This is a genomic window from uncultured Methanobrevibacter sp., assembly GCF_947166415.1.
GTDB lineage: Archaea > Methanobacteriota > Methanobacteria > Methanobacteriales > Methanobacteriaceae > Methanocatella.
The window spans coordinates 57,672-105,123 of sequence record NZ_CAMVEE010000001.1 but is presented as its reverse complement, the minus strand read 5'-3'; the positions used below and the strand labels follow the sequence as shown (position 1 = coordinate 105,123).

Genomic DNA, 47,452 nt, shown 5'->3' with positions numbered 1-47,452 from the left:
TAATTATTATTTCTTTTACAATATGCAAATATTATAAAAGATATTAATTGAATATATAATAATGATTTGATTAAATTGTGTGATTAAATGAAAAGTGATAATATTAAAAAAGGAATTCAAAGGGCTCCACACAGGTCTCTTTTAAGAGCTTGTGGACTAGATGATGAAGACTTTAAAAAACCGTTCATTGGAATCGCCAACAGTTTTACAGATATTGTACCTGGCCATATCCATTTAAGGGACCTGGTAGAATTTGTAAAGGAAGGTATTATTGCCGCCGGAGGCATTCCATTTGAATTTGATACAATGGCTGTATGTGACGGAATCAGTATGAATCATGAAGGAATGAAATATTCCCTTCCTTCTCGTGAAATCATCACCGCTACTGTTGAGAGCATGACAAAAGGGCATGCGTTCGACGGATTGGTTTTAATTCCAAGCTGTGATAAGGTTGTTCCGGGAATGATTATGGGGGCAGCCAGAGTCAATGTTCCTTCAATAGTTGTTACAGGAGGACCTATGGCAGCTGGTTCTTATAAAGGTGAGCCTGCAGATTTGATTACAGTTTTTGAAGCTGTTGGTGCATATTCCGCTGGAAAAATGTCTGAAGAGGAGGTTTATGAACTTGAAAAATGTGCCTGTCCTGGTGCCGGAAGCTGCTCAGGTTTATTTACAGCAAATACTATGGCATGCATAACAGAAACAATAGGTTTATCCCTTCCCACATGTGCAACAACACATGCAAACACCGAAGAAAACAATCAAATTGCTTTTGATTCTGGTAAAAAGATTATAGAATTGGTGGAAAAGGACATAAAACCTTCAGATATCATGACTCAAGAGGCATTCAATAATGCGATTGCTGTTGATATGGCTTTAGGAGGATCATCAAACACTGCACTGCACATTCCTGCACTTGCCAGTGAAGTTGAGGGGGTTGATGTTGATTTGGAATTGTTCGATAAGATTTCTAGAACCGTTCCTCACATTGCTCTTATTTCTCCTGCAGGTGAAGATTCAATGATGGATTTGCACTTGGCTGGAGGTATTCAAGCGGTACTTAAAACATTAGGCGATAAAATCGACACCAATCAGTTAACTGTTACATGCAAGACCATTGCAGAAAACCTTGAAAGTGTTGAGAATAAAAACACAAATGTGATTCATCCATTGGACAATCCTGTTCATGAAGATGGTGGAATAGCTATTCTTAAAGGTAACCTGGCCCCTAACGGCAGTGTTGTTAAGAAAGGTGCCGTAGCTGATAATTTAATGTATCTTAAAGGCCCTGCTAAAGTTTATGACTCTGAAGAGGATGTTACAAAAGCAATATTTGACCATGAAATCAATGAGGGCGACATAGTAGTAATCAGATATGAAGGACCTAAAGGAGGTCCTGGAATGAGAGAAATGCTAAATCCAACTTCAGCTCTCGCCGGTATGAACATTAAAGATGTTGGATTGATAACCGATGGAAGATTCTCAGGAGGAACAAGAGGACCTTGTATTGGACATGTATCTCCTGAAGCAATGGAAAATGGACCAATTTCCATCATTGAAAATGGAGACATAATAGAAATAGACATCAACAACAGGTCCATCAATGTAGAACTCTCAGATGAAGAGATCGCTTCCAGACTAGAAACTGTTAAACATCCTGAAAGTGAAGTTGACGGATGGTTGGCGTTATATCAAAAATTGGTTCATTCTGCTGATACTGGTGCTATCTTAAGGTAGTGTTAACATGGAAATATTAAAATACTCAGAAATTGATTTGGCTGAAACCATTAAAAGATCAGAACAAGATGTAAATAATGTTTTGGATACCGTATCCGATATTTTAAATAATGTTCGCGAAAATGGTGATGAGGCAGTAAAATCATATACTGAAAAATTCGATGGGGTCTTGATTGACGATTTGAAGGTATCTGATGAGGAAATTAAGGAGGCTTACGATACCCTTGACGATTCTTTGCTTACAGCATTGAAAAATGCCGCTCTAAACATTGAGAAATTTCATAAAAAACAGATTCCCAGCGAATGGAATATTGAAGTTAATCCTGGAATAACTGCAGGCCAAATTGTAAGGCCAATCAACAGTGCAGGATGTTATATTCCTGGAGGGAGAGCTGCTTATCCTTCATCTATTTTGATGACAGTAATTCCGGCAAAAATTGCAGGGGTTGAAAAAGTAGTATGTGTTACTCCACCTCAGAATGATGGAAAAATTTTAGATGCAATTTTGGTTGCTGCAGACATTGCAGGTGCAGATGAAATTTATAAGGTTGGTGGTGCACAAGCTATTGGTGCTCTTGCCTTCGGTACCGAGTCAATACCAAGTGTTGAAAAGATTGTAGGGCCGGGTAATATTTTTGTAACTGCAGCTAAAAAACTAGTGTATGGTCAAGTGGATATTGAATTTCCTGCAGGACCTTCCGAAGTTTTAATATTAGCTGATGATACAGCTATACCAAAATACATCGCAACCGATATTTTAGCTCAAGCTGAGCATGATCCAAATGCATCCTGTTTTTTAGTGACTGATTCTGAAAAGCTTGCAAATGAAACAGATAAGATTGTAAAACAATTAACAGAAGTTGCTCCAAGGCGTGAAATTATAGTAGAATCATTGTCTAAAAGTGGAAAAATCATTATCACTGACACATTCGAAGAAGCTATTCATGTTACAAATGAATATGCTCCTGAACATTTAATCATATCCACTCAAGACGACGATGAAACATTATCCCACATAAAAAATGCCGGTTCAATCTTTTTGGGAGCTTATTCTCCTGTTGCTGCAGGTGATTATGGATCCGGAACAAACCACGTATTACCTACAGGCGGTGGAGCTAAGATGTATTCCGGATTATCTACAGAAGCTTTTATTAAAAAGCCAACAGTTCAAAGGATTACAAAAGATGGTCTTAAAGAATTGGCCAAGACTTCCATTCCTATTGCTGAATATGAAGGATTCTTTGCCCATGCAAATTCCTTCAAGACAAGATTAGAGGATGATTGAATGGATTTTGAAAGGGTCGACATGAGAGAAATGACTGCTGAAGAATTGATTAAGGCAGGTGAAATGGCTGAAATTGTCTTTAAACTTAATCATACATTGCCTAACAGTGATGAATATAATCAGCTTATCAAAGAGTTGTTTGGAGACAATATTGGTGAAAACAGTACAGTCATGGCTCCAATTTCAGGAGCTGCTTTTGACCATATCAAGATTGGAAGCAATGTTTTCATTAATTCCAATTGCCTTTTCATGGCACGTGGCGGAATAACAATTGAGGATGATGTCATGTTTGCGGCCAATGTTCAATTATTGTCAAATAATCATGATGAATATGACAGGCAAGTTCTGACATGTAAACCTATAATCATTAAAAAAGGAGCTTGGATTGGCGCAGGGGTGACTATTTTGCCGGGAGTTACAATTGGTAAGTACGCCATAGTTGGTGCGGGAGCGGTTGTAACAAAAGATGTTGGTGACTATGAGGTTGCTGTCGGCATTCCAGCTAAAGTCGTTAAGACTTTAGACAAAGAGAAATTTGAAGAATAATTTATTCAAATTTTTTTATTTTTTTTTAAAACCCCTATTTTTGCATATCTTTATTAAATATTAAATTTAATATTAAAAATATAATGAAAATTTATCATTATTTTTATTTTTATAACCGAGGTGAATAATTTGCAAGGTTTATTAAATGATTGGAGAAGAACAAATTACGCTAACCAGACTACTCCTGAAATAGCAGGTAGTGATGTTACCATTATGGGTTGGGTACATGAAATCCGTGATTTCGGTGGAATCATGTTCGTTATCATCCGTGATGTAACCGGTAGAGTTCAAGTAACTGCTCCAAGTAAAAAAGTAGGCGAAGATATATTAGAAGAATTAAGAGAACTTAGAAAAGAATCTGTTGTAGCTATTAAAGGTACAGTTCAAGAAGCAGGAAAAGCACCAAACGGTGTTGAAATCCTACCAAAAGAAATTAAAATATTAAACTTAGCTAATCAACCTTTACCAATGGATCCTACCGAAAAAGTTAAAGCAGGAATTGATACAAGATTAGATTCAAGATTTTTAGACATCAGAAAAGAAAACGTTTCTGCAATATTCAAAATTAAAGGTCAAATGTTCCATACTATCAGAGATTTCTTCTATGATAATGGATTTTATGAAATCAACACTCCTAAGCTAGTGGCATCCGCTACTGAAGGAGGAACAGAACTGTTCCCAATTACTTACTTTGAAAAAGAAGCATTCTTAGGTCAATCCCCACAATTATACAAACAAATGATGATGGGAGCTGGAATGGACAAAGTATTTGAAATTGGTCAAATTTTCAGAGCAGAAGAGCACGATACCTTAAGACACTTAAACGAAGCGGTTTCCATCGATGCAGAAGCTTCATTCGCAGACGATGAAGATGTAATGAAAATATTAAATGACATGCTCATTCAGGTTTTAAAGGATATTAACGAAAATTGCGCTTCCGAATTAGAGGTTTTAGGACACGAATTGGAAGTGCCTACTAAAGATTTCCCTCATGTGACTTATGATGAAGCTGTTGACATCGTTAACTCAAAAGGCGTACTTATGGAATGGGGAGAAGATTTATCCCGTGAAGCTGAAAAAGCATTAGGTGACACAATGGGAGGATTCTACTTCTTAACCAGATGGCCGTCAGCTATTAAACCATTCTACGTAATGCCTGTTGAAGGTGAAGAACAATACTCACATGCTTTCGATTTAATGTACAACAACTTAGAGTTATCTTCAGGTGCTACTCGTGTTCACCAACATGATTTACTCGTAAAACAAATCGAAGAAAGAGGATTAAATCCTGCTGGATTTGGAAGCTACTTAAAAGCATTCGAATATGGTATGCCTCCTCATGCAGGTTGGGGTTTAGGTGCTGATAGGTTAACTATGGTACTTACAGGATCTGAAAACATCCGTGAATGTGTACTCTTCCCAAGAGACAGACACAGATTAACCCCTTAATTTCTTTTCTTTTTTTAAAAGATAATATGAAAGAATATGACATAGCTATTATTGGTGGAGGTCCTGCTGGAATCATGGCAGCTATTGCAGCCAGCAAGACTTCAAAAGTAATATTGCTTGAAAAAAACCCGTCATTAGGACGTAAATTATTGCTTACTGGCGGTGGAAGATGCAATATTACTAACAATAAACCAATAAAAAAGCTATTGGATTCTTTTGATAATAAAAATTTCTTAAAACACTCTTTTTATACGCTTAATAATGAAAAATTACTCTCATTTTTTGAAAATAAAGGCCTGAACTTTATTGAAGAGGATGACAACAGAATTTTTCCAGAAACTGAAAAGTCCAGTGATGTGCTGAAAGTACTAACTGATTACCTTGAAGATGTTGTTATAAGTTATAACTTCGAAGTTAAAAAAATCACTGAAGGCTTCATTATCAATGATGAAATAAAAGCCGAGAAGGTAATAATTGCTACTGGAGGCATAACCTATCCTCAGACCGGGTGCAGCAAGGACAACTATAATTTGACATCCCAACCGACAACTGACATAAAATATGGTTTGGTTCCTCTAGTTACTAAAAAGGATTTATCCGATATTGCTGGAACTACATTATTCGATGTCGATGTCATCTATAATAAGGTCAAGGTCAGAGGTAACGTTTTATTTTCTCATGTTGGCTTGACAGGACCCGGAATCATAAATTTAAGCAATGATATTTCAAAAAGCTTAAATTATAACTTATTGGAAAACGATCCTAATTTTGATTTGGAAATAGCTATTGATTTATGCCCTGCTTTCACTCGTGAAGAGTTAAAAGAAAGATTTGCCGACGATTTTCAACTTAAAGGAAAAACAATGATTAAAAATTACCTGAAGCTGTTTTTAACTAAAAATTTCATTGATTACTTTTTATCAGAAATAGATTTGGATGGCGAGACCCAGCTTTCAAGGGTAAATAAAAAAAGCAGAAATCTCATGATTGAAAAATTAAAGAGATTTACTTTTGAAATCACAGGATTTAATGAAGACCTATCTAAAGTGACTATTGGCGGTGTTAATGTTATAAATGTCAATCCAAAAACAATGGAATCCACATTAATTCCTAATTTATATTTTGCCGGCGAAGTATTGGATTTGCACGGCCCTACTGGTGGATACAACTTGAAGATAGCTTTTTCAACAGGTTATCTGGCAGGGTTGTCTGCAAGTGAAAAATAATTTCAGGATACTATATTTTTTTTAAATTTCTTATATAAAACAAAAATATTTAACTATATTTTAACTAATAGTTATATTATGACAGACAAAATGTTCATGGGTGCATCAACTAAACAAGGTTTGGATATAGCTACTAAAAGTAGAGAAATTATTCGTGGCCTTATTGGAGATGATGTCAAAGATTTAAATCCTGCCGAAAGGGACATTGTGGAAAGGATTGTTCATTCCACTGCCGATCCTGAGTATGCAAAACTTGTACATATAAGTCCTGATTTTGTAGATGCAGCTATGGCTTCCTTAAGAAATAATGAAACTATTTTAACCGACATTAACATGGTTAAATATGGTATTACAAGATATGAAGGGGAAGTTGAGTGTTATATCAGAAATGAGGAAGTAATCAAAATAGCCAAAGAAAATCAGATTACAAGGGCTGCAGCGGCTATGCGTTATGCTGCAGAAAATGATTTCGAAGGCATTGTCGTTTCTGGTAATGCTCCAACAGCTGTTTTTGAAGCTATGGATTTATATGAAAAAGGTGAAATGAATCTTAAAGCTATTGTTGGAGTTCCTGTAGGTTTTGTAGGGGCTGCTGATTCAAAAGAAGCTTTAAAAAATTCCAATATTCCAAATATTGTTGTTGAGGGTCCTAAAGGCGGGACACCTATTGCTGTAGCATGTGTAAATTCATTAATCCAACATTTATAAAGGTGAAATATATGTCTTCTGAAGAATTGTACAATGAATCTATTAATTATTTCCCGGGAGGAGTAAACTCCCCAGTACGTGCATTTAAACCTTATCCGTTTTTCGTTAAAAGTGCGGGGGGTTCTAAAATCAACGATGTGGATGGAAATTCCTACATTGATTATTGTTTAGCTTACGGTCCTTTGATATTGGGTCATGCTAATCCTAAAGTTGTAAGGGAAGTATCCAATCAATTGACTATAGGAAGCGCTTATGGAGCTCCTACAGAAAACGAAATTAAACTTGCAAAAGAAATCGTTTCAAGAATACCTTCTGCTGAAATGGTAAGGTTTGCAAACAGTGGAACTGAAGCAACAATGAGTGCAATAAGACTTGCTCGTGGTTTCACTGGTAGGGATAAAATTGTTAAATTTGAAGGGGCATATCACGGAGCCCATGATTATGTTTTAGTTAAAGGCGGTTCTGGTGCAGCATGTTTGCCTGATTCTGCAGGTATTCCAGTTGATACCACCAAAAATACTTTGTCCGTTCCATTCAATGATGAAGAAGCATTAACAGAATTAATTGAAAAGGAAGGAGAAAATATTGCCTGTATCATAATGGAAGTTGTAATGGGAAATATTGGATGTATTGAACCAAAACCAGGATTTTTGGAATTCATTAGAAAAATTACAGAAGAAAATGGAATCGTTTTGATTTTTGATGAAGTTATTACAGGATTTAGAGCTTCAAAAGGTGGTGCCCAAGAATATTATGGTGTCACTCCAGATTTAACCACACTTGGTAAAATTGTAGGTGGAGGTCTTCCAATGGGTGCATTCTGTGGTAAAAGGGAGATAATGGAATTGATTGCTCCTAACGGTCCTGTCTACCAGGCAGGTACATTTTCTGGTAATCCTATTTCTGTTCAAGCTGGAATTTCCACTTTATCTCAATTGGATGATGCTTTTTATAAGGATTTGGAAAGAAAAGGAAATTTCCTTAGAAGCGAAATTAGTGCCAGCGTTGATCAGATGGAGTTAAATATTCAACCTGTTGGCTTAGCTTCCATGTTACAAATTTATTTCAATGAAAATGAAGTTTATAACTATGAAGACGCTAAAAAATCAGACAGTGAAAGATTTTTAGTGTATTTCAGAGAATTATTAAAAGAAGGGGTTTTCATACCTCCTAGCCAATTTGAGTGCAATTTCATTTCAAGCGCTCATAGTATGGAGGACTTGGAAAAAACTTCACAGGCTATTGATAATGCATTAAGAGCTGCATTCAAATAAAATTTAAAGGTGTTTGTGTGACAGATTGGAAAGAAATCGCATCATATGTCGTTATTTTAATTATTGTCTTGATAGCAGCACAGCATTTAAATGTTGTCGTTTCAGGAAGTATGGAACCTGCATTCTATAGGGGAGACATTGTCCTTATAGAAAAGGCAGATTTCTTTGGCATACATGAGTTCAATGTTGATGATGTTGAAGTAGGCGATGTTGTTGTTTATGATGCAAAGTGGTTTAACCAACCAGTAATTCATAGGATTATAAATATTACAGATATTAACGGAACTACAATGTACATGATTAAGGGGGACAATAATAATGCTCCCGACCCGTATTATGTTACAAAAGAGCAAATCCAATCAAAGGTTGTAACATTTGGCGATAATCTGGTTGTAATTCCAAAGATAGGTTATCTTTCCCTTTGGTTAAGGGGTTTATGATTATTATAAGGTGAGTTAATGTATTTTGAAATTGAAAAACAAGCGATTGAAGCTATTAATAAGGCTTTAGATCAATATGATGAAGAAATAGACAGAAATTTTAAGTTAGAATTTCCTCCTAACCCAAAATTAGGAGATTTGGCAAGTACAATTGCTTTTGACCTAACAAAAAAATTAAGAACTTCACCTCCTGAAGTTGCTAGCGATTTAGTCGAAAAGATTGAAGTTCCAGAGATTTTCTCTAAAGTTCAAAACTTCGGCCCTTACGTTAACTTTTTCATTGACTATGAAAAGTTCGCGAAATTGCTTTTAGAAAAAGTGGATGAGGATTATGGTAAACTTCCGGCATATGGTGAAAAGATTGTATTGGAACACACTTCCGCAAATCCGAATGGTCCACTTCATATTGGACACATCAGGAATTCAGTTTTCGGAGATTCCCTTTCAAGACTCTTGAAATTAGCCGGTAGGGATGTTGTAACCCAATATTATGTCAATGACATGGGAAGACAGATTGCCATAATCGTATGTGGAATAACTGAATGTGGCTTAAAAATTGAGGATTATGAAGCCGATAAGATTGACCACCAAATTGGAAAGCTTTACTTCGATGCAAATAAGGCAGTTGAAGAGGATGAAGCATTAAACGCTAAAGTTGATGAATTAATCCAAAAATACGAAAGAGGAGAAGATGAGGAATTAAACAAAGTCTTTGAAGATGTTGTTTCAAAATGCATTTCAGGAATGAAGGAATCCCTTTTAAGAATGAATATCGTCCATGACGATTTCGTATGGGAAGGCCAGTTCGTAAGAAGCGGCGAAGTTGATGATGTTGTAAACTTCGTTCAAAGAGAAGGATTCACAAGAGAAGATGATGTTTTATACATTGATTTAACCGACTTTAACATAGAAAAAGAATTTGTATTGCGCCGTTCCAATGGAACATCACTTTATTCCACTAGAGACCTTGCTTATCATAAATATAAAGCTACTTTAGGCGATACTGTACTTGATATTTTAGGTTCAGACCACAAATTGGCGGCTGAACAAATCAGAATAATTTTCGAAGAAATCTTTAGGCAAGAACCTCCTGAAGTAATATTTTATGAATTCATTACCCTTCCTGAAGGTTCAATGTCCACAAGAAGAGGAAAATTTGTATCTGTTGATGAATTAATTGATGAAGCAGTCTCAAGGGCAACTGATGAAATTAAATCCAGAAATCCTGATTTGACTGATGAAGAAATTGCACCAATGGCTGAAGAAATAGGTGTTGGAGCCATAAGGTTCTTCATTGCTAAGTTATCCCCTGAAAAACACTTGACTTTCAAATGGGAGGAGGCATTAAGTTTCGAAAGAGGCTGTGCTTCCATTCAATACGCACATGCTCGTGCATGCAAATTACTTAAAAAATCAGGCAAAGACATCAGCTCTTTGAAGGTTGCTGATGATTGGGTTCCTAATGAAACCGAGCAAGATTTGGTAAGGCAAATTGCTAAATTCCCACAAGTCGTTGAAGATTGTGCTAACAAGAAAAGAGTTCACAACATTACACAATACTGTCATGATTTAGCAGGTTCATTCAATAAGTTCTACAAATCAGAACAAGTAATTGGATCTGATTTGGAAGATACAAGACTTATATTGGTTGATAGGGCTAAAACCACTATTAAAAACGCTTTAGATATTTTAGGTGTTTCCGCACCTGAAAAAATGTAGATGAGTAAAATTGACTCATCTTTAATTTCTTTTTTTTAAATTAATCCACAAAATAAATATAATCTTCTTTTCTAGGTAAAGGTTCTGGAGCTTCCATATCTGGATAGCCTAAAACTACGTGTCCAATGCCTTCGTAAGTTTCTGGGATTCCCCATTCCTTTAACATTTCTTTTCCTTTTTCGGATGCAAATTCATCACGGGCTCTGTGAATCCAGCATGATCCGACACCAACCGCATGAGCCGCATTAACAAGAACTGCTAAAACACTTGACCCATCTTCGACATATGTTGGAAATTCGCTGTCTGCAAGCACAATCAAAAGTGTTTTTGCACTATAAAACGGATCCAAATCATCTGGAACTGGAACAGGGAAAAAGCTTTTGTTCCATTCGGATAATTCTTTAATTTTTTCTTCATCCTGTATAACAACTATTTTTGGTGATTGGGCACCTCTGCCTGTTGGAGCATATGTCCCGGTTTCTAAAATGATTTTTAAGTCTTCATCTGAAATTTGCTCGTCTTTGAATTTTCTTATGCTTCTTCTAGTCTTTAAGTCGTTTATTGTTTGGTTCATATTAAGTCCTCACAGATTTTTTTAAGTAATTTTTTAAAATTGTCATATTCACTTTCAGTTAAGCTTTTTTTGATTGTTTCATCCCATTTATCATCATAACCCATAATCTTCTGTGCGATTTCAGCTCCGTCAGCTGTCACACTAATGATTTTTTTTCTTTTTTCCGGAGTTTTTCTTATCAATCCTTTCTTTTCAAGCTTGTCAAGATTCCTGGTTATTGTGCTTTCATTCACATGAAGTGAGCTTGCAAGTTCTTCCTGGCTGATTCCATCATTTTTATAGCTTTTTATAAGTAATGGGTATAGTCCAGAACTCAACTCCACATCCTTTAATTTTTTATTTAGAAACTTATTCTGATTTCTGTAAAGCAGGGAAACAAGAGGTGCTGTTGGTATATCGCTATCAAACGCCATTGTTTTCACTCCTGATTAGTTTGTTGATGTAAAGCTCAATGCATGCATAACATATAAGGGAACCAATTCCCCCTCCTAAAAGCATTCCGCAATAGATCCCAAATTCTCCCATATTAAATGTAAAGCCCAGAAGATATGCAAATATTAAAACGAGGATGAATTCCCTGAATGTGGTTAATATAAATGAAATTGTTCCTTTACCGACACCCTGAAATACATTTCCTGCACTTGCTCCAAACGGAACATATAGGATAAATAAGCACATTATTTGCATGAAACTTGCAATCAGCGGTTCCAATTGTGCGCTGTTTTCTGAATATGAAAATATAAATGCGATTTGATTTGCAAATACATTTAAGATTATACAGACAATAATGGAAGCTATTAAAGCCACTTTAACAGCATATCTTGCGGTGACTCTCAGATTTTCATATTTGCGTGCTCCGTATGCCACTCCAGCTACTGATATTGCTGCTGTTCCGATTCCAATTGCAGGAAGCATTCCGATATTGATGATTCTCCAGCCTGCAGTATATACTGCTACTGCTGTCGGTCCGGAAACCAGGGTGAGCATATAGTTAACAAATATTGTCAATACGGACAATACTAGCTGTTCCAGACTTGCTGGGATACCAACTACCAAAATATCCTTGTACATTTTAAGGTCATTGTGGAAGTCTTTAAAGTTATATGAGAGGTATGTATCTTTTTTAACAAAAATCCAGTAAAACATAACCCCTAAACTTATAAGTGGTCCTAATACTGTTGCCCATGCAGCTCCCTTGATTCCCATTCCTAAAGTGTAGATGAAAATAGGATCAAGAATCATATTGATTATTGCTGCTAGTGCGATTGGGACAGTGGCACGCTTAATGTCTCCTTCAGCTCTGAATGCTCCTCCCACTATCGGAGGTATCAAAAGAGCGAATGTACATGAAAATATTATGAATCCGTAGTCTATAGCGTAGTTTAGAACGCTGCTAGCTCCCATCATATTGAGCATGGGTTCCATAAGAATAACAAAAATGATTGAAATGATGACAGATACGATGACGCTTAGGATAAGGTTGTGGATTGCTGCATTATTCGCTGATTCCTTATCTTCCGCTCCTATGTATCTTGAAATCAATGAGTTACCGCCCGCTCCAAGGCCATTTCCAAATCCAACAATAATCATAAATAATGGTGTAATATATCCTAAAGCTGCAAGTGGTTCTGCACCGAGTCCGGCTACCCAGATACTGTCAATAATGTTGTTTGCAAAAATTAGAAACATACTGGCTATAATAGGTAGTGATAGTTTATTTATGGCCTTCTTAGGGTCTCCTGTAATCATTTCAATATTTTCATTTTTCTCCATATTTTACCTCTCTTGCATATGCAATTATACTCTTGTATATGCAAGTGTTATTATATAAAGGTATTGGTCTATAAGAGAAATTTTAAAAAAATAGAAAGATAAGTATTAAATTATTTTAATACTTATTCTAAATCGCTATAACCGTCTGGATAGCGTAATTGGTCACTGTGTGTTCTAAGGAGATATATTTCATCTCCGTCGTATTCTCCACCATGAATTGTACCGAAGTCATCGTAGTAGACGTCTAATTCTTCATCATAGTATAATTGGGCAACATACTGTTTTGTTGGGTCGTATGTAGTAGATTCGGAACTTTCACTTGATGAAGAATCTACATTATTATATTTTACAGTATTTGCAGTAGCATTACTTTCGGTTTCTTGTTGGAGCTCTGTTGTAGTGTTTTTGTCTGAAGATTGTTTTTCAATAGTTATTGTTTGTTTAGCACTACATGGGTTGTGTTTGGCATCTCCAGCAAAGTCAACGGTCACATCATAACTTCCAGCTTCTTCACCGTTTATTACTAAATATCCTTTACCTTGACTGTCAGTTACAATAGAATAAGTTTCATTTTTTCCATCATGTAAATATGAAATTTTTACTGGGGCAGCGACAATAGCCGCACCTGTTGCGTCTTTAAGTTCAAATTGTACAGTATCTCCGTTCTTTATTGTACTTTCACTTAAAAAGTGTAATTGTGTATTTAATTTACCATCTGTAGTTGTTGGTTGTGGTTGTAATACAAAAAAGCCAACAATAGCAATGATGATAATGATTAAATTGCTATAATTATATTTTTATTCATTATTTACCACCTGTATTTATAAATTTGTATACTTTACCTGTATATTGTTTTTTAAAATTTTTGAAACATTTTAAATATTTTTAAGGACATATATTAAATCAATAGGAGACAATATTATGAAGGTTTTAGTAGTTGGAACTGGTGCTCGTGAACATGCTATTGCTGATGCACTTAAAGATGATGTTGAATTATACTGCTACATGAGTAAAATAAACCCTGGAATGTCTAAAATTGCCGAATTCAAGCAAGGTGATGAAGGGGAAGTTGAAAAGGTAGCGGAATATGCAGTTGAAAAAGGCATTGATATTGCATTTATTGGTCCTGAAGCTCCACTTGGAAAAGGTATTGTGGATGAGCTTCAAAAGAATGGAATCAAATGTGTTGGACCAACTCAAAGTGCAGCAAGAATTGAAACTGACAAATCATTCATGAGAAAGCTATTCGAAGATTATGAAATTGAAGGATCTCTTGTTTATAAAGTATTCGATAACTCTGCTGATGTTTCTGCATTTTTAGATGAATTTGATAAGGATGTTGTAGTTAAACCTGTAGGTTTGACTGGCGGAAAAGGAGTTAAAATTGTAGGCGACCACTTAAAAGACAATGAAGAAGCAAAAGAATACTCCTGTGAAGTCATAGATAATGTAATGGGTGGATTTGCACAAGTAATCATTGAAGAAAGACTGATAGGTGAAGAGTTTACAATCCAAGCATTTTGTGATGGTGAACACTTAGCCCCAATGCCTGCAGCACAAGACCATCCTCATGCTTTTGAAGGGGACGTAGGTGCAATTACTGGAGGTATGGGATCATATTCCGATGTTGGTGGATTATTACCATTTTTAACTCAGGAAGATTATGATAAAGCTGTAGAAATTATGAAAGCTACATTAAAAGCTATTGCTGAAGAAGCAGAGCCATACAAAGGTATTTTATACGGCCAATTCATGTTGACTGCTGATGGCCCTAGATTAATCGAGTATAATGCAAGGTTCGGTGATCCTGAAGCGATGAATGTTTTGCCGTTACTTGAAACCCCATTAGTGGAAGTTTGCCAATCTATTGTAGACGGTACCTTAGATACTGTAGAATTCACTGATAAGGCTAGTGTGTGCAAATACATTGTGCCTGACGGATACCCAGAAACCCAGTATGCCGGAGAATTAATTGAAGTGGATGAAGAAGCCATTGAAGATTTGGGCGCTAAAGTATTTTATGCTGCTGTAAGCCAGGAGGAAGATGGAATTCACTTGTCCGGTTCAAGGGCATTAGGTATTGTAGCAAGCGGTAATTCTATTGAAGAGGCTGAAAAAATAGCTGAAAAAGCATGTGAATTTGTTAAAGGTAATGTTTACCACAGAAGCGATGTCGGTACAACTGAACTTGTTAACAAACGTGTTGAACACATGAAAGAAATTTTAAACTAAATTTCTTTTTTTCTTTTTTTATTTTAATTATTCATTCAATACTCAAAATAGTAATTTTATCTTATTTTATTTATTTGAAGATTTTAAAAGTTTTATTAATTCATAGAATTTGTCAAATTAAGCTATTTTGCATATTCATCATATAGATTCCTATTATTTCAACAATTGGAATGTAGGATTTAGAATGGAATTATAGAAACATTTAATATATATATTTTACAAATATCTTTTTTTATACTATTTAAAGGGGAATTTGTATGGATAGTTTGTTATCAATAACAGACATTAAAGATGATGTAAGTTATATTTTAGATTTGGCCTGTAAAATCAAAGCCGGAGAAATGGAAGAAAAACCTTTGGAAGGTAAAACATTAGCAATGATTTTTCAAAAATCATCAACCAGAACCAGGGTTTCTTTTGATGTTGGAATGTATCAGTTAGGTGGAAGAGCAATCTTTTTATCTTCAAATGATCTTCAAATGGGAAGGGGAGAGCCTATTTATGATACAGCAAAAGTCTTAAGCCGTTTTGTTGATGGAATAATGATTCGTGCAATCAAGCATGAAGACGTTGTCGAGTTGGCTGAACATGCGGAAGTGCCTGTAATTAGCGGATTGACTGATTTGGAACATCCTTGTCAGGCATTGGCTGATGTACTTACAATTAAGGAACATTTCGGATCTTTTGAAAATAAGAAAATCTGTTTCGTCGGCGATGGAAATAATGTATGTAATTCCCTTTTATTAATCGCTCCATTGCTTGGAATGGATATGTCTGTTGCTTGTCCTAAGGGTTATGAACCTTCAGAAGAAATTTTGAAGACAGCCCTCGAATATGCAAAAGAAAACAATACGGAAATTGTCGTCAGTGATGATATTGGTGTAGCTTTAGAGAATGTCGATGTTGTATACACTGATGTTTGGGTAAGTATGGGAGATGAAGCTGAAGCAAAACAAAGAAAATTAGACTTTGCTCCTTTCCAAGTAAATTCAGATTTAATGAGTCTGGCCAATGAGGGAGCTATCTTTATGCATTGCTTGCCTGCAGTCAGGGGTCAAGAAGTAACATCTGAAGTTATTGACGGTCCGCAGTCAGTAATTTTCGATGAAGCTGAAAACAGAATGCATGCCCAAAAGGCAGTATTGTATTACTTTATGAAAGATTAAATTCTACTGTCTAATATACAGTAGATTTTACAATAATTTTAAACACCAAAATACTATTATTTTTAAAAATATTATTAGACCAATTCCACCTATAAAACCTGTTGCAAATCTTAGGTTGTTATTGCTTGTTCTTAATTCAAACAGCTGTGTAAATCCGTCAACAGCTGTCGGAATTAAAAGAATTATGGATAAGATAAATAAATTTAAACTGTATTCCACACCATAAAAATAATTGTAAACTAAAAAAACAGCCAAACCAGTATAAAATCCTGTGCATCTTGCACAAACGGGAAATTGATGGCCCTTAATAAAAAAGCTTCTTTCTGGTTTTCTATGACAAATATATTTTGTTGGATTCATTTTTCATCAACACAAAATAATGACTTTAAGATAATTTTATATATTTATCTAATCATAAATTATTAGTATAATATATAAAAAGGTTTTTAAAATGAGAGGCGGAGAAGCGATAATTGAATCCCTTAAGAATATGGGGGTAAAAACAATATTTGGTTATCCTGGCGGACAAACCATACCATTCTATGACATGTTATATGATTCAGACATGGATCATATATTAGTTAGACACGAACAATGCGCAGCTCATGCAGCAGATGGATATGCAAGAGCTTCAGGTCGTGTAGGGGTGTGTGTGGCAACTTCAGGTCCGGGAGCAACAAATTTTGTAACTGGTATTGCTACTGCATATATGGATTCTTCTCCAATTGTAGCTATTACAGGACAAGTTCCAACTCATTTGATTGGTAATGACGCATTCCAAGAAGCGGATATTATTGGAATTACAATGCCTATTACTAAGCACAGTTATCAACCAAAAAATCCAGACCTGATACCTTCTATGGTCAAATCTAGTTTTGAAATAGCTAAAACTGGAAGGCCAGGCCCCGTTTTAATTGATGTGCCAAAAGAAGTTCAGGAAGGAGAACTTACAAATTTTGATGATTCATTAATAGATACTCCAGGTTATAACCCTACAATCAAAGGTAATATTAGACAAATTAAAAAAGCACGTGATTTGATAAGGCAAGCTAAAAAGCCATTGATTTTGGCTGGTGCCGGTGTTATCATATCCAATGCATGCTGTGAGTTAAATAAACTCGCAAAAACAATCAATGCTCCGGTAATGACTTCACTTTTAGGAAAAGGTGCTTTTGACGAAACAGATGATTTGGCTTTAGGGATGCTCGGTATGCATGGTAGAAAAGTATCAAACGATTCAATTAATGAGTCTGACTTATTAATAGCTATTGGTATAAGATTCTCTGATAGGACAACCGGTAGATTAGACAGTTTTGCACCTGATACAAAAATTATTCACATTGATATTGACCCTGCAGAAATTGGTAAAAATGTAGATATTGATTTGCCAATTGTAGGTGATGCTCGCAATATTTTATCATCATTAAATAAAGTTTTAGATGGTTATAAAGCTTCTGATGATGTAAATAAGTGGACAGAAATGATTAAGCAAAGAAAACAAGATTTGCTTCCAAGAGTAACTTATGATGATGTACCACTTAAACCTCAAACTGTAATAAAAGAAATTTCAGAGGTTTTGACTCCGGAATCTATTTTAACAACTGATGTTGGTCAAAATCAGATGTGGGCAGCTCATTTCTATGACACTCAAAAGCCACGCAAATTCATTTCCTCAGGTGGTCTTGGAACCATGGGATTCGGATTCCCATCAGCTATTGGTGCTAAAGTTGCATGTCCTGATAATCCAGTCGTATCAATAAACGGTGACGGGGGCTTTTTGATGGTTTGTCAGGAACTGGCTACTGTCCATGAATATGACATACCTGTTATTGCGGTTGTTCTAGAAAACAGGACCTTAGGAATGGTATATCAATGGCAAAGCTTGTTATATAATGAAAGACATTCTCAAACCTTGCTAGGCAACAGTCCGGACTTCGTTAAATTGGCTGAAAGTTTTGGAGTAAACGCTGTTAGAATTACCAAGCCTGGTGAAACTAAAGAAGCATTGGCTTCTGCAATTAAGGATAATGAACCAATTTTATTAAATGTTGTTGTTGATTCTGAAGAGGCATTGCCTATGCTTCCTCCTGGAGCCGGAATCAATGAAATGATTGGTGAGTATAAACTCGAAAAGGATGTGATTTAAATGGATTTGGAATACCATATTATTTCCACATTGGTTGAAGATAAACCTGGTGTTTTGCAAAAAGTGGCAGGATTGTTTAATAGAAGAGGATTTAACATTGACAGTATCACTGTTGGAAATTCAGAAGTGGAAGGCCAATCCCGTATGGTTATATCAGTCCATGCAGATAAGAAGGGTTTAGAGCAAGTCACAAAACAACTAAACAAATTAGTTGATGTTATCAAGATTAAAGATATCACTAAAAATGCCGTCAAAAGGGAATTATGCCTTGTAAAGGTAAATATTCCTAATGAAAAGGCAAGAGCTGAAATAATGCAATATTCTAATATTTTCAGAGCAAAAATTCTTGATGTTACAGAAGAAACATTATTAATTGAGTTAACTGGAGATAAGCAAAAGATTAATGCATTCATATCTTTATTAGAAAATTACGGTATTAAAAGAATTGCACGTACTGGTCTTACAGCTATGTCAAGGGGAGTATAAAAATGACAATATTACAAAACGTTTTAGAAGATAATAAGAAGTTTGTTGAAAATTTTGAAGGCGAAGAAATGTCTCACCATGCTCAAAAAAAGTTAGCTATTCTAACTTGTATGGATTGCAGATTAATTGACTTTTTCGAACCTGCCTTAGGCCTTGAAAGAGGGGATGCAAAAATTGTTAGAAATGCTGGAAACTCAATTGTCGGTGAAGACGCAATCAGATCAATCGGTGCTGCTCTTTATAACTTAGGTTGTGAAGAAGTATTGGTTGTAGGTCACACAGAATGTGGTATGGCAGGTGCTGATGCTGATGCCTTAAAAGAAAAAATGCTTGCTCGTGGCATTGCCGAAGAGGATATTGCAAAATATGATTTGGCTGAATGGATTGGCGGGTTTGACGACGAAGAAGAAAACGTTAAAAACGTCGTTGAAAAAATTAAAAATCACCCATTAATTCCAGATGTACCGGTTCACGGTCTTATAATTGACATTGTGACAGGTGAGTTGAAAGTTTTAGTAGATGGTTACTAATCATCTATTTTTATTTTATTTTTTTTAGGTACTTTTATTAATATAAAAGGCAATAAGTATATATTGATATTTATTTAGATATCTATTAATTTTATTAATTAACTAAAAAATCAAAGAGATGATTTTAAATGAAAATGTATTACGATGCAGATGTAAATACTGATGCTCTTGAAGGAAAAACCATTGCTGTAATAGGATATGGTTCTCAAGGAAGAGCACAATCTAGAAACATGGCTGATAGTGGAGCCGATGTTATTGTTGGTGTAAGAGAAAACGGAAGTTCTTGGAATTTAGTTCAAGAAGATGGCATGACTGTAAAAACCATAGAAGATGCCGCTAAAGAAGCAGACATCATTCACATTTTACTCCCTGATGAAATCCAAGAAAAAGTATACAACGAACAAATTGCACCTTATGTTGAAGCTGGAAACACTATTTCATTCTCTCACGGTTACAACATCCACTTTGGTTTAATCAAACCTGGTGAAGATGTAAATATTGTAATGTTCGCTCCAAAAGGACCTGGATCCATGGTAAGAAGAACTTATGAAGAAGGATTCGGTATTCCTGGTCTCGTTGCAGTTGAACAAGATGCAACCGGTGACGCTTTTCAACTTGCATTAGGTATGGCAAAAGCTTGTGGTTTAACTAAAGCAGGTGTTTTAGAAACTACTTTCCAAGAAGAAACTGAAACTGACTTATTCGGAGAACAAACTGTTTTATGCGGTGGTATCACTGAATTAATCAATGCAGGATTCACCACTTTAGTTGAAGCAGGATATCAACCTGAAATTGCTTACTTTGAAACTTGCCACGAAGTAAAACTCATTGTAGACTTAATTTACGAAAAAGGTTTTGCTGGAATGTGGGCTGATGTAAGTAACACTGCTGAATATGGTGGGTTAACCAGAGGTAATAGAATCATTACCCAAGAGGCTAAAGACGGTATGAAAGCAGTTTTAAAAGAAATCCAAGATGGTACTTTCAAAAAACAATGGGCTGAAGAAAACGCTACCGGCGGAGCTAACTTAAAAGAAATGAGAGCTGCTGAAGGTCAGAAAGATATCGAAATTGTTGGTGAAAGACTTAGAAAAACTTGCGGATTACAAAAAGACGATTAAGTCTTTTTAATCCTTCTATTTTTTATTATATTTTTTATAGTGTGGTAAGCATGGTATTTATTGGGATGGACCATGGAACTACTGGAATCTCTTTTTGCATAATGTCTGATGATGGGGACGTTGTTGATGTATTTAAAATCGGAAGGGAGGAAAGTAAAAAAGGTTTAGTGTCTGCTCGTGAAGAGATTACTAAACGCGTCGATTTGGAATCTGTTAAATTAATGGCCATCACTTATGCAATGGGTGATGGAATAAGTAAGATTCTACCGACTAATAAAGTTAAGGACAGGGGCATTTTGTCCATTGGCGGTGCAGGAAAGGTTACCGGCGGTGGAACATCAGTGTTTTCCGAGCTGCAGGATTTAAATATTCCATCTGTCATGATTCCGGGTCTTCATAAGGATTCCACTTCATTAAATGAACTGTTTAGAGCAGCATACTCTCACCAGGCCAGTCCAGAAAAGGTAAGCATTTCATATAATGCTATCAAGGAAACCGGATGGACCAATTTTATTGTAGCCGACATATCATCTAACAGCGTGGATATTTTAATTGAAGATGGCAAAATAAAAGGCGCAATTGACGCGTGTTTAGGTGCTATGGGCATTGTTCACGGTCCACTTGATTTACAGATGCTTAGGGACATAGATGAAAATAATGCATCTGCCAATGATTGTTTTTCACATGCAGGAGCTATTAAAATTGCAGACATTGACGGTAAAGTCGCAAACATGAAAGATCAGCTTCTGGAAAACTATAGAAACGGTGATGAAAAGGCAATATTAGCTATTGATACTTTAATCATGACTGTTGCTATGGAAATAGCCGGTCTTGATGTGGTATGTGAAAATGAAATTGAGGGCATTGTTTTAACTGGGTCTATAGGAAGCGCTACAGAACCGTTTGACTTTAAAGACGAAATCAATAAATACTTTAAAAATAAGTATCCTTTAAAAGTTATATCTAAAGAATCCGGCGCAATAGGCGCTGCACAAATAGCGATGGATGTTTATAATGGTAAAAAGGAAATCTTAGGAATCGAAGTCGATATCTAAGATTATTTATCTTCTTTTAAACTAATGAAGATGATATTTCCGCCTTTAATGGTTTCAAGGCCATTTTCATTTTCAAGGACTAAATTTAGATAATTGTCAATAGCGATTATTGTTCCTTCTGTTTGATAGTCGCCTCTTAAATCTACAGTTACATATTTATTTTTAAATTGGGCAAATAATTTGTTTACATTATCTTTTTCAAAACTCATTTTTTCAAATCCTTGATTATAATTCTATTTTTATTTTGATGTTTCAACTTTAAATACTTTAATGTTGATAATATATACTATGGCAATCAATCAATTAGAAGAAAATTTAGAAGCAATCACAAGAACAATAGAACAGTTAAAAAAAGACGGATGCACAGATGAAAAGATTCTAAACGACCTCCGCGAAGAAAGAGATAAATTACTTAAAGATTTAAATTTATAAGTATTTTACTCAAACCATCCCTTTAATGAATCCATATTTTTTGTCAAATCTATTTTTAATGGTGTTACTGTAGTTTTATGTTCTTTTCGTAACTCATAACTGTCGCTTCCAGGTCCATCGCCTTCGTATAAATCGCCATTTATCCAGTAATAAGGCTTTCCACGTGGATCCAAGCGTTTGTCAATAACGGGAGTGTACATTCTTTTTCCTAATTTTACAACTTCAAATTCTTCATTTACTGGATTGGCAGGTATATTCACATTCAATAAGTCAATTCCTTCAGGCAATCCCTTTTTTAGCACGATTTTAGTTAATTTTTTAAGCATTTTTCCTGCAAAATCAAAATCTATTTCCACTTCCCCATTTTCGAATTTGATGTCGTCTCTTGCAACTTCCTGAGAAATGGCTATGCTTGGAATACCGAAACTTGCCACTTCAATTGCAGCTCCCAATGTTCCGGATGTTGTCAGTTCGGCCTGACCAAGGTTAAAACCAGTATTTATTCCAGAAATCATGATGTCCGGCTTTTCATCGAGCAGTTCGAATAGCCCTATTGTCACGGCATCAGTCGGTGTCCCGCTTATTCCATATCCGATACTGCCGTCTCTTAAAATATGTTTATTCAATCTTAACGGTTCATAAAGTGTTAATGCATGTCCAATTCCACTTTGCTGTGTTTCAGGTGCCACTATATATGTATCACATAAATCTTCTACTGCTTTTTTGGCAGCAAGAATTCCTGAAGCGGTTACACCATCGTCATTACTTATCAACGCTTTCATATATTTAATTAAGATGTAATCATGTTAAAATAATTTTATGTTTTTTGAGTAATATAAAAAACTTTAATAATAATTTAATGTATAAAATATAATATTAATTTTTAAATGAAAAAACACACTAAGGGTGGAAACTTGGAAAAACCACAACTGATTAATTTTATAGCAAAAGTAATGGAGGACTCTGGTTTCAAGGTTTATAAGAATTTTAAAACCTCGCAAAAAGTCATAGATATTTATGCAGTCTTGCCAACAACAATTGGGGATTTTGGTGTAGTAGTTGCATGTAAAAACTATGAAAAAACTTTTGAAATTGGAGTTGATGTTTTAAAAGAAATGGAAGAAGTAGGGGAAAGCTTAAAAGCATCTAAAGTGACTATTGTTTCTTCATCTTATTTTTCCAATCAAGCAAAGAACTATGCGCTTAGGAAAAATATTAAATTGGTGGACAGGGACAATTTACTTGAGCTTGCTAAGAGATATCAAGATAGGACTTCCCAAACAACTCTTGATAATACTCCTTATGATGGAGGAGCAGCTGCTTATATTGATGAGGAATATCCTGATTATCAATATGATGCCTATGATATGGAATATATAATGCAAAGGAGAAATCAACATCCTTCTATTTATACAAATACATTATATAGGCAGGTTGATGAAGATAGGCACTCTGGATTGTCATCACTTTTGAGCAGGGTAAATAAACCTGCCGGAGGTTCATACCCAACAACATTGTATAATTATAATGCTCCAAGATCAGGTTTCCTTAACCATCCGATAGTTTCTGCAATTATTCATAATCCTATAGGAATGATTTTGCTTGTTGTAATTATTTCATATCTGCTTGCATTAATTGGTGGAAATCTTTTAGGAATGGATGCAGGCATCACCGGATTGGTAGAATTAGTTGTAGCATTAGCTTTATCTTATGGTTTAGCATTATACACTGAAAGAAATAGTGATTTCGTCATTAAAGGAACATTCGTATTCTTTATTTCATTAATAATATTGATTATATTAATTTTTGTTTAAATTAATATAATTCAAATTCAAAACTATTAAAATTAATCCTAAAAGGTATAAAAACCATATCATAATGTCTGTTGGTCCGGTTTCTATCCAAATTACAGTGTGTGTTAAGATAATGGAGTAAATTCCAATTCCTATTCCTTTTTTTAATTTATAGATTAACCCTAAAAATATTCCCATGAACAACATTTGGATTGTAAGGCCGACTAGTCCGAAATCGAGATAAACCGGTCCAAATAATGTTGATGTTAGGCATACTGTGTAGTGAAGCACATATTCACCGATGAATGTTCTTGGACTTCCTGATGAAAAAATCATGCCTAAAATATGGCCATGTGTACTTCCTGCCAATGGAATTATCTTTTCAAATACTTCCAATGTAAAGGCAGCCCTATAAAAGATTAGTTCCAAAGGATTCAGGGTCCAATGTTGGGTGGCGATTGATTGGGATGCAATGTATCCTATTGCCATCACTCCTAAAAAAATCAAGGCTATAAAAGCTATTCCAACCTTTCTAGATATTTTGTCCAAATAATAAAGGGTAATGAATGAGCTTCCAAGAATTCCTAAAACGGATGTCCTATAACCGTTCAGGCCAAAGATTAAAGCCCCCAATAGGACAAGAATCAGATATTTTCTGTCATAGTACTTTGCAAGCAGGATGTTGATCATTATTAAAAACAGAGGATAAGCTATCCTCCAAATGTTGGTGGTTGCATTTGATTTCAGCACACTGTTGAACAGGGGAATGCCTCCAATCAATACCAGATTCAATGTCTGCAAAAGCAAAGCTATTACAACAAGAGCTATTAACAGCCTTTCAGATAAAAAATCAATTTCCTTTGTCTGTTTAAAATCTATTTTGTATTTTACAATTGCCAAACCTATTATGAACACTATGCAGGCAAAGATGACTGTCAAAATAACTTCCAGCTTTAATGGATCCTCAAAACGGTAATTGAATGATCCGATGTATCCCATTACAAGAAATGCAAGTATTGCAACTACAATTATTCCCGGCTGGAAAAAATCAATTTTTTCTATCTTCATTTTAATCCCCAAGTTCTTTTGCTGAAATTGTTAGGTTTCCTCCAAAGTTAGGCATTGCGGCCACATGTGTGTGAACATAGCTTGCAAGGGTGTTTTTTTCCATAAATCCATCCTGCAAATCATAGGATCCGGTACCTCTTGTAATTTTAAAGGCTAACGGATGCTTCAATTCATCCACAATAACTTTTGAATAATGGAATTCATGACCGTGAAATACTTCTCCCTTTTTGGAGATGATGTTATCCTGCTGCACTTCAGCTATTGTGTATTTCAAGGCTTGAACGCGGTCTGTTAAAATCGCTTTGTAAGGATATATATCAACTACCTTATCGTCATGTATTGTGTTCATAAGGTACATCAATCCTCCGCATTCGGCAAAAATAGGTCGGTTTTCAAGATGGAAATCCTTAATTTGGCTTAGCATGGTTTTATTTTCACTCAATTCTTTTGAAAATAATTCTGGATATCCTCCGCCAATGTATAATGCATCTACATCAGGCAGATTTTCATCATTCAATGGTGAGAAATATTCTATTTTAGCGTTGTTGGCCTCCAATGATTCAATATTTTCTTTATAATAGAAGTTGAATACCTCATCGTAGGCTATTCCGATTTTAACTTTTTGATTGTTCAGCTTGTTCCAGATTGGAATGATGTCTGATGTGATTTTTGGAGCTTCTTTTGCTATTTCAACCAATCTGTCCAAATCGATTGAATTTTTAATGACTTCGCTCCATAAATCAATGAACTTTAAGGAATTTTCACGTTCTCTTGCAGGAACAAGTCCCAAATGCCTTTGTTCGATTGAAATATTGTCATCACGTATGATTCCACCAATCACTTCTGTTTTTGTAAGTTCCTCAATGGATTTTTTAGTTTTTTCGTAGTGTGCTTTGTTTTTTACTTTGTTAAGGATGACTCCTGCAATATTTATTTCAGGGTCAAGGGCTTTAAAACCCAATACCAAAGCTGCAGCACTTTTAACTAGGCTTCTTGAGTTAATGATTAATATTACAGGTGCTTTAAGTGCTTTAGCTACAGAAGCAGTGCTTCCAATATCATTGATTGAGTCAATTCCTTCATAAAGTCCCCTAACACCTTCAATAACTGCAATATCCTTATGTTTCATGGCTTTTAGATAAGAATCTCTAATTTGACCTTCCTTCATAAAAAAAGAATCCAAGTTTCTTGAAGTATTTTCAGTTGCTAGGGTGTGGTATGACGGATCGATATAATCCGGTCCAACTTTGAATGGTTGGACATCAAATTTTTCGCTTAAAGCCTTCATTATTCCGGTAGCTATTGTAGTTTTTCCCACGGCACTACCGGTTCCTGCTAAAATAATTCTCATAGTTTACAATTTATATCTGTTATCTTAAATTAATTTTGTTTTTTAAGGTTAATCATTAATTTTCAAAATGGGTATTTTTGCATTATAAAAAATTGAAATTCTTCAATTAATCAATCTACAATTTTAATTTAGCAAGCATTTTAAATTAACTAAATTGTGAATTTTTTGTTAATGTGTAATGAATTTCTTCCAAAAAAATACTATGAATATTATTCATAATTTATTTGAAAAATTGTAGTATATTTATCTAAATTCATTTTGATTTTAATTTTTATAGGATTAATTTAATAAGATATAAATATCTTTTTTAATATATTATTAAGCAACTAGAATATAATATAAGTTGTATATATTTAGTGTGTATTTAGATCAAAATTTTTATTTAGGAGGATTAAAATTGAAGAAATTTAAGTTCAGTGCGCTTTTTTCAATTGTTTTAATTTCTCTTTTAATTATGGGTGCCGTAAGTGCTACGGATACTGATGGAGTAATCGGTATCGATGATGTCGGCGCTGATGATGATGGAATATTAACAATTGATAATCCAGATGAAGTCATCATCGGAGATGACAATTCTGGAGATAATCGTGTTGAAAAGACATTAACTAATTTAGAAGATGATATTCAGGCAGGCAATGATGTAAAGTTGGAAAATGATACTCAAACTTCCGATATTGCAAACGTTGAATCTGATCCAATTTTAGGAATTGATGCTAAACCTGGTACTTTCACTGATTTGCAGGCTCAAATTGAAGAGGCTGCCGGTGGTCGTTTAGTATTGCCTTATAACTTTGCTTATGACCCTGAATATGATGGTGAAAACTTCCCTGATGGTATAATTATTGACAGTAACATGTATATTGTCGGAAGTGGTTATACTATTAGTGGTAGCGATTCTAATAGAATTTTTAAAGTCACAGATAATTCATTTTTACAAATATCAGATGTAACTTTAACTAATGGTGCTGCTGATAATGGTGGTGCCGTATTTGTTGACCAAGGTTCTTCCTTTACTTCTCTTCAAACTACTTTCACCAATAATGTTGCGGTCTATCGTGGTGGAGCAGTCTATTCCGAAGGTTTTGTTGATATTTATTATTCTGTTTTAGATGGAAACGATGTCACTTACCGTGCTCAAAACCAGCTTAATGGTGGGGCGGCAATTTATGTAAAAAACTCTTTCCTTACTCTTTTAGATACTAGAATCATTAACAACGGCAAAAACTTCAAATATAGAACTACTGAAGATGAAGAACGTGATTTGCTTGAAAGTGTTGTAGCTCTTGTTGACAGCAGCGCTACAGTACGCAACTGTTTATTTAAAAACAACTCTGCATGTTATGGTGGCGCATTAAGCATTATCAATCAGGATGATACACTGGACGAGCTAATAGTAACTAACTCCAACTTCACCGATAACAGGGCGTATAACGGTGCAGGTATCAATATAGGAGATAGTGCATTCAATATTGATAAATGTAATTTCATCAATAACCAGGCAATTGGTATCGGCAGTCCGGGTTATGTGTCTGTCGGTGGTGGAGTTGCATTTGATGGCGCCAAATCTGAAGGAAATATAAAAGATTCTAATTTCACAGGCAATGGTGCAAATATCGGTGGTGCAATCTATTCCGGTACTGACGATGCTGAACACACAGCTGTGGTAAGCGGATGCAATTTCAATGATAACACCGCTATTGAACAAGGGGGAGCAATCGTACACGTAGGTTTCCTCAGTGTATCCGATTCCAATTTCTCAGGCAATGAAGCTCCTCAAGGAAATTCAATTTACAACGGAGGAACCCTCTCATTGGATGGCAATGTTATTGAAGATGATTGGGGCATTTACCTAAGTCAGAATGGAAAAATGACTTCTGAAGTTATTATCACAATCAACGATAATCAGACTTATAATCTTCCGGCATTTACTCCATTCACCGTAAATGCGAAAGTAACTGACGATAACGGCAATATAATAAGAACTTATAATGATAAGATAGGAATCTGGTGTGGTCCATCAGTCATTTCTGGTTCTTCTCCTGGAAAACTCACATTCAATGAAGAAACAGGATTATATGAAGCAGATATTGAAATTTTTAAAACAGGTCAAATTTACATGGGTAACACAAGAGCTACTTTCCCATATGCTGATAGTTCTCTTATAACTCAAAAAATCGCTTATGTCACTGTAATTCCTGTAGATAGATTATTGGAAGTAACTTATGAGAATATTACTTATCCAGGCATTGTTACAGTTAATGTAAAGCTTTCCCGTAACGGAACACCTGTAAATCAGGCTGTAAAAATCACTATTGCCGGCGAAACAAAATCCATTACTCCTAAAAATGGAGTGGGCAGCACTACTTTTGAAGGTTTGGCTCCGGGAATTTATGAAATTAAGGCTACCGTAGCAGCAAATGCTCAGTACAATGCTATTGAACAATTATATGAGTTAGCGGTAACACCTATAAAAGGAACTTACACTGATTTGCAATATCAAATAGATAATGCTATTGATGGTGCTTTAAATTTAGCTTATAATTTTACTTATAATACATCTTATGACGGTGATAATTTCCCTGAAGGAGTTGTTATCACTTTTGATTTAACTATCAACGGTAATGGTTATTCTATTTGCGGTAACGATTCATACAGAATATTCAAAGTGATTGAAGGGGTTACTTTGACTTTGAACAATTTAACTATCTGTCACGGTGCAGCCGATGATGGTGCAGGTGTTTATGTTGACGCCGGCGCTACTTTAAATGCTGATCATGTGAAATTTATTTATAATAATGCTACCAATCGTGGTGGTGCAATTTATTCTGAAGGCACCGTTAACATTAACAATTCCCTTTTAGACAGCAATGACATTACTAACAGGGCAATAAATGGAAATGGTGGAGCAGCCATCTTTATGAAAAATGGTGATTTGACTCTTTTAAACAGCAATGTCACTAACAATGTAAAGGATATCGTTGTCCGTAATAATGGAGGCGATTTGATCAGCGCAGCAGTAGAACTTTTGGATTCTAGCGCAACCGTTAAAGGATCATTGTTTAAAAACAACTCCGCATGTTATGGTGGAGCAATAAATGTCAATGGTCAAAATGATGCCGCTACTTTAGATGTTGACTCATGTACTTTCATTGATAACTTTGCATACAATGGTGCAGGTATTGATATAAACTCTGCTACATTTAACGTTAAAAACAGTACCTTTAAAGGCAATGAGGTTAGAGGAACCGGTAGTGCAGGCACTTTAAACAGTTGTGGTGGTGCCATAGCTATGGGTGGTGATAAAACTACTGGTATTATAAATAACTGTACCTTTGAGGAAAACTTTGCTGAGTATACTGGTGGTGCTATTCTTATTGGAAGCGGAATTTCTAATGATGCTCAAATACTAATCAACGATTCCGTATTCATTAAAAATCGTGTTTTAAGTACAACCAACAGAGGCAAAAATCTAGGTGGAGCAATCCGTGATGAACATTATGGAACAATAGTTGCCAATTCCACTTTCAAAGAGAATTATGCAAATTATGAAGGTGGGGCCATCTATTACAATAATCAATACTCTTTAACTGATTCATGTGTTTTCGAAGATAACGAAGCTAATTATATGGGCGGTGCAATTTATTATAATCAGTACAATAATAAAATCAATAACTCCGAATTCTCCAAAAATATTGCAACAACTAACAATGGAGGAGCTATTGCACTTGTTCAAGCTAGGACACTTTCCATTGATAATTCAAAATTCACAGAAAATGAGGCTAACAGTGGTGGAGCTATTTACAATGGAGCACTTACAATCACCAACACTTCATTTACATCTAATGTAGCAAGAAGTACATCTGGTGGAGCTATAAATGCTTATGGTGCATCTACCATTACAGACTCTAATTTCACTTCAAATAGTGCAAAAACTACTGGTGGAGCTATTTGGCTTGGTAATCAAGCTCATACAAATATCAAAAATTCAAAATTCGACATGAATACTGCAGGCAGTAATGGTGGAGCACTTTGGGCAAATGCAAATGTTGGCATGGTCTATTCTAACTTCACTTCAAATAAGGCAGTTGCAAACGGTGGAGCTATATACACACAAAAAGCTCTAAACATTGATAATGGAGTATTTGATGAAAACTCCGCTAAGTTAGGTGGAGCCATCTATGATAACGGTAATTTAATCCTTACAGATTCCACTTTAACAGGTAACAATGCAACTCAAGGTGCAGCAGTTTACATTGTCAAAGCTAAGCAAGCCACTATTTCCATTTCTGAATTTACAGACAACAAATGCAATGAAAATAGTCATTCCATTTATAATGATGGAACTTTAGCTTTATCCAGAAATACAATATCAAACGCAATATACAACAACTTGGGAACCATTACTACCCAGACATACACTGTTGTACTTAACAATGAAACCAAAGTCGTATCCGATGCTCCGGTAACTATCGATGTGGTTGTTCTAGATGACAACAACAACAAGATTACAGGTTTCGATACTTTCAATATGACAGTATTGATCGATGCTGTTGGTTATAAAACCAATGCGACATTATCTGACGAATATGTCTATGAAGTAGCATTTACTCCTGAAGCTTTAGGTAACTATTTAGTAAGTGCCAATTATAGTGGAATCACTGGTTTAACAAACAATGTCCTTAAAACTGGAATTTTAAGAAACATTAAAGGTACTTTCACCGATTTAGCTGGAAAGATTACGGATGCAATCTTATATCATGATGGCGTGTTGAACTTAACTTATGACTTTGCATACACTCCTGAGATTGATGAGGTTTATATTGAGGGCATAGTTATTCAAGGAACTTCATTATTAACAGTCAATGGTAATAATCATACTATAAGCGGTAGTAATTTATCTGGAATTTTCAATATTCAGCTTGAAAATGTCGCAACATTCAATAATGTTACATTTGCAAACGCTTATGCTGGTGCTGTTTTGACTACTTCTAAATTAATTATTAATAACTGTGCATTCATCAACAATACCGATTACTATGATGGTGGCTATGACGAGGGAGGTGCTATAAGTAGTTTCACCGGTGAACTTGTAATAACTGATAGCGTATTCATTAATAATACTGCTAGAGATGGTGGTGCAATAGATGTAGAAGGTGCTAATGTTACACTGACTAACTGTGTATTCACTGACAATAAAGCTGTTGGAGACGGTATTGATTCCGGTACTGGTGGTGCTATCAGCGCTGGTAATGAGGAGCAAACACTTACTGTGAATAATTGTGTATTTACTAACAATATTGCATCTACTAGCGCAGTTTCTCCTGAGTATGCTCCTAAAGGTGGTGCTATCAGTTCAAGTGGTCATGTTATTATAAATAATTCTAACTTCACCAACAACAGTGCTGATTATGGTGGTGCTATAGAATTTGCATTTGCATCTGCGGAGATATCCAATTCCAATTTCACTGATAACACTGCTGTTTATCGTGGTGGTGCAATCTATTCTGAAAGTACTTTAAATGTTGACCATTGCGTATTTGATAAGAATGATATTACTTTCCGTACTAGAAATGATGATAATGGTGGAGCTGCTATTTACAACTTGAATGGTACTTTAACTATTAATAACACTAACATTACCAACAGCGTTAAGGATATTGTCATCCGTAACGGCAATGCTGGTGACTTGCTTGTCGGTGTTGTTGTAACTTCTGGTGACACTTTAATTAATAACTCTTACTTCGCTAACAACACTGGTTCCTGGGGTGGAGCTATAAGCTCTCTTGGATATATGAATAATAATCCTTACACCTTAACTGTTGAAAACACCAAGTTTGAGGGTAACAACGCTACTTTCGGTGGTGCAATATTTGTTGAGTCATCTGAGTTAGTTGTTGATAATTGTACTTTTGAAAACAACAAGGGTGTTGGTGTTGGAAGTTCTGGTACTTCTAATACTCAAGGTGGAGCAATTGTGGTATTCCCTAGTGGTGCTAAGGCTAGTATTACTAATTCTACTTTCATTGCTAACTCTGCTAATACTGGTGGTGCTGTAAGTTTTGCTGGTGTTGATCAGGATTCATTGATTGACAATTGTACTTTCACTGACAACACTGCTAGTGATGGTGGTGCTGTATACCTTTGGACTGGTGGAGATGCTGTTGTAACTGTTAAAGATTCAGACTTTAGTGGTAATACTGCCGAATGGGGTAATGCTATTTCAAACGATGGTAAATTAGCTTTATCCAATAACACAATCAGTTCAACAAGCGCGGACATTGGTGATTATTATGGTGTTATTGTTTCTGAGATTAATGTTGTTGTTTTAAATAATATGACTGTGGACTTTATTGATGAAGTTTTAATCACTGCTAAAGTAACAGATGATAACAATAACTTAATTAAGGATATCAACTTCGACTTTGACATTAATGGAACCATTGTACATGCTGTATTTAACAGTACTTCAGGTTTATACCAAGGAACCTACACCAATGATGTTTTAGGTGTTTATGTTGCTAACATGACTTATCCTGTTGAGGAAAACTTAATCGTTAAAACTGCAACTTTAAGAAACATTAAAGGTACTTTCACTGATTTGGCTGGAAAAATTCTAGATGCTATCGCAAATCATGATGGCGTGTTGAACTTAACTTATGACTTTGCTTATTATGCGGAATTCGATCATGAATACATTTATGCTATACCAATCAATAGTACATTGACAATCAACGGTAATAATCACACCATAAACGGTAGTGTTGTGTCAAGAATTTTCCAAGTTAATGCTGCTGATGGTGTAGTAACTTTCAATAACATTACATTTGCAGATTCTATGTGCGCTATTCGTACTTTCACAGAATTAAGCATTAATGATTGTACTTTCATCAATAATGATAATAAATATACAACTATCGGTTGGGGTGCTATAAGTAGTGATGGTGGTAATCTTACCATAACCCGCAGCACATTTGATAACAATACTGGATTTGCGGGTGGTGCAATCAATATTGATAATGCAAACCTTACTGTAACCGATTCTGTATTCACTAACAATACCGCTAGTGGAAATCAACTCGATGGCGGTGAAGGTGGTGCTATCTGGATAGGTCATGGTAGTATCAATATTGATAATTGTGTATTCACTGACAATGTTGCTATGAATTCTGAAGAAGATGGAGGCTCTGCTGGCGCTATCTCTGCAGGCATAGATACTGTTATAACTAATTCCAAATTCATTAACAATAGTGCTCATGAAGGTGGTGCAATATATGTTGTATTTGGACCTTTAGAAATATTTAATTCCACTTTCACTGATAACACCGCTGAATCTACTGGAATTATTTATAATCTTCAAAGTATTACAAATATCTATGATTGTACATTCAATGGCAATAAGGCTGGTGATGGCAGTACCATTTATAGCACTGATGAGACTGTATTAAGTTTATTCAATAACACCATATCATCCACTAAAGCAGAAATAGTAAGTGGCGGTACAATCAATTCCACAATTAATATTATTGTTTTAGGCAACACTACTGTTCCTGCTAGAATAGGTGAGAAAGTAGTAATTACTGCTAAAGTCACAGACGATAACGGTAACTTGATTAACGACGATAAATTCCAAATAGTTGTTGATGGAGTGGCTTTATCCACAGTTTATAATGCCGAAACAGCATTGTATGAAGCCAACTACACTGTTGAAATTGGAGGTCAAAAAATTGTCAACATGACTTATGCAACTACCGACAATTTAGTAACCTACATCGGTATTCTGGATGTTCCTAAAGGAAACGCTACTTTAATCGTAACAGTAGATGACATTCTTCAGGGTGAAAATGCAACCGTAACTGTTGAATTATATGGTTTAAACAATGTGAAATTAAATGAAACATTCACAGTAATTGTAAATAACACAGAATACAATGTAACCACTGTTAACGGTACTGCTACATTCAATGTAACTGATTTACCGGCAGGACTATACAGTGCTGTTGCAATATTCTCCAATCAAAATTACAACAAAGTGATTAATTCAACCATATTTGCAGTTAAAGCGGAAACAGTCTTAACAATCAATGTTGAAAACATTGCTTATGGCGAAGATGCTATAATTGAAGCTACATTAACCGATAAAGCGGGCAACAATGTAACTGATGTTGTAGTTGCTGTAACTATTGACGGAAAAACTTATAATATTGCAATTGAAAATGGTAAAGGATCAGCAAATGTAACTGGATTGGCTGTGGGTGATAATTATAACGCTTCTGCAGTATTTGAAGGCGACATTAATTATGGTGCTTCAAATGCCAGTGACTTATTCAATGTATCCAAAGCTGCTGCATCCATTAGTGCTGACGTTCCTAGTGAAGCTTTAGAAGGAGATAATGTCACTGTAACAGTGACTGTTGATCCTAGTGATGCAACTGGTGAAATAAAAGTTTATGTTGATGGCAAAGAATATGGAACTTTCAATGTTGGCGATGAAATCATTATTGAAGATTTGACCAACGGCACTCATATTGTCGGTGTACAATATACCGGTGACGATAACTATAATGCTTCAGAGATCATGAATTACAGTATTAGAGTTAAAGTCAACCTTACAGAAAGTGATGTGCGCCGCTTAGGTTCCATTGGCCCATACGGTACAAATTCCAGCGTAATAATGGAAATTTTCTATGAGGATGCAACAGGTAATGTTACTGTCATAGTTGATGGCGTACCATATACTGGAGTTCTTGATGATGGTGAAGTTCTTATAATGCTTCCTGTCTTGGATGTTGGCGATTATGACAATCTACCATTCATTTACTCAGGTGATGACAAATACACTGGAGTAAATACATATGTAGGCGTATTCGTTTTACCAATCGATACTGAAGTCGTCGTTACTCCATCAGAAAACAACAAAGTCGGTGATGTTGCTAACGTTACCGTAACTGTTGTGCCTAAATTTGGTGATTCTGATGTGACCGTCTATATCGATAAGGACAATAATACAATTGAAAAAGCAAATGATGCTGCAAGCGTTGTGCCTGAATATCCTACAGGCAGTGTGACCATTGTAATTGATGGAATAGCATATGATCCGCTAGACCTTGTAAACGGCACTGTAACAATGCCGGTTTCTGGATTGGCTGTGGGCAATCATACAGTTTCTGCATATTACGAGGGTGATGAGATATTCGCAGAATCTGTTGGCAATAATACTTTAGAAGTTACTAAAGCTGAACCAAACATGAACGTTAGTGTTGAAGTGGGCACTGTTCTTGATGATGTAAACGTCACTGTTGATGTTCCTGACGATGCAACAGGCTATGTTTTAATCAAGGTTGATGATAAGCCAGCTAATTTTGCTGAAATTGAAAATGGTGTTGCTAAAGCAGCCATTTCCGATTTAAGTCCAGGTCCACATAATGTAACTGTCACTTATTTAGGTGATGACAACTATTCCAATGAAACCTGTTCCACTTCTTTAAACATGGAAAAAGCTCCAACCAACACAACTATCAACGTAACTGTGGATGGATTCGATGTTGAAATTACAGTAAATGTTAATTCCACTGAAGTTGTTGATGGCGGAAGTGTAACTCTAACATTCAATAATAAAAACAGTACAGCTACTGTAGTTGATGGCGTTGCAGTATTTAAATTTAAGAATTTAGATGCTAAAACCTATTCAATTGTCGCTTCTTACGAAGGAAATAACAAATTCCTGCCAAGCAATGCTACAGGAAGTGTCAAATTAGTAAGAATAGCTAGTTACATCAAACCGGTATATAAACCATTTATCTTCAATTATGGTCAGTTATATAAATTCAGATTGGTTGATAAAGAGGGTAATGGTATCGCCGGCAGGACTATTGAATTCAGTGTGCACAGTAAGGTCTATTACGTAAAAACCGGAAAAGACGGATGGGGACAAATCCAACTTACTACAGAAATGCTTATACATGCAGATAAGATTTTCTCACGTCTTATCTTTAGAGGAGATTCCCAATATAGGCCTTCCACCTATGCTGTCTGGTTCAATGCGATGAAAGAGCCATCAAAATTTGTCGATGTAAAACCAATCAAAGCATCTTATAAAGTCAGTGAAAGCAAGAAGCAGATCACTGCTACTTTAAAAGACAGTAAAGATAAAGGTATCGGCGGAAAACAGGTCTCTATCAATATTGGTGGTAAAACCATTACTGCCAAGACCAACAGCAATGGTGTCGTAATATTCAATGTCGGCAGTGTGAAATTCAATGTCGGCAGCAATGCGTTCACTCTCCTCTTTGAGGACGTGAACTACAAAAAGGCATCCTATTGGGGCACAATAAACATTGTAAAAGATTAAATTTTAAAAAAGTGGGGGAATTATTTTATTATCCCCATTTTTCTTGTTTTTTTATTTTTAGTGTTAAAACATAATTTTAATAGCATAGCTTTTTTTATTTCACTAAAAAACACCTATTATTAAAAATTTCAAATCTGATTTTTCAAGCAACTATATTTTTATATAATATTAAAAATAAAAATCTAATCATTAATATATGGTGATTAAATGAGAATACTTCTTATTCATTCTGATTATTTAAATTACAATGTAAAGAACAAAACACCTGTAGCCGAAGAGATTGAAGAAGCCAAAATGGAAGGTTCCTTCGATGATTCTCTTGTAGTGTTTACAGCTGTTGAAAAAGACGATGAAAATAATCCTGAAGGTATTGTTAAAAACCTAGTAAGCGAAATTAAGAAAACCAATGATCAAGTTAAAGCTGAAAACATAGTGTTATATCCATATGCCCACTTGTCTTCATCATTGAGTTCACCTAAGGTTGCAGTAAATATCTTGAAGGATGCAGAAAAAGCACTCCTTGATGAAAACTATAACGTTAAAAGAGTGCCTTTTGGATGGTATAAGGCATTTGAAATTTCATGCAAAGGCCATCCGTTAAGTGAGCTTTCAAGAACAATCACTGCTGCTGATGAAGAGGATGCAAAAGTTGAAAGAAAACCTTCAACCTGGCAAATTCTTGAAGGCGATAAAATCACTCAAATTGATGATTTCAACTTTGAAAATCATGCTTTCAAACAGCTTGTTGACTATGAGCTTGGTCGTGGTGCATCTGATGAAGGCGAACCTCCTCACGTCAAATTAATGAGAGAAAAGGAAATCTGCGATTATGAACCTGCTTCTGATGTTGGAAACCTCAGATGGTATCCAAAAGGTAAATTAATCAGGGATTTGCTTGCCGATTATGTTTATGACTTGACTGTTGAGCGTGGAGCAATGCCTGTTGAAACTCCAATCTTCTATGATTTGGACAATCAAGCAATTTATGAACATGCTTATAAATTTGGTGAAAGACAATACAGGACAGACACCAAAAAGAACTTAATGCTCAGGTTTGCAGCTTGTTTTGGAGCATTCAGATTAATGTCTGATTCATATTTGACATGGAAAAATTTCCCTGCTAAAATTTTCGAATTAACCAGATACAGTTTCCGTTATGAGAAAAAAGGGGAAGTTGTTGGTCTTAAAAGATTAAGGGCATTTACCATGCCTGACTGCCACTCATTCTGTTGCGATGTACCTTCCTCCTTGGAAGAGTTTTCCGCTCAAACAGACATGTGTATGCAAACCGGTAAGGATTTGAATCTTGACTTTGAAGTAATTTTTAGAGCAACACAAGACTTCTTTGAAGAAAATGAAGAGTGGATGTATGAAATTGCTCGCAAATTCAATAAACCTATTCTTTTAGAAATCTTGCCTGAAAGACATCACTACTGGGTATGTAAAATAGATTTAGCCAATATTGATGCATTAGGCCGTCCAATCGAAAACCCAACAGTTCAAATTGATGTAGAAAGTGGTAAAAGATTTGACATTACCTATTTGGGAGAAGACGGCGAGCAACATAACCCAACAATCCTGCACACTTCACCAACCGGAAGTATTGAAAGGGTTTTATGTGCAATGCTTGAAAAGACAGCTATTGAAATAAATGAAAAAGCTCCGATGCTTCCTACTTGGGTAAGTCCAATTCAAGCAAGAATATTGACTGTCGGAGAAAGCCACAAGGAATATGCTGAAGAGCTCTATGCAAAAATCAATGCAGCAAACATCCGTGTAGACATCGACGATAGGGATGAAAGCGTAGGTAAAAAAATCCGTAACGCTGCTAAGGAATGGATTCCATACATTTTTGTAGTCGGTGACAACGAAGTTGAATCCGGTAAATTCCAAGTCACTGTTCGTGAAACCGGTGAAAAAGTCGACATGACAGTTGATGATTTAATATCTGAAATTAATGCTAAATGTGAAGGAAAACCTTTCAGAAGATTACCTTTACCAAAAGATATCTCAAAAAGGATTAACTTCCAATAGTTTATTTAAAATAAAATTTATATTATAATATGGAGGAAATTTAATGGACCCAATGTATAAAATAGGAGAAGCTCTTATTGGAGACGGCCCTGAATTAGCACACATTGATTTATTAATCGGTGATAAATTTGGACCAGTCGGTCAAGCTTTCGCTAATGGTTTATCTAACCTTTCTGTAGGCCACACTCCTTTAACAAGTGTAATTAGACCTAACTTAATGACCAAACCAGCTACTTTAATTATTCCTAAAGTAACTGTTGGAGATTTAGATGATGCAAGCAAAATCTTCGGACCTGCTCAAACCGCTGTTGCAAGAGCAGTAGCTGATGCAGTAGAAGACGGATACATTCCAAAAGAAATAGTTGAAGACATTGTTATTAATGTCAGCGTATTCATCGACCCTTCCGCAAAAGATTTCAGAAAAATCTACCAATACAACTACGGCGCAACTAAATTAGCAATCAGAAGAGCAATGGAAGGATACCCATCCATCGAAAAAGTACTTGCAGAAAAAGACCGTGGAACTCACCCAATCATGGGATTCAAAGTCAAAAAGCTTTGGTCACCACCTTACTTGCAAGTTGCACTTGACTTGGATAATGAAGCTGCAATGGAAAGAATTATCAATGATCTTCCGGACAATGACAGAATCTTACTCGAAGCAGGTACTCCACTTGTTAAAAAATTCGGTGTTGGAATCATCGGTAAAATTAGAAGCTTACGTCCTGATGCATTCATTATTGCAGACTTGAAAACTTTAGACGTCGGTCGTGTAGAAGTTAAAATGGCTGCAGATGAAACAGCTGATGCAGTAGCTATTTCCGGTCTCGGTACTGTTGAATCAATTGCTAAAGCTATCCACGAAACTCAAAAACAAGGTATTTACTCTATCCTTGATATGATGAACGTAGCAGGATTTGAAAAGAAATTAGCAAAACTTCCTGAAGATTTAAAACCGGATATTGTATTGTTACACAGAAATGTTGACATGGAAACCTACAGAGCTGAACATGGTGAAGACACTAGTGACATGACCGAATGGGGTAACATTAAAGACATTAAGAAACTCCTCGGTGACAAAGGTCTTGTTGCTGTTGCTGGTGGTATCAAACCTAATAATGTTGAAGAAGCTATCGAAAAAGGTGCAAACATCATTATTGCAGGTAGATACATTATCGGTTCAAGAGATGTAAGAAGAGCTGCTCAAGACTTCTTAGAGCATTTCGACCCAGATCCAGACAACATGAGACTTGCCATGGATGAAGACGAAAACATTGAAGTAAAAGATGACTAGTAAATTAGATTCATTCTAATTTACAACTATTTTTTTTTAAGGAGTTTTTATTATGGGTTTTTGTAATTCATGTGGGAGACCTATTGTGAAAGAGGATTATGGAACCAACAAAGATGGAAGTTTAAACCCGGACTTTTGCATTGATTGTTATCAAAACGGAGAGTATACAGAACCTGACATAACTCTGGAAGAGATGATTGTCAGAAAAACAAAAGAGATGATGGCAAAAAATGATAGGTTACCTGAAACTCACGCAACAGCAATAACCGCCACTTTCATTCCAGGCTTAAAAAGATGGAATCCTGAATTCCAGGATGATTATAAGACTCTTTAAGTCCTGCTTTTTAAAATAAATTCTTTAACTTTATTGGCTATATATTCATCATGATTTTTTGTATTTTTAATGTTATATAGCTCTTCTTCTAATTCATTGTATTTATCGACCAGTTCATTATATTCCAAGCGCAGGGAATCATAATCCTTTTCCAAGCCTTCGTTCTGCTCGTAAATTTCAGCATAACTGGTTCTTGTGCTTATATTTTCATGCTTTAGCTGATCGTACTTATCGGTAATTTTATCAAAACTATCTTTCATGTCCCGTTTTTCTTCTTTTAGGGTAGAACATTTATTTTTGAGATTCTTATTTTCTTCTTTAATGCTTGAATATTTTGTTTTAAGATTTTCATTCTCGGTTTTAATGTTTACGAATTTGGTTTTAAGATTTTCATTTTCAATAATCAGCTTGGAATGTTTGTCTTTTATGTCTTCGTTTTCTTTTTTCAAAACATTGATGTTATCTTCATTTAAATTATCAAATTTATTTTGGATTTTATTCAAAGCATTGTTTTTTTCTTCAAGTTCGTTTTTAAGTTTTTCAATCTCTTTTTCGTATTCCAATGTAGATGGGTTATTAAGCTGTTCTACCAATTCCTTCACTTCCTCTACATGCAGATAGTTAGCTATTTTTAAAGCTTCGTTTTCTTCCTCTATACTTTTAAAATTTTCAATTTCACTTTGGGGGATGATTAGAACTTCTTCCTCGTTTTGATAGATGTCTTCATTTTTAGGAACTGTAATTTGAATCTGTTCTGTGATATATTTCTTTCTCTCACCGTTTTTTAGAGTTCTATTATACTCCCTAGAATATTTTTTTACAGTACCTTTCCCGAATTTCATACTAATCCCCTATTATATAGTATATTTTATTTTTTTGATTTAATAAAGTTACTTATTACTTTTTTATAGAAATATGGTAATTAAGTAATACTTTAATAATATTTATTAATAATAATTGATAAACTTTTTATAATAATTAATGTTAAGGGGTTAAAATGTCTAAATATCAAAAAAAGATGACTTCACTGATATTGCTTGTATTTATTCTATTGCTCGCATCTCAAGTTGCTTTTGCCCAGTCAAATAATGAAACTGGCATCGAGATAGATGACAAATCAAGCATTGTAAATGTAATTGATGAAGAAATAGGCAATAATTTCCAATCGGATGAAGCTTTGGAAGTCACTAATGAGCTAAATGATATTCAAATTAGTGATGTAAATTCATCACAGAATAATGAAGAAATCTCATCATCACAGAATATAACTATTCTTATTGTAAGTGATAACCCCGGTACAAATATTTTAGACTCCTCTTGTAGGGAATTATTTGATGAGTATGACTTAAGTAATGTTAATCTGGTTGTAAGAAGTGGTATTCAAGTTAAGGAAATGGATGAAAGTGAATTCACTGATTTATTGGCAAATTGCGATGGATTCATTGGAGAATGGGTAAGTACAGATGTTGATGCTGTTTTAACAAGTGTTTTGAATAAGAATCCTAGTTTGTCTGATAAAAAGTTATTTTTAATTTTGGAAGCTCCTGTTGGGAATTTAAATTCTGGTTCTTCTTCAATCGGATTGGTTAGGCATTCCACTCTAAACTATAATAAAATATTTGATTCATGTCCTAATGAACGTTTGATTTCATATTTGGAAGGCACAAAAAGAGGAACTGCATATGATAATGTTTTAGCGACCATTAATGAGTATGGTTTTGATTTCAATCCAATGTTTAATAAGATGGTTATCTATAAGGACATTCATGATAAGGAAAATCTGAAAAATCAGATATTGTATGTATTGAATTATTTTGGATTGGATGTAATTGCTAAAGACCCATCATATACGGATTCCCGACCATATGGTATATTTAGAGATAAATGGTATTCATTAGATGAGTATATGGCCGAATTTTATAATCCAAATGCCCGCACAATCGGTATTTTGGAAAGTACAATGTATGTTCCATCACAGTTGCATCCATGCATAGAAATCATAAATTATCTAGAATATAAAGGATACAATGTCATTCCAGTTTTTGCAGCTGGAGCTACTACAGAACAGTTGAAAGTCATGGTTGAATCATTTACCAGTGCAGGAACCGATGTTTCAGGTTTCATAGCCAATTCATCCAATTATAATATTTATGTTGACGCCATCATTTCCGTTGTAGCTTATGGGGTTGGGGGAGAAAATTTCACTACAACCACCAGATTCTTCGAAGAGCTTGGCGTTCCGGTATTCAGAGCTGTTCATTCCGATTACGTTTCTAATGAAGAATGGGAATTGGGAACTACTGGTTTAACTTCTAGCAAAAGTGACAAATGGTGGCATGTAGCTATTGCCGAGGCTCAAGGAATCATTGATGCAACATTCATTGGAGGATCTGCGAGCTATATCTCAAATGTCACCGGTGCCAGAATAGCAACTTATGTTCCTCACACAGGAAACATTGAATTGTTATGTGAAAGGATTGATTCATGGGTTGATTTGCAGTACAAGGCAAATAGTGAAAAACTCATTTCATTAATCTACTATAACTATCCTCCAGGAAAACAAAATATCGGTTCAAGTTATTTGGATACTATCACAAGTATTTATAACATGCTTTATGCATTGAAATATGCTGGATATAATGTTCAAAACTTACCTTCAAATGTCACAGAACTTGAAAACTTAATGTTGAAATGCGGAATAAATGTAGCCACTTGGGCTCCTGGTGAGCTTGAAAAATTGGCAAATCAGTCCGATGTTGTTCTTTTGCCTGTTGATGAATACATCAATTGGTTTAATTCATTACCTGAAATCGTTAAAATCCAAGTAAGAGAAGGACCTATCCCATATATTGGTGAGTTAGCAAAACGGGCTGTTGAATTGAACTATACCGTGACAATTGGAGATACAATTGATGATTGGTACAACCAAATCGTTGCTTTGCTTCCTGAAGAAAAGGCGTCTGAAGCAACTCAAATATTAAAGAATATAGTCCAATCATTAAAAAGATTCACTGAAACTTCCAATGATACTTATTATCAGTTATTTTTACAGTATTATGAAGAATTCAAGAATTTGAATATAGACGGATTAACCGGTTGGGGAGAATCTCCAGGCAATGTCATGGTAGTCACTAGAAACGATATTGGCTACTTTGTAATTCCTGGTTTGAAATTCGGCAATGTTTTCATTGCTCCGGAACCTCAAAGGGGATGGGAGTCAGATGTTGAGAATCTCTATCATTGTACTGCCGTTGCCCCTACACACCAATATTTGGCGGCATATTATTATATGCAAACCTACTACTCTGATGCAATGGTATTTACTGGAAGGCACGCAACTCATGAGTGGCTGCCAGGCAAGGAAATTCTTTTGTCTTCAACAGATTACGGATCTGTTGTTGTAGGTGAGGTTCCTCAATTATATTTCTATATCACAGATGGTTTAGGAGAAGCTATTCAAGCTAAAAGAAGAGGGTTCGCCGTATTGATTTCTCACTTAACCTCTCCACTAGCTTATACTCAGTTATATGGCAATTTAACACTTGCCGCAAGATTAGTCGACCAATATTTAGATTCAAACAATCAAAATTCCAAAGACAGGATAAGCAATGAATTGCGCAATTTGATTGTTGATAATGACTATTCAATGAATCTTGGCTTGTCCAAGGATGAAGTTCTAAACTTGACTTCAGACGATTTGGTAAATAAAGTCAATAAGTTTTTAAAATCGCTTCAGTCTACAATATATCCATTAGGTCTTCATGCAATTGGTAAATATTGGAACGAAAAGGATTTGGCATCGACAGTTTCAGTCATGATGTCATTTGACTTTACCATGGACAATAACAAGGGTGAAACCAACTTATTTGATGAAATTTCAAAATGTTACTTCTCTTCAAATTATGATGGCTTATCAGCTATCGATAGAGAATTTGTATTGAATAAGAGTTATGATATATGTAAGGCTCTAATTTATTGGGATGTTGAAACAGTATACAATTTACTGATAAATTCAAACTCAAATTTCAATACTTTCAACTTACTCGCCTGTTTAAATTTAGCTAAAAGTTATTTAAATTTAATCAATGAAAGTATCGACGCAGAGTTAAATGCAATGCTTGATGGTTTGAATGGTAAATATATCCCAATCAGTGAAGGCGGGGAAATTATAGCAAACCCTAGTATCATGCCGACTGGTAGGAACATGTTCCAGGACCAATCCTGTGAGCTTCCTTCTCAGGAAGCATATGAATATGCTAAGACTTTAGCGCTTTTAACTTTATCAGATTTGAATGACACAACCGAAAAAATCATTATGGGAATATGGTGTGTTGAAACTGCAAGGGATAATGGTGCTTTAGTTGCCTCAGTTCTTTATTTGTTGGGTATGAAACCTGTTTGGACAGATTCTCCAAGTGCAGGAATTGATAATAATCATGATCATGATGATGAATCCACATCTGGTAAAAAGATAAAACCTATACCAGAATTTGTAAAATTGGTTGATTTAGTCCGTCCGGAAGGTTGGGCTAAAAAAAGAATTGATGTGACAGTAATTACAAGCGGTCTTTTCAGAGATTTATACTCTTCTCAAACAATCATATTGGACAATGCATTTAGAGTTGCACTTGCAAGGTCCTACTTAACAATCATCAATAACAATTCTTTAATGAATAGCGAGTATGGTCCTCAAGTAAGGGAAGCTATTGACTATATAATGGAAGGAATTGGATATTACGGTGTAAGCGGTGATTATAGGGAGTCTTTGGAAGACAATTATGTTGCTAAACATTGGCTCGAGGATTGCTTGTACTATTTGAGCATTGGTTATAATGCGACTTATGCAGGAGAATGCGCAATTACAAGAGTATTTGCACCGCCTAATGGTGATTATGGTGCAGGAATATCCAAATTGGTATCAATGTCTTGGACTTGGAACGATACTGATGAATTGGCAGATTTCTATTTGGGAAGAATGGGTAACATGTACTCTAAAAATTATTGGGGAGATACCAATCCTTTAGTATTCTTAAGAGCTCTGTCCAATTCAGATACCATTGTGGCTAGCCGTAATACAAATCAATATGGTGTGCTGGATAATGATGACTTCTTTGATTATTGGGGAGGTTTATCAATGGCTGTTGAGAAAATCTCTGGTAAAACCCCTAAATTTAACGTATTGATGTATGCAAATAGGAACAATCCATATATTGCTCCATTGGAAGAAGTAATGTATCAGGAATTTGCTGCAAGATATGATAATCCAGAATGGATTAAAGGAATGATGGAAGAAGGTTACAGCGGGGCCCGTTATATCTCAAATAAATTTGTCAACGATTTATTCGGTTGGCAAGTTACAAGGCCTACATCCGTAACTAATCAGTTATGGGAGAGAGTTTATGATACCTATTATAATGATAAATATAATTTAGGCGTTACAGACTGGTTGAAAAGTGGAAACAATGCATATTCACTTATTTCAATGAGTGGAACAATGTTAACTTCCATTAAAGATGGGTACTGGAATGCGAATGATGCAACTATAAGAAATCTCGCAAACACCTGGGCTCAGGCCACTGTTCAGAATGGTGTTGCTTGCTGTGATTGTAGTTGCGGTAATATTGCAATGATGCAATGGGCTATGCAATATGTAAATCCAGATATTTTAGCTCAACTATTGCCAAAATTGTATGAGGCGACTCAAAATCCAGTATTTTTAAACAATACTCAAAACGTCCCTCCTGAAAATACGGAAGACCCTTCCAATAGCGAGGCGTCTACTCAAGATCCGGTTGAAGGATCACAGTCTTCAAATACAATAACTTCAAATTCAACAACAAAAAATTCACAAAGCAATTCAAAAAGTTCAAGCAACTCACAAAGCAATGGAAATTCAATAACTGATGGCAACTCACAAGGTCAAGTGGCTTCAAGTGTAGGTGCTGAAGGTCAAACAGGAGTTTCCGAAGGACAATCAGTTGGTGTCGACGGTCAAACATGTGAAATAGGTGGCACCAGTTCAGAAGGCGCAGATGTTAAAAAAGCGGTAGAAATAAATCCACTCACATCTCAATCTGCAAGCGAAGTGGGTCTGTCAATAATTGCAGTGCTTGGAATTTTATGTTTAATAGGCGTCATTGCTTTAGGTTACTTTAGAAATAAGGATGAGGAAGAGAAAATTAAAGATTTGGATAAATTATATAATGATAAAGTTATTTAGGTGTTTAAATGGATGCAATTAGTTTATTATGGCAATTAGGTATTTTATCGGCGGTTTTAATCTTTGGAATTAAATTGGGTTTAGCTACTGGATTAGCAAACATGTCTAAAAGATATCTTTTCCTGGTTTCAATAGGATATGGTGGAGGTGTTTTAATTTTAACTGAAATTGCTTCATTTTACACTACTCAAATTACTGATTTGATTTATTCCTATAATTTTGAATTCTTTTTAATCATGGCAGTCATTATGATATTGGCAGGTATATTTACAATTAGGGAATATAAGGTATTTGAAAGAAATACAACTGCAGCAACATGCATGGCGGTTATTGCACCATGTCCATGTTGTTTTGGGTCAATTCTTGTTAGTATTTTGTTGGTAGCTCCTACAATTGGATTGGGGCTGATGAATTTAAGTATCATAGTGGCTTTGGCATTGGTTTTAACTATTGTGGCAACCTATTTCGCATCAAATTTCCTAATAAAATTTATAAATAAGCCTTATCCAATAGTTTTAGGTAATTTCATGTTCTTTTTAGGAATTTACTTCTTATTGTCAGCATTATTCCTTCCAAACATCACAGCCATGATCCAAAATCCTATGGATGCCATATCAATAGCTTCTGTTGATTATGTGAGCATTGCAATAATCGTTATATTGGCTTTCATGGCAATCGGTGGAATAATTTCAAAGAAAAATACTAATTTCAGGTGATTATTTATGGTTACAACAGTTCCGGGCAGTGAAATTATTACTTCTGGGTTGAATATGATTTCCCAGAGCTTACAAATTCCAGTTATAATATTTTTGGTCATTTTTGCAATTTTTGCAGTAATCACATTGGGAGGGTTGGTATCTGAATATACCTCTAGAAAGAAGATTTCAGTAGATTCACTTGAAAAGATTATTTATTCCATATCAAATGCCTCATCTTATGACGAAATTTTAAATATTGTTAAAAATTCTAGAATATACGAGTCTCAAAAAGTGATTTTAATCAAGGTTTTGCGTGCAAACACATTGTCTGAAGATGCCAGGCATACTTTAGCCAGAAAATTGATTGAAGCAGAAGAAAACAAATTTGCAAAAAAAATCGAGAAAACAGATAT

At 35.2% G+C, this 47,452-nt stretch carries 35 protein-coding genes (1 of these 35 running past the window's edge); 25 read left to right on the top strand and 10 right to left on the bottom strand.

From position 1 onward, the window contains the following. Positions 1 to 87: 87 nt before the first annotated feature. From ilvD to argS, 9 genes are all read left to right on the top strand, one after another. The gene (ilvD, locus tag Q0W25_RS00400) at positions 88 to 1,737 is read left to right on the top strand and encodes a dihydroxy-acid dehydratase (RefSeq protein ID WP_298517472.1); all 1,650 of its coding nucleotides are present in this window, start codon (positions 88 to 90) and stop codon (positions 1,735 to 1,737) included. Positions 1,738 to 1,744: 7 nt separating this feature from the next. Further along, positions 1,745 to 3,022, top strand: coding sequence for a histidinol dehydrogenase (hisD, locus tag Q0W25_RS00395; protein WP_298517470.1), 1,278 nt, complete (start codon positions 1,745 to 1,747; stop codon positions 3,020 to 3,022). Continuing rightward, entirely contained in the window at positions 3,023 to 3,568 is a 546-nt protein-coding gene (locus Q0W25_RS00390) for a DapH/DapD/GlmU-related protein (protein WP_297826066.1), read from the top strand. Between the two features lie 129 nt (positions 3,569 to 3,697). Then, entirely contained in the window at positions 3,698 to 5,017 is a 1,320-nt protein-coding gene (gene aspS / locus Q0W25_RS00385; protein ID WP_297826064.1) for an aspartate--tRNA(Asn) ligase, read from the top strand. Positions 5,018 to 5,043: 26 nt separating this feature from the next. Then, positions 5,044 to 6,243, top strand: coding sequence for an aminoacetone oxidase family FAD-binding enzyme (locus Q0W25_RS00380; protein ID WP_298517465.1), 1,200 nt, complete (start codon positions 5,044 to 5,046; stop codon positions 6,241 to 6,243). Positions 6,244 to 6,321: 78 nt separating this feature from the next. Then, positions 6,322 to 6,951: a cobalt-precorrin-8 methylmutase gene (locus Q0W25_RS00375; protein ID WP_297826059.1), complete on the top strand. Its 630-nt coding sequence runs from the start codon at positions 6,322 to 6,324 to the stop codon at positions 6,949 to 6,951. An 11-nt stretch (positions 6,952 to 6,962) separates the two neighbouring features. Continuing rightward, a complete protein-coding gene (gene hemL / locus Q0W25_RS00370) occupies positions 6,963 to 8,225 on the top strand; it encodes a glutamate-1-semialdehyde 2,1-aminomutase (RefSeq protein ID WP_298517462.1) in 1,263 nt (420 codons plus the stop codon). Positions 8,226 to 8,242: 17 nt separating this feature from the next. Continuing rightward, positions 8,243 to 8,665 (top strand): signal peptidase I, encoded by a 423-nt coding sequence (locus tag Q0W25_RS00365; protein WP_297826054.1) that lies wholly within the window; start codon positions 8,243 to 8,245, stop codon positions 8,663 to 8,665. An 18-nt stretch (positions 8,666 to 8,683) separates the two neighbouring features. Beyond that, positions 8,684 to 10,384, top strand: coding sequence for an arginine--tRNA ligase (gene argS / locus Q0W25_RS00360; protein WP_298517460.1), 1,701 nt, complete (start codon positions 8,684 to 8,686; stop codon positions 10,382 to 10,384). 40 nt (positions 10,385 to 10,424) lie between these two features. On the opposite strand, the gene Q0W25_RS00355 is transcribed toward argS, so the two are convergent. The 4 genes from Q0W25_RS00355 to Q0W25_RS00340 form a co-directional block, all read right to left on the bottom strand. Next, entirely contained in the window at positions 10,425 to 10,958 is a 534-nt protein-coding gene (locus tag Q0W25_RS00355) for a nitroreductase (protein WP_298517457.1), read from the bottom strand. After that, positions 10,955 to 11,371: a MarR family winged helix-turn-helix transcriptional regulator gene (locus Q0W25_RS00350; RefSeq protein WP_298517455.1), complete on the bottom strand. Its 417-nt coding sequence runs from the start codon at positions 11,369 to 11,371 to the stop codon at positions 10,955 to 10,957. The genes Q0W25_RS00355 and Q0W25_RS00350 overlap by 4 nt, the downstream gene beginning before the upstream one ends. Beyond that, the gene (locus Q0W25_RS00345) at positions 11,361 to 12,731 is read right to left on the bottom strand and encodes an MATE family efflux transporter (protein ID WP_298517452.1); all 1,371 of its coding nucleotides are present in this window, start codon (positions 12,729 to 12,731) and stop codon (positions 11,361 to 11,363) included. The genes Q0W25_RS00350 and Q0W25_RS00345 overlap by 11 nt, the downstream gene beginning before the upstream one ends. Before the next feature lie 122 nt (positions 12,732 to 12,853). Next, positions 12,854 to 13,222, bottom strand: a complete 369-nt coding sequence (locus Q0W25_RS00340) for a hypothetical protein (RefSeq protein WP_298517450.1) — start codon at positions 13,220 to 13,222, stop codon at positions 12,854 to 12,856. Positions 13,223 to 13,652: 430 nt separating this feature from the next. Here Q0W25_RS00340 and purD point away from each other — a divergent pair, with 430 nt between their 5' ends. Continuing rightward, positions 13,653 to 14,963 carry a phosphoribosylamine--glycine ligase gene (gene purD, locus Q0W25_RS00335; protein WP_297826042.1) on the top strand — a complete coding sequence of 437 codons (1,311 nt, stop codon included), beginning with the start codon at positions 13,653 to 13,655 and terminating at the stop codon, positions 14,961 to 14,963. Between the two features lie 257 nt (positions 14,964 to 15,220). After that, positions 15,221 to 16,129, top strand: a complete 909-nt coding sequence (gene argF, locus Q0W25_RS00330; RefSeq protein WP_297826039.1) for an ornithine carbamoyltransferase — start codon at positions 15,221 to 15,223, stop codon at positions 16,127 to 16,129. Between the two features lie 27 nt (positions 16,130 to 16,156). On the opposite strand, the gene Q0W25_RS00325 is transcribed toward argF, so the two are convergent. Next, a complete protein-coding gene (locus tag Q0W25_RS00325; RefSeq protein ID WP_297826037.1) occupies positions 16,157 to 16,489 on the bottom strand; it encodes a DUF2085 domain-containing protein in 333 nt (110 codons plus the stop codon). Positions 16,490 to 16,580: 91 nt separating this feature from the next. Between Q0W25_RS00325 and Q0W25_RS00320 the strand changes: the two genes are divergently transcribed. The 5 genes from Q0W25_RS00320 (at position 16,581) to Q0W25_RS00300 (ending at position 21,467) form a co-directional block, all read left to right on the top strand. After that, entirely contained in the window at positions 16,581 to 18,275 is a 1,695-nt protein-coding gene (locus tag Q0W25_RS00320) for an acetolactate synthase large subunit (RefSeq protein WP_298517446.1), read from the top strand. Beyond that, positions 18,276 to 18,761 carry an acetolactate synthase small subunit gene (gene ilvN, locus Q0W25_RS00315; RefSeq protein ID WP_297826033.1) on the top strand — a complete coding sequence of 162 codons (486 nt, stop codon included), beginning with the start codon at positions 18,276 to 18,278 and terminating at the stop codon, positions 18,759 to 18,761. A gap of 2 nt (positions 18,762 to 18,763) precedes the next feature. After that, a complete protein-coding gene (locus Q0W25_RS00310) occupies positions 18,764 to 19,291 on the top strand; it encodes a carbonic anhydrase (RefSeq protein WP_297826032.1) in 528 nt (175 codons plus the stop codon). Positions 19,292 to 19,419: 128 nt separating this feature from the next. Next, on the top strand, positions 19,420 to 20,412 hold the full coding sequence (gene ilvC, locus Q0W25_RS00305; RefSeq protein ID WP_298517442.1) for a ketol-acid reductoisomerase: 993 nt from the start codon (positions 19,420 to 19,422) through the stop codon (positions 20,410 to 20,412). Between the two features lie 50 nt (positions 20,413 to 20,462). Continuing rightward, a complete protein-coding gene (locus Q0W25_RS00300; protein ID WP_298517439.1) occupies positions 20,463 to 21,467 on the top strand; it encodes a methanogenesis marker 12 protein in 1,005 nt (334 codons plus the stop codon). Positions 21,468 to 21,469: 2 nt separating this feature from the next. Here Q0W25_RS00300 and Q0W25_RS00295 read toward each other — a convergent pair whose 3' ends face one another. Continuing rightward, entirely contained in the window at positions 21,470 to 21,676 is a 207-nt protein-coding gene (locus tag Q0W25_RS00295) for an LSM domain-containing protein (RefSeq protein ID WP_297826026.1), read from the bottom strand. 79 nt (positions 21,677 to 21,755) lie between these two features. Here Q0W25_RS00295 and Q0W25_RS00290 point away from each other — a divergent pair, with 79 nt between their 5' ends. Next, a complete protein-coding gene (locus Q0W25_RS00290; RefSeq protein ID WP_297826023.1) occupies positions 21,756 to 21,899 on the top strand; it encodes a hypothetical protein in 144 nt (47 codons plus the stop codon). A 5-nt stretch (positions 21,900 to 21,904) separates the two neighbouring features. Here the strand turns inward: Q0W25_RS00290 and surE are convergent, their stop codons facing one another. Continuing rightward, complete coding sequence (gene surE / locus Q0W25_RS00285) at positions 21,905 to 22,681, bottom strand: 5'/3'-nucleotidase SurE (protein WP_298517435.1); 777 nt, start codon at positions 22,679 to 22,681, stop codon at positions 21,905 to 21,907. 132 nt (positions 22,682 to 22,813) lie between these two features. Between surE and Q0W25_RS00280 the strand changes: the two genes are divergently transcribed. Then, positions 22,814 to 23,713 (top strand): restriction endonuclease, encoded by a 900-nt coding sequence (locus Q0W25_RS00280; RefSeq protein WP_298517432.1) that lies wholly within the window; start codon positions 22,814 to 22,816, stop codon positions 23,711 to 23,713. Here Q0W25_RS00280 and Q0W25_RS00275 read toward each other — a convergent pair. Together Q0W25_RS00275 and cfbB are read right to left on the bottom strand one after the other, a co-directional pair. Next, positions 23,699 to 24,760 (bottom strand): oligosaccharide repeat unit polymerase family protein, encoded by a 1,062-nt coding sequence (locus tag Q0W25_RS00275; protein ID WP_298517429.1) that lies wholly within the window; start codon positions 24,758 to 24,760, stop codon positions 23,699 to 23,701. The two genes, Q0W25_RS00280 and Q0W25_RS00275, sit on opposite strands and share 15 nt — an antisense overlap. A gap of 1 nt (position 24,761) precedes the next feature. Next, the gene (cfbB, locus tag Q0W25_RS00270) at positions 24,762 to 26,111 is read right to left on the bottom strand and encodes a Ni-sirohydrochlorin a,c-diamide synthase (RefSeq protein ID WP_298517426.1); all 1,350 of its coding nucleotides are present in this window, start codon (positions 26,109 to 26,111) and stop codon (positions 24,762 to 24,764) included. 397 nt (positions 26,112 to 26,508) lie between these two features. Here cfbB and Q0W25_RS00265 point away from each other — a divergent pair, with 397 nt between their 5' ends. The 4 genes from Q0W25_RS00265 to Q0W25_RS00250 all read left to right on the top strand — a co-directional run bounded on the left by Q0W25_RS00265 (position 26,509) and on the right by Q0W25_RS00250 (position 40,121). Then, the gene (locus Q0W25_RS00265) at positions 26,509 to 36,459 is read left to right on the top strand and encodes an Ig-like domain repeat protein (RefSeq protein WP_298517423.1); all 9,951 of its coding nucleotides are present in this window, start codon (positions 26,509 to 26,511) and stop codon (positions 36,457 to 36,459) included. 207 nt (positions 36,460 to 36,666) lie between these two features. Continuing rightward, positions 36,667 to 38,493, top strand: a complete 1,827-nt coding sequence (locus Q0W25_RS00260; protein WP_298517420.1) for a threonine--tRNA ligase — start codon at positions 36,667 to 36,669, stop codon at positions 38,491 to 38,493. Positions 38,494 to 38,545: 52 nt separating this feature from the next. Beyond that, the gene (locus Q0W25_RS00255; protein ID WP_297827853.1) at positions 38,546 to 39,787 is read left to right on the top strand and encodes a bifunctional 5,6,7,8-tetrahydromethanopterin hydro-lyase/3-hexulose-6-phosphate synthase; all 1,242 of its coding nucleotides are present in this window, start codon (positions 38,546 to 38,548) and stop codon (positions 39,785 to 39,787) included. 52 nt (positions 39,788 to 39,839) lie between these two features. After that, entirely contained in the window at positions 39,840 to 40,121 is a 282-nt protein-coding gene (locus Q0W25_RS00250; RefSeq protein WP_298517417.1) for a zinc ribbon domain-containing protein, read from the top strand. On the opposite strand, the gene Q0W25_RS00245 is transcribed toward Q0W25_RS00250, so the two are convergent. After that, positions 40,118 to 40,963 carry a phosphoserine phosphatase gene (locus tag Q0W25_RS00245; protein ID WP_298517414.1) on the bottom strand — a complete coding sequence of 282 codons (846 nt, stop codon included), beginning with the start codon at positions 40,961 to 40,963 and terminating at the stop codon, positions 40,118 to 40,120. The two genes, Q0W25_RS00250 and Q0W25_RS00245, sit on opposite strands and share 4 nt — an antisense overlap. A gap of 155 nt (positions 40,964 to 41,118) precedes the next feature. On the opposite strand from Q0W25_RS00245, the gene Q0W25_RS00240 reads away from it, so the two are divergent. The 3 genes in view from Q0W25_RS00240 to Q0W25_RS00230 are tightly spaced (at most 8 nt apart) and all read left to right on the top strand, a layout consistent with a single transcriptional unit that may run on beyond the window. Next, positions 41,119 to 46,341, top strand: a complete 5,223-nt coding sequence (locus tag Q0W25_RS00240) for a cobaltochelatase subunit CobN (protein ID WP_298517412.1) — start codon at positions 41,119 to 41,121, stop codon at positions 46,339 to 46,341. 8 nt (positions 46,342 to 46,349) lie between these two features. Further along, the gene (locus Q0W25_RS00235; RefSeq protein ID WP_298517409.1) at positions 46,350 to 47,057 is read left to right on the top strand and encodes a DUF2162 domain-containing protein; all 708 of its coding nucleotides are present in this window, start codon (positions 46,350 to 46,352) and stop codon (positions 47,055 to 47,057) included. A gap of 6 nt (positions 47,058 to 47,063) precedes the next feature. Next, positions 47,064 to 47,452, top strand: the 5' portion of a protein-coding gene (locus tag Q0W25_RS00230; protein WP_298517406.1) for a MotA/TolQ/ExbB proton channel family protein. 256 nt of this gene lie beyond the right edge of the window; only the first 389 of its 645 coding nucleotides appear in the window; its start codon is at positions 47,064 to 47,066; its stop codon lies beyond the right edge, outside the window.

What these genes read in the sequence shown, in the direction of transcription:
- Q0W25_RS00350 (WP_298517455.1), bottom strand. Translation starts at nt 11,371, where the DNA reads ATGGCGTTTGATAGCGATATACCAACAGCACCTCTTGTTTCCCTGCTT.
- Q0W25_RS00345 (WP_298517452.1), bottom strand. Translation starts at nt 12,731, where the DNA reads ATGGAGAAAAATGAAAATATTGAAATGATTACAGGAGACCCTAAGAAG.
- Q0W25_RS00245 (WP_298517414.1), bottom strand. Translation starts at nt 40,963, where the DNA reads ATGAAATTCGGGAAAGGTACTGTAAAAAAATATTCTAGGGAGTATAAT.
- Q0W25_RS00390 (WP_297826066.1), top strand. Translation starts at nt 3,023, where the DNA reads ATGGATTTTGAAAGGGTCGACATGAGAGAAATGACTGCTGAAGAATTG.
- ilvN (WP_297826033.1), top strand. Translation starts at nt 18,276, where the DNA reads ATGGATTTGGAATACCATATTATTTCCACATTGGTTGAAGATAAACCT.
- Q0W25_RS00250 (WP_298517417.1), top strand. Translation starts at nt 39,840, where the DNA reads ATGGGTTTTTGTAATTCATGTGGGAGACCTATTGTGAAAGAGGATTAT.
- Q0W25_RS00325 (WP_297826037.1), bottom strand. Translation starts at nt 16,489, where the DNA reads ATGAATCCAACAAAATATATTTGTCATAGAAAACCAGAAAGAAGCTTT.
- ilvD (WP_298517472.1), top strand. Translation starts at nt 88, where the DNA reads ATGAAAAGTGATAATATTAAAAAAGGAATTCAAAGGGCTCCACACAGG.
- Q0W25_RS00290 (WP_297826023.1), top strand. Translation starts at nt 21,756, where the DNA reads ATGGCAATCAATCAATTAGAAGAAAATTTAGAAGCAATCACAAGAACA.
- Q0W25_RS00275 (WP_298517429.1), bottom strand. Translation starts at nt 24,760, where the DNA reads ATGAAGATAGAAAAAATTGATTTTTTCCAGCCGGGAATAATTGTAGTT.
- surE (WP_298517435.1), bottom strand. Translation starts at nt 22,681, where the DNA reads ATGAAAGCGTTGATAAGTAATGACGATGGTGTAACCGCTTCAGGAATT.
- Q0W25_RS00240 (WP_298517412.1), top strand. Translation starts at nt 41,119, where the DNA reads ATGTCTAAATATCAAAAAAAGATGACTTCACTGATATTGCTTGTATTT.
- argF (WP_297826039.1), top strand. Translation starts at nt 15,221, where the DNA reads ATGGATAGTTTGTTATCAATAACAGACATTAAAGATGATGTAAGTTAT.
- Q0W25_RS00235 (WP_298517409.1), top strand. Translation starts at nt 46,350, where the DNA reads ATGGATGCAATTAGTTTATTATGGCAATTAGGTATTTTATCGGCGGTT.
- argS (WP_298517460.1), top strand. Translation starts at nt 8,684, where the DNA reads ATGTATTTTGAAATTGAAAAACAAGCGATTGAAGCTATTAATAAGGCT.
- Q0W25_RS00255 (WP_297827853.1), top strand. Translation starts at nt 38,546, where the DNA reads ATGTATAAAATAGGAGAAGCTCTTATTGGAGACGGCCCTGAATTAGCA.
- Q0W25_RS00380 (WP_298517465.1), top strand. Translation starts at nt 5,044, where the DNA reads ATGAAAGAATATGACATAGCTATTATTGGTGGAGGTCCTGCTGGAATC.
- Q0W25_RS00375 (WP_297826059.1), top strand. Translation starts at nt 6,322, where the DNA reads ATGACAGACAAAATGTTCATGGGTGCATCAACTAAACAAGGTTTGGAT.
- Q0W25_RS00300 (WP_298517439.1), top strand. Translation starts at nt 20,463, where the DNA reads ATGGTATTTATTGGGATGGACCATGGAACTACTGGAATCTCTTTTTGC.
- hemL (WP_298517462.1), top strand. Translation starts at nt 6,963, where the DNA reads ATGTCTTCTGAAGAATTGTACAATGAATCTATTAATTATTTCCCGGGA.
- Q0W25_RS00320 (WP_298517446.1), top strand. Translation starts at nt 16,581, where the DNA reads ATGAGAGGCGGAGAAGCGATAATTGAATCCCTTAAGAATATGGGGGTA.
- hisD (WP_298517470.1), top strand. Translation starts at nt 1,745, where the DNA reads ATGGAAATATTAAAATACTCAGAAATTGATTTGGCTGAAACCATTAAA.
- cfbB (WP_298517426.1), bottom strand. Translation starts at nt 26,111, where the DNA reads ATGAGAATTATTTTAGCAGGAACCGGTAGTGCCGTGGGAAAAACTACA.
- Q0W25_RS00295 (WP_297826026.1), bottom strand. Translation starts at nt 21,676, where the DNA reads ATGAGTTTTGAAAAAGATAATGTAAACAAATTATTTGCCCAATTTAAA.
- Q0W25_RS00260 (WP_298517420.1), top strand. Translation starts at nt 36,667, where the DNA reads ATGAGAATACTTCTTATTCATTCTGATTATTTAAATTACAATGTAAAG.
- purD (WP_297826042.1), top strand. Translation starts at nt 13,653, where the DNA reads ATGAAGGTTTTAGTAGTTGGAACTGGTGCTCGTGAACATGCTATTGCT.
- Q0W25_RS00310 (WP_297826032.1), top strand. Translation starts at nt 18,764, where the DNA reads ATGACAATATTACAAAACGTTTTAGAAGATAATAAGAAGTTTGTTGAA.
- Q0W25_RS00355 (WP_298517457.1), bottom strand. Translation starts at nt 10,958, where the DNA reads ATGAACCAAACAATAAACGACTTAAAGACTAGAAGAAGCATAAGAAAA.
- ilvC (WP_298517442.1), top strand. Translation starts at nt 19,420, where the DNA reads ATGAAAATGTATTACGATGCAGATGTAAATACTGATGCTCTTGAAGGA.